Raw genomic sequence first — 54405 nt, 5'->3', positions numbered from 1 at the left:
CCCAGAACGGCCGGACGGCGGTCCAGTCCTCCGGGACGAAGCCGCGTCCCGCGTACCGGTTCCCCTTGTTCGGGACGACCGGCGCGCAGTGCAGGCGCAACCGCTGCGCACCCTCGGTCATGACGGGCGTGGTGACCGACAGGGTCGGGCCGTCGGCGCCGCCGTACGAGGCCAGCAGGATCCGCAGGTCGATGTCGATGGTGGTGCGGCCGCCCAGGACGCGGGGCAGGTGCCAGCGCAGCAGGTCCGGGGCGAGGTGGCGGAGGTCCTCCTCCACGGCCTCGGCGACGGAGGCGCCGTAGCGGTCCGCGAGCTCGGGCAGGTCGAAGCCGACGTCCACGGCGGCGGCGGCGCAGGCCGCCCGCCAGTCACCGGCCAGGCGGTGCGCGGTCGCCTGTTCGATCATCCAGCCGGGTACGGCGTACCGGCGGATCCGCTGCCAGGCCGGGCCGTCCTCGGGCAGGAAGCCGCCGGGCAGTTCGGCGTACGGGCTCACCGGTACACGCTGCCGATGGCGCGCAGGTCCGGATGGGCGGCCCGGGCCGGGCGGAGCCGTTCGGCGAAGGAGCGCTTGACCCGGCGGGGCAGGCCGGGGCCCAGGCCGACGTATTCCAGGGGGCTGTCGGCGGGCACCGCGGCGAGCAGGCCCTTCGCGCCGCGCCCGGTGAGGCCGGTGTGGCGCAGCTCCAAGCGGCGCAGGGGGCTGCCGGGGAGTACGGCGGCCAGGGCGTACGCCCCTTCGTCGCCGGGGTCGTTGCCGGCGGCTCCGAGGCTCCGCTCGGACATCGTCCGGCCCAGGTCCAGGGCCTCGATGGAGCCGAGGGCGCCGGCCAGGGAGCGCGCTCCGGCGGCGCCGATGCCGTTGCCGCCGAGGCCGAGGCGGACCGGGCCGGCGGCGGACGCGGCCGCGTCGGCAAGCACGGCTGCGCCGTCGTCACCGAGGTGGTTGGCCGGTACGTACAGCTCGCGCACCCCTGCCTCCCGGATCAGGGCGGCGAGCAGCGGGGCGGCGTCGTGGCCGAGGCCGTTGCCGCCGAGGAAGAGCCGTTCCAGGGGCTGCCCGCGCTCCAGCAGGGCGTCGAGGAGGAGGCGTACGCCGTCCGCGCCGATCCCGGTGTTGACCAGGTCGAGGGTGCGCAGGGCGGTGTTGCGGCGCAGCAGCGCCGCGAGGGTGCGGGCGCCGTCCTCGAAGAGCGGGTTCCGCTTGAGCCAGAGGGCTCGGACGGTGGTGTCGTCGGCGAGGGCTCCGGCCAGGGCGGCCACCCCGTCGGGGCCGATCCGGTTGCAGCCGAGGTAGAGGGTGCGCAGCCCGTGCCCGTCGGCTCCGGCCGCCAGGCTCTCCGCCAGGGTGCGGGCGCCGTCGTCGCCGATGGCGTTGGTGCCGAGGAGCAGGTGGGTGGCGTGCGCGGAGGCGGCCGCCGCGGGCAGCAGCCGGGCCGCGCCGCCCGGGCCGAGTCCCTGCTTGCAGAGGTCGACGCGGCCGTCGGTGCGCAGGGTGCCGAGCGGGAAGGCCTCGTCGGTCTCGACCGGGCGGTCCGCCGCGAGCCGGGCGAGCAGCGGGTCGAGTCCCGCGGGGTCGGCCGGCGGCATGTCCGGGTGCTCGATCGCGGGGCACCGTACGGGTGTCGGCTGTGTCATCACCACTCCACCGGTTCCTTCGCCGGTGCCCGGCGTCCATCACGACTTGAAGACGTGAACATCTGAAGACAGCAAGTAGACGCAAGACCGGTCGGATTCGAACCGACGTCCTCCAGCTCGATGCGTGGGCGCGACGACCTCTGCGCTACGGCCTTGCTGCGGACGATCATACCGGCCCGGTGGCCGAAAATCGATCACCAGTTTGGGCGATCGATCCCCGACTGCTGCGATTTGCCTGGCTTGTCTACCAGTTGCCGTCCTGTACGGGTTTGCCCGGCCTCGGGGTATTGCCGAGCGGCTTGACCTGGGCGGGGCCCGGCTCCGCCCAGGGCGCGTGGTCGTCGCCGATCCACTCCCCGACCGGCTTGACCCCGGCCAGCGTCGCGGAGGGCGCGAGGTCGGCGGCCGACTCGTCGTAGTAGTCGAACCAGGGCAGCCCGGCTTGGGTGTAGGCGGCCCGGTCCACCGGCGAGGGCGGCGCGTCCTCCCCGGTGATGCGCCGCCACTCGGGCGGAGTCACCAGGTGTACGAAGACCCGCGCGGCCGGCTCGCCCGCCCAGGCGGAGAGCGGCCGGTCGTCCTGGTAGACCTCCTGGCGCATGGAACCGCCGACGCCGAGCCCCATCGCCGGAGCCGCGGGCGGCGCGCTGCGGGTGGGCGGGCACCCCGGAGCCGCCGGGGCCACCGGGGCCGCCCCCGGAGCCGGGATCCCGCCCGGAGCCGCCGCCATCGGCATGGGCACCGGGCCGCCGTAGCCCGCGAAACCGCCGACCGGTCCGGGCGGCGGGGTCGGGGGCAGCGGGGCCCCGTACGGCGAGCCGGGAGCCTGCGCACGCGCCCGCTCCGCCCGCCGCCACTCCTCCAGCACCGCCGGAGCCAGCGGGAACGCCTGGAGCTGCACTCCGCCGGTGGTCTCCTCACCGGTGACCTGTCCCTCGACGGTGGCGCCGAGCCCCAGCGGTACGGCGACGAACTGGCGCACCGTCCCGTCGCCCGAGTTGATCCCGTCCAGCCACGGCTGCCGGGGCAGCACCACGTAGTTCTGCGGACCTCGGGCGAGCCGGCCCGTCCAGCGCTCGCCCGACACCGCGCACACCTTGCCGACCCCGACCTGGAGCGCGGCGGGCTCGCGGGTCCCGGCGAAGCTCAGCCACATCGCCTCGCGCAGGTACACGGGCAGCATCACGCCGCCCTTCGCCAGCCACTCCGGCGGCACCGTGTCCGGATAGTCCTCCACCCGGCGGAGCGGGAACTCCCCCAGCCCCGGCGGCAGCGCGTGCGTGCCCGATTCGGGCAGCCGCAGGGTCCGGATGAAGCGGATCTGCACCCCTTCCCCCAGTAGCAGCGCGTTCCCGTCGACCCGTACCGAACCTGTTCCCATGCCCGCCCCTTCTCCCGCCTTCTCCCGCTCCGGCCCGGATCCGCCGCAGGATCTGCGGTCGGACCGGATCGTTATCCTCAAGTTTTGCTCAGATGTAGTGACGCTGCGGCCGCCACCTTCCTAGCTTCCTCGTACACGTGTCGTGACGTCCCCCACGCATTCGCGGTTCCACGCGCTCCGGCGATCCCGGTGCGCGTCCCGCGTTACCGAGGAAAGAGTGCAGCAGATGAAGGTTCCCCAGGCCGGTGCGGTCGCCGCAGTGATCGCCCTCGCCCTGACCACCTCCGGGTGCGGCGGTGACGACGAGGCCACGGGGACCCTCTCCATCGGCATCAAGTTCGACCAGCCGGGCATCGGGCTGCGCGAGACCGGCGGCGTCTTCTCCGGTTTCGACGTGGACGTCGCCACCTACGTGGCCAAGGAGCTCGGCTACAAGCCGGACCAGATCGAGTTCAAGCAGGTCTACAGCAACGACCGTGAGCTGCTGCTCCAGTACAACGAGGTGCAGTTCGTCGCCGCGAGCTACTCGATCAACGAGAAGCGCAAGGAGAAGGTCGACTTCGCCGGCCCGTATTTCGTGGCCCACCAGGACCTGCTGGTCCGCGCCAGCGACACCACCATCACCAAGGCGGAGGACCTCAACAGCAAGAGGCTCTGCTCCGTCACCGGCTCCACCTCGGCGGAGAACATCCGCAAGAGCGTCGCCCCCAAGGCGAGCGTGCTGGAGCTCCCCGGCTACTCGGAGTGCGTCGTCGCCCTCGCGGACAACCTGGTCGACGCCATGACCACGGACAACTCCATCCTGGCCGGGTACGCGGCCCACAAGGGCAACGAGGGCAAGTTCAAGCTGACGGGCCAGAGCCTGAGCAACGAGAACTACGGCATCGGGGTCAAGAAGGGCAACAAGGAACTCCAGACCAAGATCAACGCCGCGCTGAAGAAGATGGTCGCGGACGGGTCCTGGGAAGCGGCCGTGAAGAAGAACTTCGGCGCCGACTACAAGTACGAGCCGGCGCCGGCGATCACAACGGGCAGCTGACGATCGTCGAGGCGGTGGCCGGGTCCGACCAGTCGGCGTCGAAGCGGGCGTTGACGACGTAGAGCCGGTCACCGTAGACCGCCGCCGTCGTCGGCTCGTCGAAGCGCGGGTCGGTGATCTGCCGGACGAAGCGGGCGCGGCGGCCGTCGCCGCTCAGGGTGAACACGTCCACGGCGTAGCTCCAGTTGCGTACGACGTACAGGGTGCGGCCGTGGACCACGAGCCCGTCGCCGTTGCCCACCGACCCGCCGTCGAGCACGGTCCGGGTGGCGACGCCGCTGCCGGGGTCGATGCGGAAGAGGGCCTGGGCGGTGTCGTGCACCACCAGCAGGGCCCGGCCGTCGGGGGTCCGTTCGATGCCGTTGGCGCCCCAGTACTCGCCGCCGGGCGGGACCGGCACCCATTCGCCGCCGATCCGCAGCGCGCGCGGGGCGGCGCCGGGGCCGGTGAGCTCGCGCCCGGCGGGCAGGAAGTACAGGACGTCGCCGAAGGAGTCGGTGAACCAGGCCCCGCCGCATCCGACGACGACGTCGTTGACGAACCCGGTGCCGGTCACGGCCTGGTGCGTGGCGAGGACCCGGCCGTCGCCGGAGTGGACGACCCGGATCTGCCCGCTGGCGCCGCCCGCGACGAGCAGCCTGCCGTACGCGTCGAGCTTGAGCCCGACCGACTGCGGCCCCTGACCCCGGGTGAGGATCCGGCCGGTCCCGGTGGCGAGGTCGGCCCGGTAGATCGAGCCGTCGATCAGCGAACCGGTGTAGGCCACGCCGCGGGCGGAGACGGCTATGCCCTCGGGCTGGAAGCCGGGCGGGGTCGCGAGGCTGTCGGGCCACCGGGCGGCGGACGACGGGGCCCCGGACGCCGGAGTCCCGGCCGAGGGGGCCCCGGGCGAAGGGGCCCCGGCCGGCCGGGCCTGGGCGAGCGGGGCGAGCGGACCCGCGAGCGCGGCGCCGCCGAGGGCCGCGGCCGCGCCGATGAACCTGCGCCGACCCAAGGGTCCAGTCACGGTGGTTCCTTTCAACTGCCTTGACATGAGCGTTGGTTGACACTCACACCTCAGCACACCGCCCGCGCCCCGTCAGTCCCGCATCCGGACACTTCACAAGGGAATGGGGAGCCTCCCCTTCACGGATGGAGCGGGAGCCGTCCGGTCAGACCACCGGGGCCTTGCTCCGCAGCACCGTCAGGAACTCCCGCATCCAGCGCGAGTGGTCGGGCCAGGCCCTGGCCGACACCAGCGTGCCGTCGACCACGGTCTCGGAGTCCTCGAACTCGGCCCCGGCCGCCTTCATGTCCAGCTCCAGCGCCGGATACGCGGTCACCCGGCGGCCGGTCAGGCCCCCGGCCGCCGCGGTGATCAGGGGGCCGTGGCAGATCTGGGCGATCGGCTTGTCCGCGTCGGCGAAGGCGGCCAGGATCCGCCGCACCTCGGGATCGTTGCGCAGGTACTCCGGGGCCCGGCCGCCCGGGACGACCAGGGCCGCGTAGTCCTCGGTGGCCACGTCGGTGAAGGCCAGATCGGCCGGCCAGGTGTAGCCGGGCTTCTCGGTGTAGGTGTCGAAGCCGTCCTCGAAGTCGTGGACCACGAACCGCAGCTTCTTCACCGACGGAGCGGCGATGTGGACCTCGTACCCCTCCTCGCGCAGGCGCTGGTACGGATACAGGACCTCCAGCGACTCGGCCGCGTCACCGGTCACGATGAGGATCTTCACTGCCATGGGCTGCTCCAGGAAGGCTGTTCACGGTCGGCTCGGCCCCGCGGGGCCACCGCTACCCTGCCCGCGCCACGCGCCCGGCACACACCAAGATCCGCATGCCGGACACATGGTTTTAACCTGTAGGGCACATGACAATGTGAGCCTCGCTCTGCCACCTGACACCCCGCCAATTCCCCGGGCGGGGGCGGTGCGTGTGGAGAGGTACCCCCACGTGATGAGAATCTCGCGCCTGACTCCCTGGGCGGCCGGCCTCGCGGCTGCCGCCCTGTTCGCCGTACCGGCCGCCGCCTCGGCCGGCCAGCAGCGGACGGCGGACGCCCAGTCCGGCACGGCCACGGCCACGGCCACGGTGGACGATTACTACGCACCCGCCGCGGGCAAGACCGGAGCCGCGCTGAAGACCGCCCTGCACGACATCATCAAGACCCAGTCCAAGGTGTCCTACGACGGCGTGTGGAACGCGCTCAAGGTGACCGACCAGGACCCGGCGAACCCGAACAACGTCATCCTGGTCTACTCCGGCCGTTCCCAGTCCAAGTCCACCAACGGCGGCGACCCCAACGACTGGAACCGTGAGCACGTCTGGGCCAAGAGCCACGGCGACTTCGGCACCGCGACCGGCCCGGGCACCGACCTGCACCACCTGCGCCCCGAGGACGTCACGGTCAACAGCACCCGCGGCAACAAGGACTTCGACATGGGCGGCGGCCCGGTCTCCGAGGCCCCGGGCAGCTACACCGACGCCGACTCCTTCGAGCCGCGGGACGCGGTCAAGGGCGATGTGGCGCGGATGCTGCTCTACATGGCCGTGCGCTACGACGGCGGCGACGGCTTCGCGGACCTGGAGATGAACGACAAGGTCAACAACGGCAGTGCCCCCCTCTTCGGCCGGATCAGCCTGCTGAAGCAGTGGAACCAGATGGACCCGCCGGACGCCTTCGAGCAGCGCCGCAACCAGGTCATATTCGACACCTACCAGCACAACCGGAACCCGTTCATCGACCACCCGGAGTGGGTCAACTCCATCTGGTGACCGGACGGGCAGCCATGACGTCCTCCGGGGGTTGGGCCGCGCCTGGGCCGGGTATTCGCAGGTCAGAGGCTGCGGTCCGCGCCCGACGGGGCAGCCCCACGGAGGTACGTCGTCATGGACGGAGCCGGACTGTCCGATCGCGAGCAGCGCGCCCTCTCGGCGATCGAAGCCCATCTGAAAGGCGACCGGTCGCTCGACCGGATCCTGCGGTCCGCTCACCGGCGTCACCGCACCTTCGCGGCCTGTCTGCTCGGCGCGGTGACGGTGGCCCTGCTCGTCGCGGCCTCGGTCACCGTGTCCCAGCCGCTGATCTGGGGCTTCGCCGCCGCGTGGATCCTGACGGTGGTCACGGCCCTGCCGCTGATCGCCCAGTGGGCCCGCCGCCGCTGGCAACGCCGGGAGCGGCTGGGCTGACCGGAGCCGGCGACCCGGGCAGGACACCCGCCCCGGTGAACCTTTCCGGCCACAGCACTAGCGGGCCGGATAGTCCGTGTAGCCGCGGGCGTCGCCTCCGAAGAAGGTGGAGGGGTCCGGGGTGTTGTACGGGCCCTCCGTGCGCAGCCGCTCCGGGAGGTCGGGGTTGGCCAGGAAGAGGGCCCCGAAGGCGAGCAGGTCGGCGGTGCCGTCCTCGATCAGCGTCAGCGCCCGGTGGTCGGTGGGGCCCTCGGTCGCCGGGTTCAGCACGAGCGGGCCGGTGAACTGCTTGCGCAGCGCCAGGGTGGCCTCCCGGGCCTCGGGCCCGTGCTCCAAGATGTGCAGGTAGGCCAGTCCGAGCCCGTCGATCTCCTTGACCAGGGCCTCGTAGGCGGGCTGCGGGTCGGGCTCGGAGATGTCGTTGTACGCGTTCCCGGGCGAGATGCGCAGGGCGGTGCGCTCGGCGCCGATCGCCGCGGCGACCGCCTTGACCACCTCCACGGCGAAGCGGATCCGGTTCTCGGTGGTGCCGCCCCACTCGTCGCCGCGCCGGTTCGTACCCGGAGCGAGGAACTGGTGGATCAGGTAGCCGTTGGCCCCGTGCAGCTCCACGCCGTCGAAGCCGGCCTCCACCGCGTTGCGGGCGGCCTGGGCGTAGTCGGCGATGGTCGCCCGCACCTCGGGGCCGGTCAGTTCTCGGGGGGTGACGAACTCCTTCATGCCGTCCCCGGTGAACAGCTGCCCCTGGGCGGCGACCGCCGAGGGCGCGACGGGCACGAGGCCGTCCGGCAGCAGCGTCGGGTGGCCGATCCGGCCGGAGTGCATGAGCTGGGCGAAGATCCTGCCGCCCGCCGCGTGCACCGCGTCGGTGACCTCGCGCCAGGCCGCGACCTGCTCGGCGCTGTGCAGGCCGGGGGTGAAGGGGTAGCCCTGGCCGACGACGGAGGGCTGGATCCCCTCGCTGATGATCAGCCCGGCGGAGGCGCGCTGGGTGTAGTACTCGGCGACGAGGCCGGTGGCGATCCCGCCTTCCGCGGCACGGCTGCGGGTCATGGGAGCCAGGGCGATCCGGTTGGGGAGCGTGCTGCCGGCGATGCGAACGGGTTCGAATGCGGTGGTCATATCCGCCTCACAGAGTTAGTTGGTCGGCCAATAAAAGCGCGTGGAATGCACAGTACCTCATTAGTTGGCCGACCAAGGTAAAATCGGGAGGGCGGATAGGATCCACCTACGAGGACCGGGCCCGGACGCCGCGCCGGCCGCAACGAAAGAGGAGCGCCGCCATGACCGCGCAAGCCGCCCGGGAACCGCGCACCGCCCCGGAATGCGCGGCGGCCCCCGGCGCCGTGCTGGACGGGCCCGTCAGCCACGCGATCAGCCGGGTCGCCCGGCTGCACCGGATCGCCGCGGGCCGGGTCCTGCGGGACCTGGGGCTGCATCCGGGGCAGGAGTTCCTGATGATGCACCTGTGGGACAGCGGGGCCGTGCGCCAGTCCGAGCTGATCAAGTCCGTTGGACTGGATCCCTCCACGGTGACCAAGATGCTCCAGCGCCTCGAACAGGCCGGACACGTACGACGCCGCCCCGACCCGACCGACCGGCGCGCCTCCCTCGTCGAGGCCACGGACGCCAGCTGCGGCCTCCTCGTCGACGTCCGCAGGGCCTGGGGCGAGCTGGAACGTCAGACCCTGGACGGCCTGGACGAGTCCGAACGCGCCGAACTGACCCGTCTGCTGGGCAAGGTGGAGGCGACCCTGTGCACCGAGGTCACCCGGGGCGGCGGGGAGTGCGACGCCGCGTACCCGGGGCCCGGGGGCTGCTAGTGGAGCGCGACGTCGACTGGTTCCTGCAGACGGGCAGTGGCGCGCGGTTCGACTGGGGGCCCGTCGGAGCGCAACGGCTCGCGGCGGATGTCGCGTGCCTGGTCGTCGTCGACGTGCTGTCGTTCACGACCTCGGTGACGGTGGCGGTGGAGTCCGGGACGCGGGTCTTCCCCTATCCCTGGCGCGACGATTCCGCGGCGGAGTTCGCCAGCCGGAGGGGCGCGCGTCTGGCCGTCGGGCGACGCATGGCCACACCGGCTTCGCCGTGGTCGCTGTCCCCTGCGGCGCTGCGACGTGCTCCGTCCACCCCGAGACTGGTCCTGCCCTCTCCCAACGGTTCCTCGATCGCCGCCGCGGCGGGCGAGTCACCGGTGGCCGCGGGGTGTCTGCGCAATGCGACGGCGGTGGGCCGTTGGCTCGCCCGGCACGGTTACGGGACCCCGGACCGGCCGGTCGCCGTGATCGCCTCCGGTGAGCGATGGCCCGACGGCAGCCTGCGCCCCGCGCTGGAGGACCTGCTCGGTGCCGGAGCGGTCCTCGCGGCCCTGAGGAAGCACTTCGATGCCACCCTGTCGCCCGAGGCGGCGGCCGCGGCCGCCTGCTTCGAGGCGACGCCGGATGTCGTCACCGCGGTCGCCGCCAGCGCGTCCGGCCGGGAGCTCGACGGCGGCGGATTCGCCGACGACGTGGCCGTCGCGACCGAACTGGACGTCAGCACCACCGTTCCGGTCCTCACCGACGGGGCCTTCACGGCGGCGGCCTGACCCCGCGGCATCAACGCGGCGGGGTCAGGCGGTCGGCGAGCGCGGTGAAGCCGGTCCACGGCAGGGCCGGGGTGCGGGCGTCCCAGACCTTCTGGGAGAGCGCGGCGAGCGGCATCCGGATGCCCGCCGCCACCTGGGCTTGGGTCTGCGCGCCGGACAGGTCGGACCAGACGGCGAGGCGCCCGCCCAGGATCTGGTCCGCGTACTGCGCCGGGACGGCGGTGGTGCCGCGCAGGACCAGCGGGGTCCACTGCTCGTAGATCCGCCGGCCTGTGGGGTACGTGAACTGGTTCGGCTCGCCCAGCACGTAGTACAGGTACTCGTCGTTGAGGTTCACGACCTTGCGGCCCTCGCGCAGGTACTCCAGCGGCGGGCGGGCGCCGATCTCCTTGCCGGTCCAGTATTCGACCTGGATGTCCTTGGCCGCGTTCGCGACCCCGCCGCGGAAGAAGCCGTCGTTCCAGGCCTTCAGCGCCTTGCCCGAGGGCCGCACCGTGTCCGCGCGGTCGTTGAGCCAGCCCGTGGCCAGGTCCTGCACGCGGGCCGTGGCCCCGTACCGCTGCCGCGCCGCGCTCGCGAGCTGCGGGAAGGAGGCTTCGGGGTCGCGGACCACCAGCGCCTGGTACTCGTCGGCGCCCAGGTGCCAGGCCCCGCCGGGGAACAGCGGCCGGTACTCGCGGAGCAGTTCGTCGACGAGCTTCGCGGACGCGGGGTTGGCTATGTCCACCGCTCCCTTCACCGCCCTGCCCTGTACGTCGCGCAGCTGGAGGTCGGGGTGGACGCGCAGCACCGCGCCGAGGTGTCCGGGCGAGTCGATCTCGGGGACGACGGTGATGTGCAGGCGGGCGGCGAGTGCGGTGATGGAGCGCACCTGGGCCTTGGTGAGGTGCGGGGTGGAGACGATCTCGGGGTGGCTGTCGGACTGGATCCGGAAGGCCTGGTCGTCGGAGAAGTGCAGGCCGAGCTGGTTGAGCTTGAGGTCGGCCATCTCGCGCAGCCGGTCCTCGATCCAGTCGGGGGTGAAGTGCTTGCGCGCTATGTCGAGGTTGAGCCCGCGCTGGGGCTTGGCCGGGCCGTCGCGGACGGTGCCCTCGGGGGCCGAACCGGCGCTCCGCACGGCCTGTTTGAGGGTGCGGGTGCCGTAGAAGACCCCGGCCTCGTCGGGGCCGGTGATCCGGACCCGGCCGTCCTTGACGTCGAGGGTGTACGACTCGGCGGGGCCGGATCCCTTGGCTCCCAGGGCGAGTTCCACGTCTCCGGTCCGCGGCTCCCCGGACTCGGCGTATCCCATGCGCAGTTCACCGGCGAGCAGCCTGCCCTCGTCGGACAGGGCCGCCTTGTCGCCCTGTGCGACGACCACGCGGGCCGCGGGGGCGGGCTTCCAGCCGGGGCCCCGGGCGGGTATGTGTTCCCGTACGGCCGGGATGGTGCGAGGGGCGGCGGACAGGGCGTAGGAGCGCGTCGGGGACGGTGCGGCTCCGGTGGGCTCCGGGGAGGGGGCCGCCGAGCCGGCCGGGGTACTGGGGACGGGCGTCGGGGCGGCGGGGGCGCGGGCCTCGTCGGAGGCGGCCGTGCAACCCGGGACGGCAAGGGTGACCAGTGCGGCGACCGTGGCCGTCGCTATGACGTGGCCTCTCACGTGAAACCTCGGATTTCGCATCATGCGCCCGTCTCCCCCGTACCAACCTGGCACGGGGGACACGGGCGCGCGACCCGGCGGCCTCAGACCAGGGCGTCGAGCGCGGCGGCGGCGAAACCGTGGTCCTGGTCGGGGGCCGCGCCGCCGACACCGATCGCGCCGATGAGGCGGCCGTCGCGGTGGACGGGCAGCCCGCCGGCGATGAACAGCAGCGGCCGGTCGAGCGCGGTGGGCAGGGTGTGGAACGGGCCGCCGGGCCGCACGGCGTCGACGAGGTCGGCGGTGGGGGCGTTCAGCTGGAGGGCCGTGTAGGCCTTGCGGGTGCTGGTCTCGCCGGAGATCAGCACGGCGCGGTCGTCGCGGCGGAAGGCGAGCAGGTGGCCGCCGGCGTCGAGGACGGTGACGCTGACCGTGACCCCGGCCGCTTCGGCGGCGGTCCGGGCGGCGGCGACGAGCAGGTCGGCGTCCTCGGTGGTCAGGGGGGCGACGGCGGTGCGGGTGGCGCTGGACATGCGGGCTTCTCCTTGCGGGGGCGTGTACGCGGGGGCGTGGTTGATCAGTGGTGGGCGGGGACGGCGGCGGGCGCGACGGCAGGCGTCCCCGGGGTCGCGGGGGTCCCGGGGGTCCCGGCCGCGGCCACCCGGCCGGTGCGGTCCGCGGAGTCGGCCGTACGGCGCTCCAGCGCGCCGGAGACCAGGGCCAGGACCAGGGCGGAGGCGGCCAGCGCCGCGCCGACCCAGTTCGGGGCGGTCCAGCCCAGGCCGGCGGCGATCACCAGGCCGCCGAGCCAGGCCGCGAGGGCGTTGCCCAGGTTGAAGGCGCCGATGTTGACGGCGGAGGCCAGGGTCGGCGCGCCCGCCGCCTGGTCGAGGACCCGCTTCTGGAGCGGCGGCACGGTCGCGAAGCCGAGGGCGCCGATGAGCACGATGGTGACGGCGGCGCCGGCCTTGGTGTGGGCGGTGAGCGTGAAGACGGCCAGCGTGACGGCGAGCGCGCCCAGGGACACGTACAGCATCGGCATCAGCGCGCGGTCGGCGTACCGGCCGCCGATGAGGTTGCCGGCGACCATGCCGAGGCCGAAGAGGACGAGGAGCCAGGTGACGGAGGAGTCGGCGAAGCCGGCGACGTTCGTCATCATCGGCGTGATGTAGGTGATCGCGGCGAAGACGCCGCCGAAGCCGAGGACGGTCATCGCCATCGCGAGCAGCACCTGGACGTTGCGGAAGGCGGCCAGTTCGCGACGGATCCGTACGCCGCCTTCGGGCCGGGGCAGGTCGGGTACCAGCCGGGCGATGCCGAGCAGGCCGAGGACGCCGAGCCCGGCGACGATCAGGAAGGTGACGCGCCAGCCGAGGGTCTGCCCGACGAGGGTGCCGAGCGGCACGCCGACCACGTTGGCCACGGTCAGGCCGGTGAACATCATGGCGATGGCTCCGGCCTTCTTCTCTGGGGCGACCAGTTCGGCGGCGACGACGGCGCCGATGCCGAAGAAGGCGCCGTGGGCGAGGGAGGCGACGACGCGGCCGGTCAGCATGACCCCGAAGGCGGGGGCGAGCGCGGAGAGCACGTTGCCCGCGATGAACAGGCCCATGAGCAGCATCAGCATCCGCTTGCGGGGGATGCGGGTGCCGAGGACGGTCATCAGCGGCGCGCCGAGGACCACGCCGAGAGCGTAACCGGTGACCAGGAAGCCCGCGGTGGGGATGGAGACGCCGTAGTCGACGGCGACCTCGGGGAGCAGGCCCATGATCACGAACTCGGTGGTGCCGATCCCGAAGGCCCCGATGGCGAGGGCGAGGAGTGCGAGAGGCATGAGGGGAGGTGCCCTTCAGGGGAGGGGGTGGAGCGGTTCGCGGCCCGCGGCCGCCGGTGTGGCGAGGCGTACGTTGCCGTCGCTGCTTACGTGCGTCCACATTAATTGCACACGCGGGATATGTGCAAGCGCGGGCTATTGCAGAGGTGTCCTATCCTGGTGGACACACGCAGTACACGCTTCGAAGGAGGAGCCCATGACGGCCACGGACAGCGCGCTCACCGCCCTCTCCCAGGGCTGGTGCGCCCTCTCCCTCCTGCACGGGCGGATCGAGGCGCACATCGAGCGGGCGCTCCAGGCGGGGCACGGCCTCAGCGTGCGCGAGTACTCACTGCTCGACGTCCTGAGCCGCCAGCACAACGGGCCGGGCGGGCACCTGCGGATGCACCAGGTCGCCGACTCGGTGGTGCTCAGCCAGAGCGCGACGACCCGCCTGGTCAGCCGGCTGGAGGACCGCGGCCTGCTGAACCGCTACATCTGCGACACCGACCGGCGGGGCATCTACACGGACGTGAGCGAGGCGGGCCTGGCCCTGCTGGCCGCGGCCCGGCCGACGAACGACACCGCCCTGCGCGAGGCGCTGGACGAGGCCGCGCGCAACCCCGAACTGGCCCCGCTCGTCGCCGTGGTGGAGAACACGCCCTCCGCCTAAGGCTTGGAGGGGCTCGGGGACGCCGAGAGGGACGCCGAGGGGGGTACCGAGCGGGAGCTCGTGGGCGGCGGGGTCTGCGACGAGGGCGCGGACTTCGACGGTGGGACCGGGACCCCCGTGCGGGTCGGCATCGACAAGGGCGTGGCGCTCGGGGCCGGGCTCGGCGCCGAGCTCGGCCCCGGCATGACGGACGGCGACAGCGTCGGCCACGGAGTCGGCGTCGGAGACCCGATCTCGGGCGGCGCGGCCGGCGGCGCCGGGCGCACCGCCGACGGCTCCGGAGCGAGCACGAGGTAGCCCACCACGGCGGCCGCCGCCGCGGCCAGCCCGGCCAGGGGCAGCCCGAGGCTCCGCAGCCGCCCCACGGGGAGTACGGGGAACCGCCGTACGTGCGGCCCCGGCGGATCGGCGGGGCGCAGCTCCCGGACCGTGACACCGGCCGCGCGCGCGTCCAGGGCCTCCCGCAGCCTGCGCTCGACGGGGCGTTCGCCGTAGGTCATACCCGTCCCTCCAGAATCCGTTCCAGCGCGTCCAGGGCCCGGCTCGCGTTCGACTTCACCGCTCCCCGGCTGATCCCGAGCGTGGCCGCGATCTCCGCCTCGCTGAGCTCGGCCCAGTACCGCAGCACCAGGACCTGGCGTCGGCGCGGGCTCAACCGGCCGAGCGCGGCGAGCACTTCGCGGTGCGCCTCGTCGAGGACCACGTACGCCTCCGCCGACGGCACGTCGGCCTCCGTGGGCGGGGTCCAGGCCCGGGCGGTCCGCCTGCGGCGCAGGACCGAGCGCGAGGTGTTGACGACGGCGGTGCGCAGGTAGCCGAGGGCGTTGTCCACCTCGGTGATGTGCTCCCCGTGGCGGCGGTACAGGGCGGTGAAGGCGTCCTGGACCACGTCCTCGGCGGTGGCCAGGTCGTCGACGAGGAGCACCGCGAGGCGGACCATGCGCAGCCGGTGCGCGTGGTAGAGCGCGGTGACGGTGGGCGGCGGGTCACCCGGGCCGCCGGCGGCGGCGAGGTCGAACGGGTCCCCGTACGGCCTCGGTTCGGCCGCCGGGGCGGAACGGTCGCGGCGCAGCAACGACCACAGGCCCCGCCACCCCCGGCCGAAGCCGGGCGTGAGGGGGCCGACGGGTGGTGCGAGGTGGAGCACAGGATTCCTCAGCCGTTGGCGCGGCGCCGCACGGCGTACAGGGTCCCGGCGCCGGCGACGACGAGGACGGCGGCCCCGGCCCCCAGCGCGGTGGTGGTCGCGGAGGAGCCAGTATGCGCGAGCTCGGACCCGGCGGGCGAAGCCGAGGGCTGCGGGGCACCGCCGGGAACCGCGCTCGGGGCCGCGCTCGGGGCCGCGCTCGGGGCCGCGCTGGGGGTGACGCTGGGGGCGGCGCTCGGTGCCGCGCTGCCGGGCAGGCTGACGGACGGGCTCGGCGGCACACTGGTGACGGCCGCCTTCGGCGCGGCGCTCGGCGACGTGCTGGACGCCGGCGCCGGCGTCGGCGAGGCGGAACCCCCCGCGGCGAAGGCCGGTCCGGCGAGAGCGACGACCGCCCCGGCGGCGGCAGCGGTGACGGCAGCCCGGCGGACGGTGCGGGGGACGCGCTTCAGGTTCATCACGGTGGTTCTCCACGGTCGGGTCGAGGGCGCGGGATCGCACCCTTCACCCCCGCACGACGCGCGAAGCCCGCCGAGGTTGCCGCTCTTGCGAAGAAACTTTTCACCGTCTCCACGGCAGGCGGTCACGGCAGGCGGTTACGGCAGACCGTTCAGGGCCGTGCCCAGCGTGGCGATGCCCTCCTCGATCTCGCCCGTCGAGCCCGCCGCGTAGCCGAGGATCAGGCCGGGCGGGCCCGGCGTGAGGCGGTGCCAGGACAAGGGGTGGGTCTTGACTCCGAGGGCCAGGGCGGCCGAGGCCAGGGCCGTGTCCTGGAAGCGGGCCCCGTCGAAGGTGACCATCAGGTGCAGGCCGGCGGCCGCGCCGTGCACCCGGGCCCCCGGCAACCGGTCCGCGACGGCCCGGAGCATGGCGTCCCGGCGGCGGCGGTGGCGGCGCCGGACGAAGCGCAGGTGGCGCTCCAGTTCGCCGGAGTCCATCAGCCGGGCGAGGACCAGCTGGGCGAGGACCGGGTTGCCGAGGTCGGCGTAGCGCTTGGCCTCGGTGACGGCCTCGCGCAGCCGCGGCGGGACCAGCAGCCAGCCGAGGCGCAGGGCGGGGGCGAGGAGTTTGGACACGCTCCCGGCGTAGCAGACGCCCTCGGGCAGCAGGGCGCGCAGCGCGGGGACGGGGGCACGGTCGTAGCGGTGCTCGGCGTCGTAGTCGTCCTCGATGACCACTCCGCCGGCGGCCGCCCAGCCGAGCAGGTCCCGGCGGCGCTCGCCGTCGAGTACGACCCCGGTCGGGAACTGGTGCGCCGGGGTGAGCAGGACGGCGCCGGCCCCGCTCGCCCGCAGCGCGGCCACGTCCAGTCCGGCCTCGTCCACCCGTACGGGCACCGTCTCCAGCCGCCCGTACTCCAGCTGCTGGCGGGCCCCGAGCGAGCCGGGGTCCTCGACCGCGATCCGGCGTACCCCGTCCTCCCGCAGGACCTGCGCCAGCAGCCCCAGGGCCTGGGCGACGCCCGCGACGATCACCACCTCGTCGGGGTCGGCGCGGATCCCCCGGTTGCGGGCCAGCCAGCCCACGACGGCCTCGCGCAACGCGGGCGCGCCCTGCGGGTTGCCGTAGCCGAAGTCGGCGGGGGTGAGCCCGGCGAGCACCCGGCGCTCGGCCTGGAGCCAGGCGGTACGGGGGAAGGCGGTCAGATCGGGCACCCCGGGCGAGAGGTCGATCCGGCAGGGTACGGCGCGCAAGGCGTCGACGAGCCCCCCTCGCGTGGGGGCCGTGGTGGGCCCGGCCGCCGGGGGCGGGGCAGCGACGACGACGGTGCCGCCCCGGCCCCGGCCGGACACCTGGCCGGTCTCCGCGAGCCGCTGGTAGGCCTCGGTGACCAGCCCCCGGGAGACGCGGAGTTCGGCGGCGAGCACGCGGCTGGCCGGGAGCCGGCTGCCGACCGGCAGGGTGCCGTCGGCGATGGCGGCGCGCAGCCGGCCCGCCAGCCATTCGGTGCGGCCGCCCGGCGGGGCATGGCCGATGTCGAGCTGGAGGAAGTCCGATCCGCTTTTGGACCCCTCGACCCGGCTTTCATTGGACCTGCTCACCGGACCATTGTGCCGCGAGGCTGGACGGCATGAAGACGAACACACCGTCCACCGCCTTCCGGGACCTGGCGCCCGGCATCGCCGGGATGGCGCTGGTCGGCAGCAGCGTCACCGTCTCCCGCTCCCTCGTCGACTCCCCGCTGTTCGCCGTCCAGGCCGTCCGGTACGCGGCCGCCGCTCTGCTCCTGCTGGCCCTGGCCCGGGCGGCGAAGGTGCCGATCCTGCGGCCGCGCGGCCGGGAGTGGCTGTGGCTGGCCGGGATCGCGGCGACCGGGCTGGTGCTGTTCAACGTGGCCGTCGTGCGCGGGGTCGCGCATGCCGAACCGGCCGTCATCGCCGTCGCGGTGGCCTCCGTACCGATCCTGCTGGGTCTGATCGGCCCGTTCCTGGAGGGGAGGCGGCCCAGCCGCCAGGTGCTGCTGGCGGCTCCCGTCGTCGTGGCCGGGGCCGTACTGGTCGAGGGGACGGGCCGGACCGACGCCGCCGGAGTGGCCTGGGCCGCGCTCGCGCTGGGCTGCGAGGCCGGGTTCACCCTGCTCGCCGTCCCGGTGCTGCGCCGGCACGGCGCGTGGGGCGTGTCCGTGCACGCGGTGTGGATGGGGGCGGTGATGCTGGCGGGGCTCACGGTGTGTACGGAGCGGCCTGCGGACCTGCTGGAACTCGGCCCGGCCCAGTGGGCGGCCGCCGGGTACCTCGCCGTCATGGTGACGGCCGTGGCGTTCCTGCTCTGGTACCGCACGGTGGCCGCCGTGGGCTCCGGCCGGGCCGGGCTGCTGACCGGGGTCGCCCCGCTCGCCGCGGCGGCCACCGGGGCCCTCACGGGCGGCGGCGTCCCGGGCCCGGCGGTGTGGCTGGGCCTGGCCGTCGTCGTCGCAGGCCTCGCGGCGGGGCTAGGGAGTGTCGTCAAAGTGTCGTCGGCCGCCCGAAGGGCGGGGCTGGTGGGGCCTGGTGCGTGCGATCGCAAGGCGGAGGAGGGAATCGACGCGGAACGTCGGTGACCGACGACAACGCGGCTGGGGGTCCCCCCGGACGGAGTCTGGGGGAGTGCGTTCCAGGCCCCACCAGCCAGACGGGACTTTGACGACACGACCTAGGGGGGTGGCTTGCCGGTCAGGCCGGGCTCGCGCCGCCTGGCACCGCGCCCTGATCCGGCCCGACCGGCAAGACACCCCCGGCCGCGCCCCGCGCCCGGGCCGCCCGGGCCGCTTCCGCTCCCGGAGTCCGCGTCCCCTTGAGGGCGCCGGGCCTTGTGGATCACAATCCGCAGATGGCGACGCCCCCGTACAGCAGCTGGATGCGGTACTTCTCCCCCACCGCCAACCACCGCAGGCTCGGCCTGGTCTGCCTCGGGGTGGGGGTGCAGCAGGGCGAGCTGCCGGTCGTGGGGCCGCGCGCGCTCGACCACCACGTCGCCGTGGTCGTCACCCGCGGCCGGGGCTGGTTCAGCCACGGTGGCCGGCCGCCCCAGCCGGTGACCGCGCCCGCGCTGCTGTGGCTGGTGCCGGGGGTGGAGCACCACTACGGGCCCGATCCGCGCACCGGCTGGGACGAGTGCTTCGTCGACTTCACGGGCTTCAGCGTGGAGGCGTACACCGACCTCGGCTACGTCACCCCGGACCGGCCGCTGGTGCCGCTGAGCGGGACGGCCGGGGTGCAGCACGTGATCGACGGGATCGTACGGGCCGCCCGGCGCGGCGGCCCGCTGCTGGAGGTCGAGGCCGCGGCCGCCGTGCACGCCCTGCTGGTGGCCCTGCGCTACGCCCGCGCCGAGGTGTCCCGGCACGGGGACACCGTGATGGACACCCTGGCGCGGGACGCCCTGCTGCCGATATCGGTGGCCGAGCACGCGGCCCGGCTCGGGATGCCGCTGCCCCAGCTGCGCTGGGCGGTGCGGCGCAGTACCGGAGAGGGGGTCAAGGAGTACCTCCTCGGCATCAGGCTGAGCCGGGCGAAGGAGCTGCTGGCCCGCACCGACCTGCCGGTCGCCGGGGTCGCCCGGCGGGTCGGTTACGAGGATCCGGCCTACTTCAGCCGGCTGTTCAGCCGCCGGGTGGGCATGGCGCCCGTACGGTTCCGGGCCCAGCAGTCGGTGCGTGGCCCGGGCCGGTGAGTCGGTCCCGTATCAGGGCCGCCGGGCGTAGCAGAACAGGTGTTCCTCGGGACCGGCGAGGGCGTCGGCGGGACGGAAGGGGGCGGTGTGGTGGTGCAACACCTCCAGGCCGCGGTCCGTCAGCCGGGCCAGATGGTCCTCGGTGGAGAGGCTGCTGACGGTGACCTCGTGGCCCATCCACTCGATGTCGAGGCCCCGGATGTCGCCCGGGACCGTCGCCATCACGAAGTACCCGCCCGGCGCGACCCAGGACGCCATCCGGTCCAGCGCCGCCGCGACCTCCGGCTGGTCCATCACGAGCAGCGGGAAGAAGGCGCACACCGCGTCGAAGCCGGCCGGCTCCGGCGTGTAGGTGCGCACGTCGGCCTGTTCGAAGCGTGCCCGCGGGACCCTGGCGCGGGCCAGTTCGACCATGGCCGCCGAGACGTCGATGCCGGTCACGGCGCAGCCGGCCCGGACCAGTGCCTCGGCGGTGGGCCGTCCGGTGCCACTGCCCACGTCCAGCACACGGGCTCCAGAGGCCAGCCTGGCGGTGAGCCAGTCGAGGGCTTCGAGCTGACCGGGCACCCGCCCGAACACCTCCTCGTAGCGCTCCCCCAGCTCGTCGAACACCTCTGCCGCCGACTTGCGTTGGCTCATGGGACCCCCGTCTCTCGTAGCGGCCACCGTACTGCCGGGTGCCCGCGAAGTAACGCCGTTCGGGCCCGCGGGTCGGGCGGGACTCGGCGTCCTCGTGTGAGAGGGGGTACCGGTTGCGTCAGGGCCCGTACCGGCACACCACGACCCAGCCGCCGCCGGGGATGGGAACGCCGCTCGTCGCACCGCAGCCCATCTTGTGCCACCTGCTGTCGATCATGTTGTAGTAGTGACCCCACGTCTGGTACCCGGGGCTGTCGGTGTCATGGTTGGGATCGGCGTCATAGGCGCTCTTCTCACTGGCCCATTCCCCCACGGCCTGGTTCGGCGGATAGCCGGACATGTTCTCGGCCGCGTTGTCGATCGTAGCGTGGTGCAGCGAACCGCCCTCGGTGGACGCCGGATCGTCGGCCCAGGCCTGGGCCTCGGTGGCGAGCGCGGCGTCCCAGGTCAGGGGCGGCTGGCTGGCCTGCTGGCGCACATCGTTGGTCTCGGAGAGCATGGCTTGCTGCTCGGCGGGGGTGAGTTCGGCCGGGAGTACCGCCGAGTTGGAGGCGGAACCAGTCGCCAGCACCATGCCTCCGGTCATCAGCGTCGCCGCGAGGACGGTCACGGCGCGATGGTGTACCCGAGTGGGATTCTTCATTTGCGACTCCCCGGTCGCACGGAAAACGGCAGCAGGGAGACCCTACTGGGAGGTGCCGGCGTGGCTCACGGCCGTCGCTGAAGCGGGCCGCATGGCCGGCTCGTGCGATGGCCGGGAAGGCCATCGGCGACAAAGTGCGCTGGTCGGGGGACCGATGGGCGCCCTCGGCAGGACCAGCCTATGCCGAGGGCATCCGTGGGGCGACCCGGAGACGACCGGGGACGGCCTAAGGCCTATGGCCGATGTTGAGCTCCGCGATCGCGGTCCACGAATTGCCGTCCACCTCCCTCGTGGCCTTGAGCCTGACGTAGCGCGCGGTGCGGGCGGGGAAGGTGACGTCCTGCTGGGCGGCGGTGTTCGGGAAGGTCCCGGAGGCCGCGGCCGTCCCCCAGTTCACCCCGTCCGTGGAGGTGAACACCTGGTAGTCGGCGATGCGTCCGTTGGGCTGCGTCTGCCGGGGCAGGTAGTGCAGGGCGGTGACGTCGTACGAGGCGCCGAGGTCGAGGGTGATCTCGTGGGGCATGGGGGCGGTGGCGGCGTACCACTGGGTGTGCCAGATGGTGGAACCGTCGCCGTCCAGGACGTTGGCGGCGCTGCCGTTCTCGCCGGCGGTCTCCTGGCTGTCGACCGACTTCACGCTCATCTGGCCCTGGGGTACGAGGAGTTCACCGCCGCCGCCGGGACCGAGGTCGTCCACGGTCAGGTCGTCGAGGATCAGGTCGGCCTCGTTGTGGGAGCCCTCGGGGGTGACCTTCCGTACGCCGATCCAGGCGTCGGCCCCGGCGGTGAAGGTCTTGGTGAAGGTGGTGGGCGTACGGGCCTGGTTCAGTGCGGTGGCGGTCTCGGTGGAGCCGGATCCGGTGACGAACTGGTAGTCGCCGCTGAAGCCGGTCTCGTAGGTGAAGGCCGCCTTGTGCGAGCGCCCCGGGGTCAGCCGCAGGGTCTGCGGGAGGGTGCGGTAGACCAGGCCGGTCCGCTCCTCGTGCGACTTGAGGGAGTTCTGGCCGCCGATCACGTCGTCGACCAGCTTCCCGCTCCACCCGGCCTGCGTGTACGGGGCGTTGCGCTGGGCGATGTGGGTGCGGGGGTCGGTGGCCGAGCCGCCCGCGCCGCCGAAGGCGAAGGGCCCCCAGCCGGCGTCGACGTTCTCGAAGTCCTCGGCGAACCAGTGCCCGCCGAGCGGGGTGCGGGCGGAGCGGACCACGCGTACATCGTCCAGGTAGACCGTGCCCGATCCGGCGGCGGCGGACAGCTTGAGGGTGGCGGTGGACCGGCCGGACGGCACGTCGAAGAGCACCTTCATGCGCTGCATCCTGGTGCCGTTCTTCTCGCTGCCGCCGAGGTTGTTCGTCAGTGGTGACGAGTCGGCGTACACGGAGGCGGCGGTGCCGCCCGCCGGGGTGACGGTGAGGGTGGCGGCCCGGCCGGCCGGGGTGGAGACCCAGACGGAGGCGGCGTAGGTGCCGGGGGCGAGGCCGGTGAGCTGCTGGGAGACGGCCGGGGCGGTGCCGGGGGCGAAGGTGAGTTCGCTCTGGCCCTGGGCGTTGCGGGTGACGGCGGCGCCGGTCCCGGTGACCGTCCAGGCGTTCAGGTTCCCGGCGTAGAAGGAGGGGTCCTTGACCGGGGTGCCCTCGCCCCACCTGGGGTCGGCCTGGGCGGGCGCCGCGCCGTTCGTGACCACGTACGCCGTGCGGGCGGCGGCGTTGATGGTGACCTGGCTACCCGCGCCGACGGCGAGGTCGCCGACCAACTGGCGGCCGGTGTGGTCGAGTTTGTACAGCTTGGGAGCGGACCAGCCGGCGGGGAGGGTCCAGGTGGTGGAGCCCGCCTTGTCGTTCCAGTGGTAGAGCTTGCCGTCGCGGGGCAGCAGGTAGGCGTCCCCGGACAGGACGGTGCGGCCGCCCGTGGTGATCCGGCGCTTGTTGCCGGCGGTGGTGACGGTGGTCCCGTCGGCGAGGGTGACCGTGTCGGCGGTCCACTTCACGATCGGGGATTCCTGGAGGTACTTGGTCGGCAGATTGACGCCGAAGGTGGTGTTCAGGAAGGCGGTGAAGTCCTTCTTGCCCTGCCAGCCCTCGTAGGCGGTGACCTCGGCGCCGCCGAGCAGCGGGCTGCGGGCGATCCAGTCGTCCTTGGCGTGGTTGGCGATGAACCGGGCGATGGTGGAGTTGATGCCCTTCAGGTCGCTGCCGCCGTAGTCGACGTCGGTGGCCCAGTGGTGCCAGAGGGACTGCTCGGTGAGGGTGTTGGGGAACTCGGTGGCCAGCTGGAGGCCGAGGCCGCCGATCTCGCGCTGGAGCTTGCGCGAGACGTAGCCGTCGCCGTACCAGACGTCCACGTAGAGGAAGTCGAGGCCGGGTGCCGCCGCCTTGAGGTCCTGGAGGCGCCGCAGGCGCTCGCCCGACTGGCCGTCCTTGCGCGTGTCGACGTAGTACGACTGGTCGAGCCAGTCCCAGCCGAGTCCGCCGCTCTGGTGGGCCGGGTCGAAGGTGGCCGAGACCGGGTACTCCTCGGTGGCGTTGATGTGCACGCCGAAGTCCGCGTTGTAGGCGTGGCCCGCGGTGGTGAGGGCGTTCAGGTCGACGGCGCCGCCGAGCTTGGAGCCGACGTTCTTGTAGTCCATGTGCGCGGAGTCGTGCCCCTCGGATGCGTAGCCCTTGAGCAGCACGAACTGTCCCAGGCCGTCGGTGGCGAGGTTGACCCGCTTGGTCTCGTCGAGGATCTGCGCGAAGGGGTGGGTGGCCTGGGAGGCGAAGTTGAAGGGGATCCGCTGCACGACCCGGTCGGCGGTGTCCTGCCAGCCGGTGGGCGGTGTCCAGATGTCCCGGTAGGCGACGGCGGCGTCCTGCCAGTCGACGACGGAGTCCGCGTTGCGGTCCGCGGTGATCGTGACGCGGGCGTACGGCAGCGGCTCGGTGTCGGTGTCGGCCGCGCCCGCGGCCCGGTGGAGCCAGGCGCCGCTCCACAGTCCGGCGCGGCGGTAGGAGCCCTTGTCCGTGACCCGTTTGCTGATCCGGCCGTTCTCCCGGGCGGTGCCGCCCGAGGGCGTGTCGTAGAGGGAGTTGGAGTCGATGGCGGCGGCCAGCTTGCCGGTGTTGGCCAGGCCGTACATCACGGTGGTCGCGGCCGGGTCGACGGGGGTGTTCGCGGTGACGGGGGTGAAGGTGTCCCCGGTGCCGGTGGTGGCGGTGTGCATGGTCGCCGTGGCGAGCGCGGCACCCGGCTGGTCGCTGCGGACGCTGACGAGGTTGTGGTCGGGGATCGCGAGGCTGCGTACGCGCAGGGCAGGGGTGTCCTCGATGGCGGTGACCTTGAACTCCACGACCGAACCGGTCACGGAGAGCCGGGATCTGATGGTCACTCCGGAGAAGGCGAGCGCGTAGTCCACGGCCGAGGCGGAGGGCGTCGAGGTCACGGTGGGGCTGTAGCCGGTCCCGTTGACGAGGATGGTGCTCAGCGGGTCCTCGTTGCCGTGCAGGACGTCGCCGGTGGCCCGGCGGGTGTAGCCGATGACGCGGGGGAAGCCGCTGTCCACGCTGACGGACAGCTCGGGCGAGGCGATCGTGACGGGTGCGGCCGCCGCGGCGGGGGCGGCGGGCGCGGCCACGACCAGGGTGGCGACCAGGCCGGCCACCGCGGCTGCGGCCGGCCAGAGGGGGGTACGCATCGGACCTCCGGGAGTCGGCTCTTCCTTGGCGGAAGACCGCTCGGCACGCAGGCCCGAGCGGTCCGCTCACTGACCTGACAGCTTGCGGACCGGGGCCGGGCACGCCCATGGACAAAGCGGAGCGCCGTCCTGGACTTACGTGGGGAGGCTGGGGACCAAGCGGACGAAGGGGATCAGGCGGAGGCGGGCACGAGGACGACCGCCGTCCCGTACGCGCACACCTCGGTCCCGACGTCGGCGGCGTCGGTCACGTCGAAGCGCATCATCAGGACGGCGTTCGCGCCCCGCGCCTTCGCCTGTTCGATGAGGCGGTCCATGGCCTGGTTGCGGGTCTGCACCAGGGTCTTGGTGAGGCCCTTCAGCTCTCCGCCGATCATCGACTTCAGGCCCGCGCCGATCTGGCTGCCCAGGTGGCGGGAGCGCACGGTGAGGCCGAAGACCTCGCCGATGACCTGCTCCACCCGGTAGCCGGGGACGTCGTTGGTCGTCACGACGAGGACGCCGGTCTGCTGGGCGCCGGATCCGCCGCCGTAGTCTTCGATACCCATGGCACCCACTCTCGCCCGGGCCGCCGCCGCCCGCATCCGGAGGCGGGCGGCGTCAGGGCATTCGGGCGGCGAGGCCGAACTCGTGGGCCACGACCACGGCCTGGGCGCGGCTGGACAGCCCCAGCTTGCTCATGCAGCGGTGCACATGGGTCTTGACGGTGGCGGCGCTGAGGACGAGGCGCTCGGCGATGTCGGCGTTGGGCAGCCCGGCGCCGACGAGGCCGAGCACCTCGCGCTCACGCGGGGTCAGCGCTTCCAGGCCCGGGTGGGGGGCGCGGACCACGGGGGCGGCGTACGTGTCGATCAGTCCGCGCAGGGCCCCCGGGCTGAACAGCATCTCGCCGGCGTGCACGGTGGCGATGGCGGCGAGCAGCCGGTCGGGCGGGGTGTCCTTGACGAGGAACCCGCTCGCGCCGACCCGCAGGGCCCGGAAGACGTACTCGTCGGAGTCGAAGGTGGTGAGCACGAGCACCTTCGACCCACCGTGCGGGCCGTCCGCGCCGTCCCCTCGTGTGGCCAGGATCCGCTCGGTGGCCTCGATCCCGTCCGTGCCGGGCATCCGGATGTCCATGAGGACGACGTCGGGCCGGGTCTCGGCGGCGAGCCGGACCGCCTCCTCGCCGTCCGCCGCCTCGCCCGCGACCTCGTAGCCGGGCGCGGCGGTGAGCAGCGCGGTCAGCCCGGACCGGATCAGGAACTGGTCATCGACGACGAGTACGGACGGCATCCGCGTCCTCCTCTCCCGGTCGGGGCACGGGAATCCGCAGGCTGACCTCGAAGCCGCCCTCGGGGGCGAGCCCCGCGGTCACCGTGCCGTGGTAGATCGTCGCCCGCTCGCGCATGCCGATCAACCCCTGACCGGCCGTTCTTCCCGGGCCGGCCGGCACCTGGGCCGGTGTGCGACCCCTGCCGTCGTCGTCGACGCGTACGCGGACCTCGTCCGCACCGTAGTCGACCCGGACGGTGGTGTGTGCCCCGGGGGCGTGCTTGATCACGTTCGTCAGGGCCTCCTGGACCACGCGGTAGGCGCACAGGTCGATCCCGGGCGGCAGGTCGTACGGCGTCCCCGTGACCCGTACGCGCACGGGCACCCCGGCCTCGCCGACCCGTTTGACCAGCTCGTCGAGCCGCCCGAGCCCCGCCACCGGGCCGTGGTGCTCCTCCGGGGCGGGCTGCGGTCCTTCCTCGCGGAGCACCAGCAGCATCCGGCGCATCTCGGCCAGGGCCTCGCGGGCGCTGTCCCCCACGGTGTCCAGGGCCTTGCGGGCGGTCGGGAGGTCGGAGGCGAGCACGTAGGAGGCGAGCCCGTTCTGTACGGAGATCACCGAGACGTGGTGCGCGATCACGTCGTGGAGTTCGCGGGCGATCCTGATCCGCTCCTCCACGACGGCCCGGCGGGCCTTCTCCTCCTGCTCCAGCCGGAGTTGGCGGGTGAGCTCGCGCAGCCGGCGGGAGCCGTCCCCGGCGACCCAGCAGACGACGGTGGCGACGGTGACGAAGGCCATGCTCATCGGCACGACGCCCGGCTCGGCGAGCCGGGTACCCCACAGGAGCACGGCGAGCGCCCCGGCCGCGGACTTGGCCGAGACCCTGCGGGGGCACCAGGAGGCCACGGTGTACAGGGCGGTGAGCACCCCGCACGCGGCGACCACGTGGTAGTAGCCGAGGGTGAAGTAGACGCCGGCCCAGAGCCCGGTGTTCACCAGAAGCGCCACCGGGTAGCGGCGGCGCAGCACGAGCGGCAGGTAGATCGCGGCGAGCAGGGCGTAGGCGAGGGCGTCGGTGTCGCGCCAGTAGCCGTGGGGGTCGGGCCAGTTGTGGAGCAGCGTGGACGACATCCACATCGAACCGCCGGCCCATACGGTCTCACCGACGGCCGGAAGCACGGCTCGGATCCGGGCCACCGCCGGATGTGCGGAGAACTGCACGTCACCCCCCTTGTGTACACCCCTGGTTGTACAGGGTCACCACCCAAGGGGGTAGGCCGGTTTCAATCCGTGGATGGGCGCGGCCGGTGGGCGTCCGCCCGTAGATTCACCTTCGCCGGTTCACCGGCCGGCACCGGCCCTGTCCCCCCGGGGTCCCGCCGCGCGGCCGTGCCCGTTCGGGGGCGGGCACGGCCTCGCTTCGCCGTCGGCGAAAGCCGACGGCGACGGCGGCGACGGCGACGGCGACGGCGACGGCGACGGCGGGAGTCAGACCGGCCACGCGGTGGAGCGGTTGCCGAGGAAGCGGAAGCGGCCCGAGGCGACCTCGTAGAAGAAGAGGCCGTCGCCTGTGTAGGTCCCGTTGGCCTGCTCGAAGGCGTACGTCTTCGACACGCCCTCGTACGTGGTCCCGCGCAGGGTGGGCACGAGGTCGCCGCGGCCGACCTGGGCGCGGCCCAGGCCCTGCGCGCACCGGGCCAGGAGGTGGACGGCGTCGTATGCCTCGGCCGCGTACGGCGGCGCGGGCGTCCGGTGGCGGGCGCGGAACGCCGTGTCGAAGGCGCGGGCCGCGGGGGCCGCGGCGGGGTCGACCGCGGTGGAGACCAGCAGCCAGCCCTCGGCGCTCGCGCCCGCCTCCTGGAGGAAGCGGGGGTCGTGGACGGCCTGGGTGGCGAGGGTCCGGCCCCGGTAGCCGGCCGCGGCCAGGGCCACGGCGAGGCGGGCCGCGCCGGAGGGGCCGCCTCCGTAGAGCACGGCGCCCGCGGCGGCCCGTACGGCTTCGCGCGCGAGCTCCGTGTGGTCGGCGTCCGCGGCCACCGTGGCCGGGGTCATCGGGCTCTTGCCCGCGCGCAGTGCCTCGCTGAGGAAGCGGGTGGTCTGCCAGCCGTACGGGGTGCCGTCGTCCACGACCAGGGTGGTGCCGCGCTCGCGCCCGGTCAGGTAGGCCACGACGGGCCGCATCTGGTAGGCGTCGTTGGGGCGCAGGCAGGTGTAGACGCGGTTCAGATGGGTGGTGTCGCCGTCGCTGACGGTCAGGACGGGCAGGCCGGCCTGGTCGTATCGGGCCAGGACCGCCGAGACGGCCGCCGCGCCGGTGGCGGCGAGTACGGCGACGACGGAGGTGTCGGCGGCGAACCCGGCGGCCGCGGTGGCCGCCGGGCCGGCCGCTCCCCGGTCGTCGGCCTCGGCGAGCCGGAAGGCGAACGGCAGGTCCTCGCGGGACGTGAGCTCCTCCACGGCCAGCAGGGCGCCGTCGCGCTGGGCCCTGCCCACGGCATGGCCGGGGCCGCTCAGGTCGGCCTGGAGGCCGATGGCCAGCGTGGGGCGGACGGGACCCGGGGAGGAGCCCCTGTCGTCCGGTCCGGACTCCTTCTCCCGCAGCAGCCAGGCGGCGGTGCCTCCGCCGCCCGCGACGAGGGCGAGGGCGCCGCCCGCGGCGAGCAGGGTCCGGCGGCGCGGCCCCGGGAGCGTGGGGGCGGGTACGGGTGCCGGGGCGGGAGGGGCGTCCGCGGGGGTGTCCGGCACGTACGGCGCCGTCGGCGATGTCGGCGCCGTCGGCCGGGTCGGCTCGATGTCGGGCAACTGGAGCATCTGCGCGGAGCGTTCGGCGATCAGCTGGAGCAGTCCGCCGGGCAGCCAGGGACCGGTGGTGTCCTGGGCGAGGGCGTCGCGCAGCTGCGCGGCCGTCGGGCGGTCCCCCGGCGCCTTGGCCAGGCAGGCCGTGATGGAGGGCAGCAGCCCGTCCGGTATTCCGGCCGTGTCGGCCGTGTCGTGCACGGTGCGGAACAGCATGGCCTCGGCCGGGCCCGAGCCGAACGGCCGCCGCCCGGTGGCCGCGTACGCGAGCACGCACCCCAGCGAGAAGACGTCGCTCGGCGGTCCGACGTGGCCGCCCTGTGCCTGCTCCGGCGAGAGGAAGCCCGGCGAGCCGATCACCACGTCGGTGGCGGTGAGCACGGTGTCGTCCAGGGCCCGCGCGATCCCGAAGTCGATCAGCCGGGGCCCGTCGGTGGCGAGCAGGACGTTCGCGGGCTTCACGTCGCGGTGGACCAGCCCGGCCTCGTGCACGGCGTCCAATGCCTCGGCCAGCCGCGACCCGAGGAAGCGGACGCTGTCCGGCGGGAGGCCGCCGGCCCGCGCCACGGCGTCGCTCAGCGGCGGCCCCGGCACGAACTCGGTCGCCAGCCACGGCGCGGGGGCCTCCGTATCGGCGTCCACGACCGGAACGGCCCAGCGGCTGCGGACCCGGCGGGCCACCGCCACCTCCCGCCGGAAGCGCACGCGGAAGTCGGGGTCGTCGGCGTACTCGGCCCGGACGAGTTTCACGGCGGCCAGCGCCCCGCCGGCGGACCGGCCGAGCAGGACGACACCCATGCCGCCCGCGCCGAGTCGGCCGAGAACGCGGTAGCCGCCGATCCGCGCGGGATCGGTGGCGTGCAGCGGCTGCATCAGCCCTTCAGCTCCAGTTCGACGCGGTACAGCGCCTTGGCCGCGCCCTCGGCGGCCACCATCAGCAGGTCCCTGGTCTCGTACCCCTGGGCGCCCTTGACGGAGAGGGCCATCACCACGGGGCCGATCCGCGACTTGGTCCACACGTAGCCCTGCGGGCCCCCCGATTCGGGCGAGGTGAACTTTCCCGCCTCGAACATCGAGGCGTCGGCGTTGAGGACCGACTCCTTCGGCTGGTTCATCGACAGCAGGCCCTGGAGGGACTGGCCGCCGCCCAGGTCCTGGTCGGGGCAGCGGAAGCTCTGCTGCACCGTCTCCTGCATGTCGCGGTCCGCGGCCGCCGCGTCCCGGTGCACGGTGAGGGTGACCGAGCCGAGGACCCGGCCCTTGCCGTCCTTGGCCGGGACGTCGATCCTCCGGGTGTAGCTGTCCAGTACGCCGTCGGGCAGCCCGGCGCGCGACCAGGAGCAGTCCGCCGCGAGCACCGGCCAGTCGCCGGCGCTCTCGTACGGATCGTGCGCCACCATGCCCGCCGTCCAGGAATCCGGGTCCAGGGCGGCGGCCCGGGTAAGGCGCTGCGCCTGTTCGGGGGTGTGCGGGACGCGGGCCGGGTCGGGGGTGAAGGTGTACGCCGTCGGCAGGGTGCCGGGGGCGGTGGAGGCGGAGGGCGAGGGGACCGGGGCCGTGACCGCGGCCGACGCCGGCCCTGATGCCGCTGCCGATGCCGTCGGGCCGGGCTTCGGCTTCGCCCCGGTGTCCCCGCCCGATCCGCAGCCGGCCAGGGCCAGCATCGCGGCCAGTGTCCCGCTCAACGCCCCCGCCATCGCCCGCCCACGCCGCATTCCCGCCCCCTGAGACTTCGTCCAACCCCCCACGTGCCCCTTACCGTAGCCGCCGCGGGCCCGGAGGTCATGAGAACAACGGCGGTACGGATTGGGCAGATCGGGCTATACGGCGGTGCGCCGACGGCCCGGTCCGGCCCGCCCTCGCCATAGTCGTCGGTGGCGACCCCCCGGTTGCCGTCCCGGGCCGCGCGCCGCGGCCGGGCGGATGCCTTCGTAGAGGAGCCGGCTCATGCTGAAGCCCACCAGGACCATCCTCGCTCTCGCCGCCGGAAGCCTGGTGCTCGGCCTGGTCGGGGCCGGGGCCGCGGTCGCCGACGGGGCTCCGGCGACCGACACCGCGTCGCGGCAGACCGCGGCGGCCGCCGACGGCCGGCACGCGATCGGCAAGGTCGTCTCGAAGGGCCCGCTGAAGGTTCGCAGCAAGCCGACCACGCGCTCGCAGAGCGTCGGGCAGCTGAAGCCGAGCCGCAAGGTCGAGATCGAGTGCAAGAAGTACGGCGAGTCGGTCGACGGCAACCGCGTCTGGTACCGCCTGTACGACGAGAACGGCACCGACGAGAACGGCACCGGCGAGAACGGTGACTGGCAGAACGGTGACCAGAACGCCGGCAACCAGAACGGCGGCACGGGCGGACGCGGCGATAGCGACAAGGCCTACGGCAAGGAGCGCTGGGTCTCGGCCCGTTACGTCAAGAACCTCAGCACGGTGCACTACTGCCGCTGACCCGCGCCCCGGGCCGGAGCCGGGTCAGCGGTCCGGGCGTACGGCACGCGGACCCACGCACCGCACGCCGTACGCCCGGACCCGTTCGCGCAGTTCGCGGTCGGCCGTGACCACGACGCAGTCGCGACCGGCGTGGGCCGCCGCCAGCTCCACGATCCGGTCGTCGCCGCTCCCGGGCGCCGGGTCCACCCGTACACCGGGCACGGACTCGACTCCCCGGGCGGCGCCTTCGACGACGAGGATGATCTCCTCGTCCCCGCCCCGCGCCGCCAGCCGGTCGCGCAGCCGCTCGGCCGCGCCCCGCCGGTCCCGCCACCAGCCGTCCGGAACCGAGCCGACGACGTTCGCGGCATCGACGATCAGCACGCCCGCCACGACGGCCACGCCCTAGAAGTCGCCGTAGTTGACCTGCCAGGTGGGCAGGCCCATCCGGCGCCAGACCGCGACCACCCGGTCCCGGTCGTCGAGCGACACCCGTACCGCGTACCGGTGGCGCACGTGCGCGTCGAAGAGCTCCGCCTTCACCACGTCGTCGCGGCGCGTGTCGCCCGCCGCGCGCATCCACAGCTCGTCGTACGGGACGTGATGCCGGCGCAGCCAGGACTCCGTCTGCGTACGGTGCTCCTCGCTCCGCCCCGACAGCAGCACGATCACGTCTCCGTCGGCCCGCCGGAAGGCGTCCAGCGCGTGCCGCACCGGCTCGTTGAGCAGGTCGAGCTCGCAGCGCGAGAAGTCGTAGGGCCCGCGGTCGCCGGTCAGGGCGAGCGTGCCGTCGATGTCGCACATGACCGCGGCGGGCAGCGCGGGGTCGGCGACGTACTCCCGCACCGGCGGCACGGCCATCCCGCCGGACGTGCCGTTCAGCCACTCCGCCGTCAGCCGCCAGCCGCCCTTGCGGGCCTTCTGGTGCTTGTCGGCCAGGACCCGGATGATCTCCTCGCCGACCTGGTTCTCCCGGGCGGCGTCCCGGCGCAGGCACTCCTCCAGCGGGACGTCGGTGAAGTCGTGCACGACGAACGTGGCGAGTCCGCCGACCGCCGCCTTGAGCCGCTTCGGGATGTGCTTGGTCAGGTGGGTGTTGTCGACGACCACGTCGAAACCGCCGTCGACGGCCGCGCGGACCGCCGCGTCCTGGACGGCCAGTACGGTCTGCTCGTGCGCCCAGGAGCGGCCCCGCTCCGGGTCCGGCAGGTCGAGCATGCTCCGCAGGTCGTCCAGGTTGACGCGGCGCATCCGGCCGCCGGACCGCGCCTGGAGGGCGCGCGCCGCGGTCGTCTTGCCGGAAGCCGGCAGACCCGTCATGACGTGCACGACCGGCAGTGGCGCGGGCTCCGCAGGGCCGCCGTCCGCGGGCCGGTCCGCGGCCGGCGCGGGCACGCGCGGGGCGGCCTCGCGCGCGGGTGCGCGCACCTCGGCGGGCGTGCTGTCGGGCACTGCTTCGGACACGGCCGTGGACTCCTCGTCGGTGATGTACGGGTCGGCCGTCTCCGGCCGCACGTGCCGCCAGGTGGTGAGCTCGGTCGGCCGGCCGTCGAGCCGCATGAACATCGCGGCGCGGACGCTCCGGTCGCCCAGTTCCTTGACGGCGCGGGCGAAGGCGCCCCGGTCGGCGGCCAGGTGCGCGAGGCCCGCGTAGGCCTCGTCGACGGCACGCTCGTGGCGGGCCGCCGCGTCCTCCAGGCGGGCGATCACCTCGCGCACCCAGGTGTCGAACTCGTCGGGCACCTGCTCCAGCAGCGCGTCGAGCGGCTTGCCGCCCGACGCCTCGATGTCGGCGACCGTGCAGTTCAGGCCCTGGGCGAGCAGCTTGGCGGGCACCGCGGCGAACCGCTGGATGCCGTGGCTGCGCCAGATGTCCCGTTCGGTGACGCCGGTGAGCACCTTGTGGAGGCGCACGTACTCGGACAGCTTCGCCTTGGCGCGCACGCCCGAGGCGAAGCGCAGTACGAAGCCCTCCGCGTCCATGCCGTTGGTCGTGGCGCCGTCGGGCAGGGTGTTGGACTCGGTGAGCGCGATCAGCTCGTCGAGGGGCATGGCGGGCCAGACGGTGACGACGGAGCCGATGCCCTCCCAGTGGGGCGCGGCCTCGGCGAGCGGGACCTCGGTGCCGTCCGCCCCGAACGCGGCGAGCAGGACGAGGTCCCGGCGGTCGCCGTAGTCGACGACGATGCGGTTCTGCGGGTACAGGATCTCGGCGAGGTACGTCGTGCCCGGGCGCAGGGCCGCGGTGTCCTTGGTGTCGAGGAGGCGCTGGGCCCAGGTGGCCTGGGCGCTGACGAAGGAGCCCTTGGAGGCGACCCGCCAGCGGTCCGCGTAGTGGAAGACGACGGCGAGGCTGCCGTCGACCTTGTCGTACACCTCGAACGGCTCGTCCGGGAGGGCGGGGGCGTAGGGCTGACCCGCCTCGTGCTCGCCGACGTTGAAGAACTTCGGCAGCGGCAGCGCGACGATCGCGCCCGTGGTGTCGTCGGCGACGAGTCCACGGCAGCGCGTGGTGACCTGGTTCCAGACGCGCTCGTACTGGGCCGTCCGCGTGTACGTGTAGATGGACAGCGGCAGGTCGGGGTGCGACTTGCGCGTCACGTACCCGGCGTCGATCGAGTCCGCCAGCGCCTGAGCGGGCAGCAGGTCATGCAGAGTCAGGTGGTCCTGGCTCATGGGTTCCTCCCAGTTCGAGATGCTGCATTCTCGCCTGCGGAAGGGGCTGCCCGGTACTCGATTACGCCTGGTCGCGCACCGCGCCCAGGCGGTTGATGTCCTTCGGGCGCAGGACGCGGCCGGGGACCTCGGTGCCGGGTGTGGCGACGGCGATCATGGCGCGGCCGAGCGTCTCGGAGGTGATGACGAGGTCCGGCGCGATCCGGCGCAGCAGCGGGATCAGCGCCGCGGTGACCGCGTAGAGGGTCCGGTAGAGCCGGGTCTTGGAGGGAACCCCGCGCACCGGCTGGATGATCCCGGGGCGGAACATGTAGGCCTGGAAGGGCAGTTCGAGCAGGGCGTTCTCGGTCATGCCCTTCACCCGGGCCCACATGGAACGGCCCCGCTCGGTGCTGTCCGTGCCCGCGCCGGACACGTAGACGAAGGTCAGGCGGGGGTTGGCGGCGGCGAGGGGGCGGGCCACCGCGAGCGTCATGTCGTAGGTGACGCGCCGGTACGCCTCCTCCTTCATGCCGACGGAGGAGACGCCGAGGCAGAAGAAGCAGGCGTCGTACGCGGCCAGGTCGAGGTCCGGGTCGGAGAGGTCGGACGGGTCGTCCTGGACGCGCTCGCGCAGTTTGGGGTGGGTGGCGCCGAGCGGGGTGCGGCCGACGGCGAGGACGCCGGTGACGGAGTCGTCGCGCAGGCACTCGCGGAGCACGCCCCGGCCGATCATTCCGGTGGCGCCGAAGAGGATGACGTTCACGCGAAGTCCGCTTCGTGGGTGATGCAGAGCTCGTTGCCCTGCGGGTCGGCGAGGGTGGTCCATGCCGAGGGGCCCACCCGGCCGTCGTGGAGGAAGGTCGCGCCCTTGGCGAGCAGCCGGTCGACGACGCTCTTGGGGTCGTCTGAGCCGATGCGGACGTCCAGGTGGACGCGGTTCTTGACCGTCTTGGGCTCGGGGACGAGCTGGAACAGGATCCGGGGGGCGCGTTCCAGGCCTTCCGGGTGGCGGATGGCGGCGCCGATCTTCCACACGAGGGTGCCGTTGTGGGTGGTGGTGTCGTCCTCGCTCGCGTGTCCCGCGGCGATCAGGCCGCGGATGAAGTCCTCGTCGCTCGGCTCCACGTCCCAGCCGAGGGCGTCGGCCCACCAGTCGGCGAGGGGGTGCGGGTCGGCGCAGTCGATGGTCACCTGGAACGTGTATGCCATGCCGGGACCCTACTGAGCGGGCCCGGCCGCCGCCACAGGAGCGGGCACGTAGTGGGAGCCGACCGCGGGCTGCCCCGTGTAGTTGGGGCCCGCCGTCGGGTCGGCGCCGAGGTAGCGGAAGGGGAGCCGGACGGTGCGCGGGCCGTGCAGGGAGAGCCGGTGGTTGCGTGCGCTGTAACGGAACCCGGCCGCGCGCAGCGCCGCCACTGCAGCCCGGCCGGCCGGGGCGCCGTCGGGCAGGCGCAGCGAGCCGGGGTCCAGGTGGGCGATGAGCAGTCCCTCGGGGGCGAGCCAGGAGGCGGCCCGGGCGAGGAGACCGAGCTGGTCGCCGATGTAGTGCAGGCCGTGCACGCAGGTGATCAGGTCGTACGTCCGGGACGGGGACCAGTGGGCGACGGAGGCCGTGAGCAGCTGCAGTCCGGGCGGGGTGGGGGCGGGGGCGAGCGGGCCGACGAGGTCGACGCCGGTCAGCACGGCCCCGGCGGGCAGTCGGGGGACCGCTTCGCGCAGGGCGCGGCCCTCGCCGCTGCACAGGTCGAGCCAGGAGGGCGGGGCCGGGCGGGCCGCGAGGTGGGTGACGGGGTCGACGCCGAGCTCGCGGGCGTAACTGTTGACGCCGGTGAGACCGCGTTCGCGGTTCATCGTGTTGTTCGCGACCACCGAGGAGCGTTCCAGCTCGGGGGCGGGGAGCAGGTGAGGTGCCGTCATCCGGTCATTGTCCCCGGTGGGCCGCGCCGTCGTGCCGGAGCGCGGCCCGGTGGGCGGCGAGGAACGTGACGAAGGTCAGCAGCCAGGCGGCGACGGCGATCCAGAGCAGGACCTCGCCGAGCGGGCGCAGCCAGGGCACGCCGGCCGGGTCGGCCGCGGAGAGGCAGGCGGTGGCTGTCATGCCGAGCGGGAAGACGGTGGCCCAGCGCCGGATGTCGTACTGCGGCCGGGGGTGGCGCAGTTCGGCGCCGAGGAGGACGGCGTACCAGACGAGGGAGAGGGCCAGCGTCACCAGCGTGACGATCCGCAGGGCCGTGTGCGCCCCGCCGGTCCATACGGGTGACGCCGTGAGCTTGGAGCCGGCCAGGGCGGAGATGGAGAGCGCACCGCCCGCCACCCAGTGGTCGCCCGCTCCGCCCACGATCTCGCGGAGGTCGAAGCGGACCAGGGCCGCCGCATAGAGCAGCAGCCCGAGGCAGAAGGCCGCCAGCGCCGCCCGGGCCAGCCAGTCGTGGTGGCCGACGGCGGCGAGCACGGCGGCGAGTACGGCGAGCCCCTGGGTGGCGACGCAGACGAGGAACGCCGCGCCCGGCATGCGGCTCCGCCAGTGCCGTACGACGTGCACCAGGAACCCCGGCCAGATCACCGCGGCCAGCGCCAGCAGCGCGGCGGCCGCGCTCTGCCAGCCGAGCAGCGAGAGCCGGGTGCCGAGCACGGTGGTGGCGGCGACGGCGGTCAGCGCGGCGGGGGTGTCGGCCTCGTCCCGGAACCGCCCGCGGTCCCGCAGCAGCCGGGACGCGAAGTCGACGGCGAGTACCAGCCACAGCGCCGTGGCGAGGACCAGCGCCACCAGCGAGACCACCTCGCGTCCGGTCAGGTGCAGGCCGACGGAGAGGATGCCGGTGGCCATGACGGCGGCTCCCGCCGCCGGCGGGAGTCCGGCCCACCAGCCGCGACCAGGAAGAGCGCTCACCTCTCCAGCGGACCCCACCGGCCCGCGCCCCGCCAGCCGACCGGGGCGCGCGAGGCACGGGCGCCGGTGGGTTCCGCGTGCCGTCGGCGTCGCGTTCCGGCGCCGGGGTAGCGTCGCCACCGCTCGGCGGTGGCCGGAACTCGATCTTGTCAGGGCGGTTAGGCCTACCTAACCTTTGGCTCGCCCGTGTGGGCACTCCCCATCCCGCACTTCACACCCGCACTTCACACCCGTACTTCACACCCGTACCTCACGCCTCGCGTCTCACCCATCGGCACGACTTCGGGACCCGTCCCCAACCGAAGGAGTCTCCCCCCATGACCACGCATCTCGACAGAAACCAGCCGTACGCCGTCGCCCTGTTCCGTATCGTCACGGGACTGCTGTTCGCCTCGCACGGCGCCGCCTCCCTCTTCGGCGTCCTCGGCGGCGCGCACGGCGGCGGCACGGTCGCCGTCGGCACCTGGCCCGGCTGGTACGCCGCCGCGATCCAGCTGGTGGCCGGCGTCCTGATCCTGCTGGGCCTCGGCACCAGGGCCGCCGCCTTCGTCGCCTCCGGTTCGATGGCGTACGCGTACTTCACCGTCCACCAGCCGGGCGCCCTCTGGCCGTTGCAGAACGGCGGCGAGGCCTCGGCGATGTTCTGCTGGGCCTTCCTCCTGCTGGTGTTCACCGGCCCGGGCGCGTTCGCGGTGGACGGCCTGTTCGCCTCCCGCGCCTCCGGCCGCCGGTCCGGTGAAGACCGCAGCCCGGAGGCCGTGGCCGCCTGAGGGCCCTGCCGTGGCGGCGTGACCAGGCCCATCTCGTAGGCGGTGATGACGAGATGGACCCGGTCGCGCGCGCCGAGCTCGCTGAACAGGCGCGCCACATGCGACTTGGCCGTGGCCGCCGAGATGGATGTCCTCCGAGGCCGTGAAGCTACGCGGCCTGAATGGCGTCTGCGGGGACCTCGAAGACGATCGCGAGCCCGTCGCGCTCGTCCCCCTTCTCGCCGACGTGCGTGAAACCGAAGCCCGCGATGACGGCCAGGGAGGCGGTGTTGTCGGACCTGATGGTGGCCCGCACGGTCCTGACAGCTGGTTCGGCGGCGGCCCTGACGAGCAGCGCCCTCAGCATGGCGCGGGCATAGCCCTGGCGGCGGTACCCGGGCACGACGGTGTAGCCGACCTCGACCACGCCGGCCTCGTCCGGCGGTCCGTGGAACCCGGCGTCGCCGACGACGGCCCCGTCCGGCTCGGACACCGCGGCCCGCGTGATCCAGGGCGCGGCAGACGGGTCCTCGGCGAGTTGGTCGGCGCGATATCGGAAGATCCAGCGGGCCCGGTCGCTGACGAAGTGTTCGTCAAGGGCGACCCCGGCCTCGGCGCTGCCGCCGGCGAGGTCGCCGTCGGCGAGCGCCCGCAGCGCCTTTTCGCTGAGCTCGACGAAGCGGACGCGCTGGGGGACGGAGAGAGGTTCGTTGTTCATCGCGAAGATGCTCGCCCAGCGCCCGGGGGCTGTCCACAGGTTTACGGCCCCGGCGGACATGGCGACCGTCCCGGTCGGGCCGTGACATGAGAAGGGCCGTACGGACGCTGCGGTACACCTGGACGCCGCCGCGCGAACTCGCCGTGTCCTGCGCCGACTTCGGCGTGTACGAACGGCAGCGGATAGCCTGAGCCGCATGGATGAACTCGACGGAGTGGAGATCGTCGCCTTCACGGACGCCGCGGCGTTCGAGAGCTGGCTGGCCGAGCACCACACGCGCCACGAGGGCGTGTGGATCAAGATGGCCAAGAAGAAGTCCGGCATCCCGTCCGTCAGCGACGACGAGGTCGTCGACATCGGGCTCTGCTACGGCTGGATCTCCGGGCAGCGGCGCTCCCTCGACGGGACCCACTACCTGCAGAAGTACGTACCGCGCCGGCCCCGGAGCCTGTGGTCGCAGGTCAACGTGGAGAAGGTCGCGATGCTCACGGCCGCGGGGCGGATGCGCGAACCGGGACTGGCCGAGGTGCGCAAGGCACAGGAGGACGGCCGGTGGGCGCGGGCCTACGAGTCGCAGAAGACGGCGACGGTCCCGCCCGACCCGGCGGCGGCGCTCGACGCGAGCCCCGAAGCCGGGAAGGCGTTCGAGGCCCTCGACAGGACCGGGCGCTACCTGGTGGTCCTGCCGCTGCTCCAGGCGCTGACCCCGGAGTCCCGGCAGGCCCGGCTGGAGAAGGCCGTGCACCTGCTCGCGACCGGCGGACGACCGGGCTGAGACGATCAGGCCCGGCTCCCCGCGGGGGAGCCGGGCCTGATCACCGGAAACGGGCGGACGTCAGGAACGCGTACCGCGGTCCTGCTCGGCACGCTCCGCGTCCTTCGCGGCCTTCTCCGCGTTCTTCTCCTTGATCCGCACCGCTTCCTTGCGGACGTCGGCCTGGGTGGCGCGCTCCCGCTGCAGCCACTCGGGCGATTCCTGCTTCAGTGCTTCGATCTGCTCGGTGGTGAGCGGCTCCGTGACTCCGCCGCGTGCGAGGCCGGCGATGGACACGCCCAGCTTCGCCGCGACCACGGGGCGGGGGTGCGGGCCGTTGCGCCGCAGTTCCTGCAGCCACTCGGGCGGGTCGGCCTGCAGCGCACTCAATTCACTGCGCGAGACGACACCCTCCTGGAACTCGGCGGGGGTGGCCTCGAGGTACACGCCCAGCTTCTTCGCCGCGGTTGCGGGCTTCATAGTCTGGGTGCTCTGGTGCGACGTCATGGTGTCAAGAGTATCGATCGTGTGCGCTACCTCCGACCACGGCCGGTAACCTGGCGGGGTGACAGGCTCGGAAGTACCCCATTCGTTCCGGCTCGCTTATGTCCCCGGCGTGACACCCACCAAGTGGATCCGGATCTGGAATGAGCGACTGCCCGACGTCCCGCTGACCCTCGTCGCGGTGTCGCCCACCGAGGCCTTCGGCGTGCTGCGCGACGGCGGCGCCGACGCCGGTTTCGTACGCCTGCCGGTGGACCGTACGGATCTCAGCGCGATCCCCCTCTACACCGAGACCACGGTGGTCGTGATCCCCAAGGACCACCTCGTGGCATCGGCCGAAGAGGTGTCCACGGCGGATCTGGCCGATGAGATCGTGCTGCACCCCCTCGACGACACCCTCGACTGGGAGCGTCTGCCGGGACAGCCCGCGATCGAGCGCCCCGCGACGACGGCGGACGCCATCGAGCTGGTGGCCGCGGGGGTGGGCGTGCTCGTCGTCCCGCAGTCCCTCGCGCGCCTGCACCACCGCAAGGACCTCACCTACCGGCCTGTCTCGGACGCCCCCGAGTCGCGCGTCGCGCTGTCGTGGCCGCAGGACGAGACCACCGATCTGGTGGAGCAGTTCATCGGGATCGTCCGCGGGCGGACCGTCAACAGCACCCGGGGCCGCCCGGCGGCCGCGGAGCAGCCCAAGGCGACGGCCAGGGCGAAGGCCAAGGCGAAGGCGAAGCGTCCGGATGCGGGCGGCGGCGCGCAGCGCAAGCCCGCACCCGGAAAGTCGGCCGGCAAGAGCGCCCGCGGCGGTTCGGGCGGTCCCAAGGGCGGCAAGGGCGGCAAGCCCCGCCGCCGCTCATAGCGAGGGCGCGCGGGCCACGGGGGCCCAAGGGGGCCGCTGCGGGCGCGAGAAGGGAAGCCCGCGACGGCCGGGGCTGGAGGACACCGATCCCCCGGCGGTGTATGCAGGAGAGATGGATCTCCGGCCGCCGTACGCGTCCCACCCAGGATCCCGGCCAGTGCGCCACGCACAGCTGGCGGTTCCGTTCGCGTTGATCGCCCTGGTCACGGTGGTCGACGTCCTCGCTCCGCCCGATGTCCACCTCGGTCCGTTCCTGGTCGCCGCGCCGGCCGTGACCGCTTCGTTCGCCGGGCCGTGGATGACGGGGTTCGTCGGCCTGGTCGCCGTACTGGCGCAAGCGGTGGTGGCGGCGGCGCGCACGACCCTGACCGATCTCAACCACACCTTCCAGATCGGCGCGCTGATCATGATCTCGGTGTTCGTGACCGTCTTCGCCCACCTGCGCGAGGTGCACGAGAAGGAACTGGTCCAGTTGCGGTCGGTGGCCGAGACCGCGCAGGAGGTGGTCCTGCGTCCCCTGCGCGAACGGATCGGTCCGCTGCGCGTCGCCTCCGTGTACCTGGCCGCGGCGGCCGAGGCACAGATCGGCGGAGACCTGTACGCAGCCGCCCGTACGGCCACGGCGACGCGGCTGATCATCGGCGATGTCCGCGGCAAGGGGCTGGAGGCGGTCGGGGACGCCGCGCTCGTCCTCGGCGCCTTCCGGGCGGCCGCCCACCAGGAGGACGGCCTCCCCGGGCTGGTGGCCTACCTGGAAGCGGCGGTCTCCCCGGACCTGGACGACTCCGAGGACCAGGGCGAAATCTTCATCACGGCGGCGGTCCTGGACATCCCCGACGCGGAGCCCGTGCTGCACCTCGTCAGCTGCGGGCACCCGCCGCCGCTGGTGCTGCGCGGCGGCCGGGTCGTCCCGCTGGACGTGGACCAGCCCGCTCCGCCGCTGGGCCTGGCCGGGCTGGTGGAGTCGGCCGTCACCGCCCAGAGCTTCGCCTTCGCGGCGGGAGACGTCCTGCTCCTGTACACGGACGGGGTCCTGGAGGCGCGCGACCGGGCGGGGACGTTCTACCCGCTCGCGGAACGCGCGGCCGCCTGGTCGGGCCTGCACCCCCGCGCACTCCTGGACCGGCTGTGCGAGGACCTGCTCGCCCACGCGGCCGGCAGCACCCTCGGCGACGACGCCGCGATGGTGGCGATCGAGCGACTCGCGTAGCCCGCGTACCCCAGAATCGGATCATGCTGAGCATCGGAACGATTGTCATGGGCGCCGAGGATGTCCGGCGGGCGGCGGAATTCTGGACGCGGGCGCTCGGGTACGTCCCCCGGGACGGCGAGGTGGACGCCGGCTGGACCGTCCTGGTCCCCGCCGACGGCCGGGGCCCCGGCCTGGCCCTGGGCCGCAGCACCTCGCCCGTACAGGAACACCCGCGCGTCCACCTCGACCTGTACGCGGCGGACGCGGCGGAGCAGAAGGCGGAGGTCGCGCGCCTGGTCTCCCTGGGCGCCCGGCACGTCGACTGGGACTCCTACCCCGAGGACCCGGACTTCGTGGTCCTCGCCGACCCCGAGGGCAACCGCTTCTGCGTCATCGACACCACCCACGGCTGACCCCCGCCGGACGGTGGTTCATTCGCCCTCGTCGTAGACCCCTGCCTCCACTTCGAGGGCGAGCTGCTGGAGGACGTCGAGCGCGGTGAGGTCCGTCCGGCCGCCGTCGTGCGCCATGGCGAGGCTGGTGAAGGCCAGGCTGAACCCGGCGACCATGGTCTGCAGGGCGGGACCGAGCGCCTCCGCGACCAGACGGGCCACCTGCTGGGGGGAGGACTCGGCCGGCACGCTGATGGAAGGCAGCATCTCGTTCAGCAACTTGGTGACGACCCCTGCGTCGCGTTCAGGGATGTCGCCGTCCTCGCCTGCCTCCGCCGCCCGACGGATCTCCTGGGCTTCCGTGAGAATGCCGATGACTCGCTTGAGAACCTCTGCGCGCTCCATCTCCGGAGCCTAGCTCCGCAGCCCGCTTTCTGATCCAGTCCTTACCGCTTCCTTAGTGGAACGTAGGGATCAACAGGCCGGGTTGTCGGCGTCCGTGCAGTTCAAGGCAGGTCATGGCTGCTCGGTTCGGCTCGCGGGAGCAAAACCGAGAGTCACGCCGACTTACTCGGGCTCGTCGGCCGCGTCTCCGTCGCTGAAGATCTCGTCCGTGGCTTCAGCGCCCGCCTCGATGACCGGCCGCAATTGCTTCCGCGCTCGGTGGTGTTGCTTCCGCTGTGTCCGACCAATCGCGCGATGTCTTCAATGCGCGGGCCGTGGTCAGACAGCAGCGATACGAAGCTGGGCCACTCCGTACGTCTCCGCCATCCCTCCGCCGGGGGCGCTCCGACTCCGGGATGGCGGGGGCGCCGTGCGCGGGTGCCGGTGCGTTGTGGGGAGCGTTGGGGGCAATGGCCCGACCGCCCCATGGCCACGAAGTGCCCCGGTAGCGGCGGCCTGGGATAATCGAGGAAGAGACTCAGATCCGAACGGGAGCCTTCCGCTCCCGGCCCAGCACCGATGCGGTGCTGTAGGACATCGCGCGGCTGATCACGGCCACAGAAAGTTGCCCCCTCCCCTGGCACGGCTGCGGGGCCGGGGCCCGGCTCTGCGAAGCCACCGGTGGTGCGTCGATCCTGCTGCTCCACAGCAGGATCGATGCGGCCGATTACCAGCGGCGCATGAGCCGCCTCGCCCACGGCAGGCGGACGTGAAGCGGCCTGGCGAGGTCACGCAGGAGAGACCGTCAGGGCCGGTCAAGACCATCACAGATACGTGAGAGGGGTGGCCATGTCGCTCACCCGTTCCCGCCGCATTCGTAACCGTACTCGGGGAGCAGCGGTCGGCGCCGCCTGCGCCTTGCTCGCCATCGTCGGCGTCACAAGTACCAGCGCCGCGCCCCTGTCCTCACCCGCCAGCACGTCGACCGTCACCATCGAGGGTACAGAGGTTCGCATCCAAGGCTTCAAGTTCATCCCTGCGGACCTCAAGGTACGCGCCGGCGCAACAGTCACCGTGATGAACGAGGACTCGGCTCCGCACACCTTGACCGCCACCGAGGGCGATGCCTTCGACACCGGCACGATCGAAGGCGGCGCGTCCGCCACCTTCACTGCACCGTCCAAGCCCGGCAGCTACCCCTTCTTCTGTTCCATCCACCCGCAGATGAAGGGGACACTCATCGTCAGCTGACGCCGCACGTCGTCACACGTGTTCCGCGTGCCCCTTGCGTGCCCGATCGAGCGGGGAGCAACGGGGAGCACCGGGCGGCCAGCGTGACCGGACAGGCCAACGGCCCCTGACCATCGATCCTGGTCAGGGGCCGTTCCACTGCGATGGATGCGGGATTTGAACCCACGGTGACTCGCGCCACGACGGTTTTCAAGATTGTTGGCCGGCTGCATCGGCGCCCAGATCCGCAGGCAGGTGAGCCACCACCAGGCTGATGGCATCCTCAGCCGTCGCTACCTCTCCGAGGCGGGTCGCGTGACCGGCTGACCGATCCGGCTAGAGCTACGGATCAGAAGGTCACGCCAGGTGGAGACGGTTCGGCCTTGCGCCGGACCGTCACAGCCTCAGTAGCGCGCCCGATTCCCTGCACTACCAAGTGGGCGCTGTTGTCTCGACTGCTAGGACCGCGTGCCACTCGCGTGCCAGACGACAAAGCCGGCGGCCCACCAGCTGTCGCCGCTGGCCGCTGACCAGCACGCTCCAAACCGCGAGGGCGGGGGCAGGGAGCCGCCCAAGGCGGCACAGCACGGCTCCGCATGGACTGTCACGGACTGTCGGGAGCCAGGACCCCTGGGGTGGAAGGGCTCGACAGGCCCGCTTCCTGAGGTCCCGCTTACCCCTGCCTTAAGTGGAACCTAAGGCTCGCGGGTGGTGCCCCGAAACGAACGGATGTCCGTTTCGGGGCGACTAGCGTGCTGCCTCATCCTCCCAACTCCCCAGTAACACAGAGGCAGGCACGCGATGAGCAGGACAGGTGGGCACCGGCGCACGACGAGCCGGGCGGCGAAGGTCACGGGCGCGATCGTGGCGGCGGCGGTGATCGGTGGCGCGGCCTTCGCGCTGACCGGAACCGCACAGGCGAGTTCCGTCGGAGCCGTGTACACGAAGTCCAGCTCCTGGAGCGGCGGTTACACCGGCCAGTACGTCATCACCAACAGCACGGGGCAGGTCCAGTCGGACTGGACGCTCCAGTTCGACCTGCCGGCCGGCGTGAAGGTCGACTCCCTGTGGAACGGCGTCCACTCGGTCGACGGGCAGCACGTCACCGTGAAGCCCGCCGACTGGAACCGGCAGTTGGCGGCGGGAGCCTCCGTCACCGTCGGCTTCGTGACGAGCGGATCCGGCACCCCGGGCGACCCGACCGGCTGCCGCATCAACGGGCTGAAGTGCTCGGTGGACCAGGGCGCGACGGCCGGTCCGAGCGGGCGGCCCACCGTCCGTCCCACGTCCGCGCCCACCCCCGCGCCCACGGCCACCGCCACCGCCACGCCCACGGCGACCGCGGCCCCGACCCGGACCACGTCGCCCGCCCCCACCGCGACCGCCCCCGCCACCCCCGGCGCGCGCTTCGCCCCGTACGTGGACACCTCGCTGTACCCCGCGTACGACCTGGTCGACACGGCGACGAGGACCGGCGTGAAGGAGTTCCACCTGGCCTTCATCACCTCCGGCGGCGGCTGCGCGCCGCTGTGGGGCGGTGTCACGGACCTCGCGAGCGACAAGGTCGCCGCCCAGATCGGCGCACTGCGGGCCAAGGGCGGCGACGTCCGCGTGTCGTTCGGCGGGGCCGCCGGGCACGAACTGGCGCTGAACTGCGCCACCGTCGACGAACTGGCCGCCGCCTACGGGAAGGTCGTCGACCAGTACCGACTCACCAAGGTCGACTTCGACATCGAGGGCGCGGCCCTGCCGGACACCGCGGCCAACGCGCGCCGCGCCCAGGCCATCGCCCGGCTCCAGAAGTCCCACCCGGGCCTGGACGTGGCGTTCACCCTGCCCGTGATGCCCGAGGGGCTGACCCAGCCGGGGGTGGCGCTGCTGGCCGACGCCCGGAAGAACGGCGTGCGGGTCGACGCCGTCAACATCATGGCGATGGACTACGGGCCCGCGTACAGCGGGGACATGGGGCAGTACGCGATCCAGGCCGCGACGGCCACCCAGGCTCAGCTCAAGGGTGTGCTCGGGCTCTCCGACGCGGCGGCCTGGAAGGCGGTGGCCGTCACGCCGATGATCGGCGTCAACGATGTCGCGAGTGAGATCTTCACCGTCTCGGACGCCTCGCAGCTCGTGGAGTTCGCGGCGGCGAAGGGCATCGGCCGCCTGGCCATGTGGTCCTCGGCCCGTGACCGGCAGTGCGCGGCCGGGGCCGTCAACCACGCCGACGCCACGTGCAGTTCCATCCTCCAGGAGCCGCTGGCCTTCACCAAGGCGTTCGCGGCGTACAAGTAGCCGCCCGGGCGCGGGAGTCCGAAGGCGCCGCTACGCGAGGACGCCCGCGCGCGCGGCGAGAGCGAGTGCCACGTCGAGCCGCGGCGCGGGCCCGTCCTCGGTGAGCGCCGGCGCCAGCAGCGCCGCCACGGCGGCCTCGTCGGCCTTGCGCTCCCGCGCCCGCTCCACGAACCGCTCGACGGCCCCGGTCAGGAGCCGCTGCCGCTCGTACGGGACGTCGTACGAGGTCACGGCGAGTTCGAGGAACTCCTCGTGCGAGCCGGCCCAGGGCGCGGCGCCGTCCAGCCCGTCCTCCCGCACCTCGTCCGGGTACGGGATGCGGTGCCACGCGCCGTCCTGCCACCAGTAGACGAAGCCGAAGAGGTTGCCGGCCGCGTCGTCGCGCAGGAGGTCCCACGGCAGCCAGCCGGGGCCGCCCGCCAGGAAGTCGATCTGCTCGCCGCCGACGTGGGTGTGGCTGCCGTCCGGGTCCTGGCCGCACAGGACGGCGCGTCCGCCCCCGTCGAGCACGGTCAGGCGCCACCAGCCGCCCGCGCCGGTGGAGTGGCACCACACGCCGTCGTCGTCGACGGCGTACTCGGTCCGGACGGAGCACGCGGCGTCGATCACGGCCAGGGTCACGGCCCTGGCCCAGAGCAGCTCGGGAGGTTCGAGGTCGTCCGGCCTGCTCGGCGTGTGCATGGTGTGGGTCCCCTCCGGTGTGCCAGGCTGTGTGCCGGTCCTGTGCTCGGGCCAAGCCTCGCACGGCTCACGACCCACGGCCCACGACGGCCTCACCCACCTGGCGGCCGCCCGGGCGCGCGGCTGACCTGGGCCAGGACCAGGACCGTGTCGTCGGCCGGGTTGGTGGGGAGCAGGTTCGCGAGGATGCGGTCGGCCGCCTCCTCCATCGTGCCCTCGGCCCGCCGCAGTTGGTCGCGCAGGGCGTCCATGCCCGCTTCGATGTCGCGGCCCCTGGCTTCGATGAGGCCGTCGGTGTACAGGGCGAGGGTGGACCCCTCCGGAAGGTCCACCTCGGTCGTCGGGAACGGGAACCCTCCCACTCCCAGCGGCACGGCCGTGACGGCGGACACCGTGTCGACGGTGCCGTCGGGGCGGCGGACCAGGAGCGGCGGATGGCCCGCGTTGGCCATGCGGGCGCGCCCCGTCGCCGGGTCGTAGAGGAGGTAGAGACAGGTGGCCAGTTCGATCCCGGCCTCATGGGCGCAGCTGTCGAGTTCGGCGAGCAGCGCGCCGGGATCCGTGTGGTGCCGGGCCAGCGCCTTGGCGGTGATGCGCAGCCGGCCCATCGCCGCGGCCGCCGACACTCCGTGGCCCATCACGTCGCCGACGACGAGGGCCACCCGGTCTCCGGGCAGGCTGATCACGTCGTACCAGTCGCCGCCCACTTCCGTGACATGGCCGGCCGGCAGGTACCGGTGGGCCACCCGCACGTACGGTCCGGCCCCGGTGGCGCTGGGGAGCAGGGCCCGCTGGAGGGTGAGCGCGATGTTCCGGACCCTGCCGTAGAGGCGTGCGTTGTCCAGGCACAGCGCGGCGCGGGAGGCCAGTTCCGAGGCCAGGGCGAGGTCTTCCTCGGTGAAGGCGGGGCGGGCGGCGGACCTGCCGAACATGGTGATCCCCTGGACAGTTCCCCTGGCGATGAGCGGGGCGATCAGGATGCACGCGAGCCCGCTGCCCCGCAGCAGTTCGGCGCGCTCCTGGTGGACGACGGTCCGGGTCACGAAGTCCTCGTTGACGGGGACCGAGAGCGGGCGTCCGGTGCTCAGCACGGTGTGGATGCTGGAACCCGGCGGGTAGGTGACGCGTTCCAGCCCGCCGACGAGTTCGTCGGCGGGCGGGGGCAGGCTGGTCCCGGAGGCGATGCGGCGGGTGATCAGCGGCCGCTCGGGGTCAAAGGCCTCTGCCTCCTCCATCCACTCCACGAGTTCCACGACGGAGCCGTCGCAGAATTCCGGGACCACGGTCTCGACCAGTTCCCGCGCGGTGACGTTCAGGTCCAGGGTGGTGCCGATCCGGGCTCCGGCGCGGTCCAGCAGGGCGAGCCGCCGGCGGGCCGCCGTCGCCTCCAGGATGGCGTGCTCCCGGTCGGTGACGTCCACCAGCAGCCCGCCCACGCCGGGACGCGTGTCGCCGGCCTGGCTGAGCGCGAAGAGGCTCACGGACCGGACCTGGTCACGGTCGGGGCGGCCCGGTGTGCGCAGGCCCACCAGGGCCCCGACCACGGGGCGGCCCTGCTCGGCGACGGCCCGTAGCGTGCGCTCGTACTCACCCTCGTCGGAGGTGAGCATGACCTCGGTCATCGGCCGGCCGAGGTGTTCCGCGATGGGCATGCCGTCCATGTCGGCCAGCGCCTGGTTGAGGTGGACGTACCGCAGCTGTTCGTCGAGCATGACCAGGCCGATGGGGCAGGTCTCGAACAGTGCGTCGAGGAAGGCCAGGTTCGTCTTCACCCGGTCGAGTTCCTCGCCCTTGCTGGCCAGGCCCATGACCACGGAACTGCCGCCGGGGCCCGTGACGGGGAAGACCCGGAAGCCGCAGTCGAAGACCGTCCCGTCGCGGTGCGCGGCGGGCATGCGGACCCGCCAGTAACCCAGGGTGCGGGCGCGCTCCGCCAGCTGCGCGGCCGCGCCGGGGCGGCCCCGGGGCGGGGCGGGGAACAGGACGTCGGCCGATCCGTCCAGCACGGCTTCCGGCGGGTGTCCGAAGAGGCTTTCGGCTCCGGGGCCCCAGTACCGGACGCGGCCCTGGTCGTCGAGGCCGAACACCGCGACGGTGACGTGTTCCAGCAGCGTGCCCGGCTCCGACCTCAGGAGGCCGGGAGACCGCTCGCCCCCCGGCGGATCCGTCGGCACCAGACGCCCCCTTTCGGGCTTCCCGGCTTCCCGTCAATTCTGCCCCTTCCTCGTCCGGCGGACCTCTCCGCCGGGGACGGGGCCGCAACGGGCCTTGGTGGGACTCGCGCCGACGGCCCGTGCCGTCCCGCGCCGGCGCCGTCGGTCGCGGATACCGCTGTCGATCTTCCGTAGGGTCGGACCGCCTCCGGCCCCCGGCCGTGTGCGCCCCTCCCCCATCCGGTACCGACCGAGTCGAGGAACGACGTGCTCCTGCCTTTGAACCGACGTCTGGCCCTCGGAGCCGCCCTGCTGGCCGTGGTGGCCGCCGCGGCCCCGGTGAGCGCCGCCCACGCCGCCGAGGCGGCGACCCTGGTCACGCGGTCCGAGAAGGCCGCCCCGCCCGCCCCGCCCGCCGCCGACCTGCAGGCTCTGGTCCAGGCCCTGCGGAACACGACCGCCGCCGGGGCGCCGGGCGCCATGGCCCGGATCAGCGGCCCCGGCGGCGTCCGGAGCAGGGCGGTGGGCGTACGCGACAGGGCCACGGGCGCGGCCATGGACGCCGGGTCCCGCTTCCGGATCGGCAGCGTCACGAAGACGTTCTCCGCCGTGGTGCTGCTGCAACTCGTGTCCGAGAACAAGATCCGGCTGGACGCCCCGGTCAACCACTACCTGCCCGGTCTGCTGCCCGACGGCCGGATCACCGTGCGCCACCTGCTGAGCCACCGCAGCGGGCTGGCCGACTACACGGACGCCATGTTCGCCCGCACCGTTCCCGGATTCGAGGCCGTACGCACCAGGGTGTTCGGCTACCGCGAGCTCGTGGGCCTCTCGCTGAAGGAGCCGAGGACGACCGCGCCGGGGGCCGCGTACGCGTATTCGAACACCAATTTCGTCGTCGTCGGCATGCTCATCGAGAAGGCCACCGGGCATCCGGTGGCCACGGAGTACGAGCGCCGCATCATCAAGCCGCTGGGCCTGCGCAACACCTCGTACGTCCACCCCGGCACGCGGATCGACGGACCGCACGCGCGCGGCTACCTCCACCCCGACGAGGCGGGCGCGCCGCTGGTCGACTCCACCGAGCAGACCGTTTCCTGGGCGCAGTCGGCCGGGGCGATGATCTCCGACCCGGCCGATCTGAACACCTTCACCTCCGCGCTGCTGGGCGGCAGGCTGCTTCCCGCCCGGATTCTGGACGCCATGCTCACCATGACCCCGACCGACACCACCCGAACCCGCTTCTACGGGCTGGGGCTGCGCCGCTACGACCTCTCGTGCGGCACGTCGGTGTACGGCCACACGGGCACCGTGCAGGGCTTCTACACCTACGCGTTCGCCACCCGCGACGGCCGCCGCAGCCTCGCCGCCATGGCGAACACCTCGAACAAGGGTGCGGCGAACACGGCCCTGGGCGGCACCCTCGAAGCCGCCTTCTGCGGCAAGCGGCCGGCTGGGGCCGGCGCGCGCGGCTTCGCCGTCGCCCCGGCCGACGCGGACCTGCCCGAGCACAACGCGCGCTGAGCGTGCCCGCGTACCGCCGCCGGTCCGGGGGGTAGCCCGCGGACCGGGCGGCGGGGATCATGAGGGGACGCCGGCCCGCCGGGTCCCGCGCCCCGCCACCGAGTCCAGGAGTTGTGTGTGTCCTCCGCGTCGAGTTATGCGTCCGGTGTCTGCGACGTGCCGCTGCTGGGCGACACGATCGGCGAGAACCTGGACCGCACCGTCCGCCGGTTCCCCGGGCGCGACGCCCTGATCGACATGGCCGCCGGGCGCCGGTGGACGTACGCGGAGCTGGCGGCCGACGTCGACGCCCTCGCGCTCGGGCTGCTGGACCTCGGTATCAGCAAGGGGGACCGGGTCGGGATCTGGGCACCGAACCGTGCCGAGTGGACGCTGGTGCAGTACGCCACCGCCAGGATCGGGGCCGTCCTCGTCACCGTGAACCCCGCCTACCGCTCCCATGAGCTGGAGTACGTCCTGCGGCAGTCCGGGATCCGGCTGCTGGTCGCGGCGGAGCGCTTCAAGACCTCCGACTACGCGGCCATGATCGAGGAGGTACGGCCGCACTGCCCGGAGCTGGAGTTCACGGTCCTGCTGGAGGGCCCCCGCTGGACCTCCCTGCTGGAGCGCGGCCGCCGGGGCGACCCCGCCGACCTCGCCCGGGCGCAGGCCTCGCTCAGCCCGGACGACCCGATCAACATCCAGTACACCTCGGGGACCACGGGCTTCCCCAAGGGCGCGACCCTCTCGCACCACAACATCCTCAACAACGGTTTCTTCGTGGGCGAGTTGTGCCACTACACCGAGCAGGACCGGGTCTGCATCCCGGTGCCCTTCTACCACTGCTTCGGCATGGTGATGGGCAACCTCGCGTGTACGAGCCACGGCGCGGCCATGGTGATCCCGGCGCCGTCGTTCGATCCGGCGGCCACCCTGGCCGCGGTCGAGGCGGAGTCGTGCACCTCGCTGTACGGGGTCCCCACCATGTTCATCGCCGAGCTCGCCGACCCCGGCTTCGCTTCGTACGACCTGTCCAGCCTGCGGACGGGGATCATGGCGGGCTCGCCCTGCCCGGTCGAGGTGATGAAGGAGGTCATCGACCGGATGGGCATGTCCGAGGTGTCCATCTGCTACGGGATGACGGAGACCTCTCCGGTGTCGACGCAGACCCGCGCGGACGACTCCGTCGAGCGCCGGGTGTCGACCGTGGGCCGGGTCGGGCCGTACCTGGAGGTGAAGGTCGTCGATCCGCAGTCCGGGCGTACGGTGCCGCGCGGGGAGCCGGGCGAGCTGTGCACCCGCGGCTACTCGGTGATGCTCGGCTACTGGGGCGAGCCGGAGCGCACCGCCGAGGCCGTCGACGCGGCCCGCTGGATGCACACGGGCGACCTGGCGGTCATGGACGGGGACGGCTACCTGAGCATCACCGGCCGCATCAAGGACATGGTCATCCGCGGCGGCGAAAACCTCTACCCGCGGGAGATCGAGGAGTTCCTCCACACCCACCCGGACATCCTGGACGTCCAGGTCATCGGCGTACCCGACCCGAAGTACGGGGAGGAGCTGATGGCATGGGTGCGGATGCGCGAGGGCGCCGAGCCGCTGACGGCCGACGGTGTACGGGCGTACTGCGAGGGCCGGCTCGCCCACTTCAAGATCCCGCGCTACGTCCACGTCGTGGAGGAGTTCCCGATGACGGTCACCGGGAAGATCCGCAAGATCGAGATGCGCGAGGCGGCGGCCCGCCTGCTGGGCCTTCCGTCGGAGGAGGCCTAGACGGACCGCCGCCCGCTGCCGCGGGTCAGTGCTTGCCGAGGAGACCGTTCATCGTGGCGATCTCGGCGGTCTGCGAGGTGATGATGGCCTCGGCCATCGTCTTGGCCTCGGGGAAGGCGCCTCGGCCCTGCTCCGTCTTCGCCATCGCGACCGCGCCCTCGTGGTGCTTGATCATGAGCTCCATGAAGGCGGTGTCGAACGCCTTGCCGGAGGACTTCTCCAGCCCGGCCAGCTGCTCGGCGGTCATCATCCCGCCGCCCGCGCCGCCCGCGCCGTGCCCGGAGTGGTCCATGGCGCCCTCGGCGGGCGCCTGCTCGCCCCACGAGGCCAGCCACCCGGAGAGGGTCTTGATCTCCGGGTCCTGAGCCTTCTTGATCTCCGCGGCGAGCTGCTTCACCTCGGCCGACTCGGCCCGGGAGGCGGCGAGGTCCGCCATCTCCACGGCCTGGCGGTGGTGGGGGATCATCCCCTTGGCGAAGGCGACGTCGGCGGCGTTGTGCTGCCCCTGCCCGGCGGACGACGAGGCGGACGGCGACTTCGTCGCGGCGGGGGCCGCGTCGTCGCCCGAGCCGCAGGCGGCGAGGACGAACGAGGCGGCACCGGCGGCCACGACCGCGGTGGCCCGGCGGATCGCGGTACGGCGGGACAGGGAACGGTTCTTGTTCATGGTGATGCGACTCCTGGGTGCGTGAGGACATGGCGGAGCGCGGCAGCCCGTGCGGGTGCCGTGCGGGCCGCTCTAGATCCGCAGGAGTTGCAGTTCCGCCAGGTCGGGCGGCGCGCGCCCGCTCCCGGCCAATGCCGGCGCGCGGGTGGCGGGTGCCGCGGCCGGGGACGCGCCCTGGAGGGCGGCCGCGAGCGCGGGCGGCGCGTACGCCGTGACGATCCCGGCGGCGGCGCAGGTGGCGTCGGCGTGACGCGCGTGCCCCTGTCCGCCGGCGGTGTGCGAGCAGTCCGCGCCCGCCTGGTGCCCGGACCCTTCCTGGGTCAGCACCATGCCGTGCGCACCGGTGGCAGCCGTGTGCGTCCGCGCGGTCGTCCCGCCGGTCCCCAGACCGTGCATGGCCAGCACACCGGCCAGTACCGCGAGCACCAGCAGCAGACGGCCGGGCCCGGCAGGGCGGCGACGCGTCGGCTGCGGTGCGGGGATCACGCGCTCATCCTACGACCAGGCTCCGGGCCTGCCCGGCCGGGCCCGCCGAACCGCGCCGCGGGCCGCCGTGCCCGCATGATGAGATCATCCCGATCCCATCCGGCCTGCTGCCGAGTGGATCGCGCCATTGCGTCCGTCACGTCAACTTCCTTCCGCATAGGGCGGGTTACGGTCCGGCCATGGATTCGAACACGCGGAGACCCGCAGCCTTCCCACACAGCCGCCGCGCCCTGCTGCGCACCGCCGTGGCCGGTACGGCGGCCGCCGGAGCGGGCCTGGCCCTCGGTCCGGCCTTCCCCGCCTCGGCCGCCCCGCGGGAGTCGGAGACCGCGGACCGCCCGGTCACTCCCGCGCAGGCACTGCGCCGGCTGGCGGCCGGGAACGAGCGCTGGCGGACCGGGGACCAGGAGCACCCGCACGAGTCCGCGGCCCTGCGCCGCCGGCTCGTCCAGGGACAGCATCCCTTCGCGGTCGTGCTCGGCTGCATCGATTCGCGGGTGCCCCCGGAGCTGGTCTTCGACCAGGGCCTGGGCGATCTGATGACCGTACGGTCCGCAGGTGAGGTGCTCGACGAGGCGGTGCTGGGGAGCATCGCGTACGGGGTCCTCGAACTGCGCATACCGCTGGTCCTCGTCCTGGCCCACCAGTCGTGCGGAGCCGTGGCGGCGGCGGTCCACGCCGACGAGACCGGTGAGCCGCTCCCCGCCCACATCCAGTACCTGGCCGACCAGATACGGCCGTCCATCGACCACGGCCAGCACGGCGAGGCCCGCGTGGACGCCACGGTGAACGCGCACGTACGGCGCGTCAGCCGCCGGCTGGCGGCCGAGCCGGACCTCGCCGGGAAGGTGGCCGCCGGCGAACTGGCCGTGGTGGCCGCCCGCTACGAGCTGCGCGACCAGCGCGTCCGTACGCTGTCCTGACGGCCGAACGTCCGAAAGTCGAACGGCCCGTCGGGCAACGGATCGCATCGTGGGGCGCTCTATCCGGATGCGCACCCAAGGGCGGTGCCGCCCCGGTGCACCGTCCGGGCCGAGACGTGACAGAGAGTCCTCCTGATCCATGAGTCTGACCAGTGCCACGCTCCTTGTCTCCGCCGTGCTCTGCACGGCACTGGTGTTCGCCGCCACGGTGTGGCTGTGGCCCCGGCTGGCGCGGCGGAGCGGGCGCGCGGTCCTGGGCCGGATCGGACTGATCCTCACCGTGCAGGTCCTGCTGTTCGCCTCGGTCGGCCTGACCGCGAACCGGAGCTTCCTGCTCTACGGGTCGTGGTCCGAGCTGTTGGGCCGGAAGAGCGCGCCGGCGCTCCTCTCCCAGGACTCGGGCGATTCGGTCGTGAAGGTGCTCGGCAGGCAGCGGCCGAAGGTCCCCGGCAACGGGGCACCCCGGTTGAGCGGTGAGATCGAGAAGGTGATGGTGCAGGGCCGGCTGTCCAAGGTCGCCACCCCCGCCTACGTGTACCTGCCGCCGGAGTACTTCCAGAAGGGGAACGAGAAGCGGACGTTCCCCGCCACCGTCGTGCTGACGGGATTCCCCGGGATGGCGGAGAACCTGCTGGAGAAGCTCCCGTACCCGAAGACCGCGTGGACGCAGGCCAAGCAGAAGAAGATGCAGCCGATGATCCTGGTCATGATGCGGCCCACGGTCGAGCCGACGCGCAACACCCAGTGCGTGGACGTCCCGGGCGGACCCGCCAGTGAGACCTTCTTCGCCACCGACCTGCCGCAGGCGCTGTCCGGCACCTACCGGATCGCCGCCTCGCCCCGCGGCTGGGGCATCATGGGCGATTCCACCGGCGGCTACTGCGCGCTGAAGGTCGCGCTGGAGCATCCGGAGAGCTACGCGGCCGGTGTGGGCCTGTCGGCGGACTACAAGCCGGAGCTGGA

Annotated in this window: 54 protein-coding genes and 2 pseudogenes (2 of these 56 running past the window's edge); 21 read left to right on the top strand and 35 right to left on the bottom strand. The window is 73.1% G+C overall.

Annotated features, from left to right (window positions below):
- From ACGFYQ_RS11675 to ACGFYQ_RS11660, 4 genes and pseudogenes are all read right to left on the bottom strand, one after another.
- On the bottom strand, positions 1–496 hold the beginning of the coding sequence (locus ACGFYQ_RS11675; protein ID WP_393742533.1) for an ankyrin repeat domain-containing protein. 1166 nt of this gene lie to the left of the window's left edge; the window shows 496 of its 1662 coding nt (coding positions 1–496); its start codon is at positions 494–496; its stop codon lies beyond the left edge, outside the window.
- Complete coding sequence (locus ACGFYQ_RS11670) at positions 493–1638, bottom strand: gala protein (RefSeq protein ID WP_393742531.1); 1146 nt, start codon at positions 1636–1638, stop codon at positions 493–495. The genes ACGFYQ_RS11675 and ACGFYQ_RS11670 overlap by 4 nt, the downstream gene beginning before the upstream one ends.
- Before the next feature lie 82 nt (positions 1639–1720).
- Positions 1721–1793, bottom strand: a pseudogene (locus tag ACGFYQ_RS11665).
- An 89-nt stretch (positions 1794–1882) separates the two neighbouring features.
- Complete coding sequence (locus ACGFYQ_RS11660) at positions 1883–3019, bottom strand: hypothetical protein (protein WP_393742529.1); 1137 nt, start codon at positions 3017–3019, stop codon at positions 1883–1885.
- Between the two features lie 226 nt (positions 3020–3245).
- On the opposite strand from ACGFYQ_RS11660, the gene ACGFYQ_RS11655 reads away from it, so the two are divergent.
- A complete protein-coding gene (locus tag ACGFYQ_RS11655) occupies positions 3246–4058 on the top strand; it encodes a glutamate ABC transporter substrate-binding protein (RefSeq protein WP_393742527.1) in 813 nt (270 codons plus the stop codon).
- Here the strand turns inward: ACGFYQ_RS11655 and ACGFYQ_RS11650 are convergent.
- Both ACGFYQ_RS11650 and ACGFYQ_RS11645 read right to left on the bottom strand, forming a co-directional pair.
- The gene (locus tag ACGFYQ_RS11650; protein ID WP_393742525.1) at positions 4042–5064 is read right to left on the bottom strand and encodes an SMP-30/gluconolactonase/LRE family protein; all 1023 of its coding nucleotides are present in this window, start codon (positions 5062–5064) and stop codon (positions 4042–4044) included. The two genes, ACGFYQ_RS11655 and ACGFYQ_RS11650, sit on opposite strands and share 17 nt — an antisense overlap.
- A gap of 145 nt (positions 5065–5209) precedes the next feature.
- On the bottom strand, positions 5210–5776 hold the full coding sequence (locus tag ACGFYQ_RS11645) for a DJ-1/PfpI family protein (protein WP_393742523.1): 567 nt from the start codon (positions 5774–5776) through the stop codon (positions 5210–5212).
- 214 nt (positions 5777–5990) lie between these two features.
- Here ACGFYQ_RS11645 and ACGFYQ_RS11640 point away from each other — a divergent pair, with 214 nt between their 5' ends.
- A complete protein-coding gene (locus tag ACGFYQ_RS11640; protein ID WP_393742521.1) occupies positions 5991–6809 on the top strand; it encodes an endonuclease I family protein in 819 nt (272 codons plus the stop codon).
- Between the two features lie 114 nt (positions 6810–6923).
- Positions 6924–7223: a DUF3040 domain-containing protein gene (locus tag ACGFYQ_RS11635; protein WP_393742519.1), complete on the top strand. Its 300-nt coding sequence runs from the start codon at positions 6924–6926 to the stop codon at positions 7221–7223.
- A 57-nt stretch (positions 7224–7280) separates the two neighbouring features.
- Here ACGFYQ_RS11635 and ACGFYQ_RS11630 read toward each other — a convergent pair whose 3' ends face one another.
- Positions 7281–8285 (bottom strand): alkene reductase, encoded by a 1005-nt coding sequence (locus ACGFYQ_RS11630; protein WP_393743263.1) that lies wholly within the window; start codon positions 8283–8285, stop codon positions 7281–7283.
- Positions 8286–8506: 221 nt separating this feature from the next.
- Here ACGFYQ_RS11630 and ACGFYQ_RS11625 point away from each other — a divergent pair, with 221 nt between their 5' ends.
- Both ACGFYQ_RS11625 and ACGFYQ_RS11620 read left to right on the top strand, forming a co-directional pair.
- Positions 8507–9046, top strand: coding sequence for a MarR family winged helix-turn-helix transcriptional regulator (locus ACGFYQ_RS11625; RefSeq protein ID WP_393742517.1), 540 nt, complete (start codon positions 8507–8509; stop codon positions 9044–9046).
- Positions 9046–9810, top strand: coding sequence for a 2-phosphosulfolactate phosphatase (locus tag ACGFYQ_RS11620; protein WP_393742515.1), 765 nt, complete (start codon positions 9046–9048; stop codon positions 9808–9810). The genes ACGFYQ_RS11625 and ACGFYQ_RS11620 overlap by 1 nt, the downstream gene beginning before the upstream one ends.
- 10 nt (positions 9811–9820) lie before the next feature.
- On the opposite strand, the gene ACGFYQ_RS11615 is transcribed toward ACGFYQ_RS11620, so the two are convergent.
- The 3 genes from ACGFYQ_RS11615 to ACGFYQ_RS11605 form a co-directional block, all read right to left on the bottom strand.
- Positions 9821–11470 carry a family 20 glycosylhydrolase gene (locus ACGFYQ_RS11615; protein ID WP_393743261.1) on the bottom strand — a complete coding sequence of 550 codons (1650 nt, stop codon included), beginning with the start codon at positions 11468–11470 and terminating at the stop codon, positions 9821–9823.
- A gap of 62 nt (positions 11471–11532) precedes the next feature.
- Positions 11533–11961 (bottom strand): heme-binding protein, encoded by a 429-nt coding sequence (locus ACGFYQ_RS11610; protein WP_393742513.1) that lies wholly within the window; start codon positions 11959–11961, stop codon positions 11533–11535.
- Positions 11962–12005: 44 nt separating this feature from the next.
- Positions 12006–13262 (bottom strand): MFS transporter, encoded by a 1257-nt coding sequence (locus ACGFYQ_RS11605; protein WP_393742511.1) that lies wholly within the window; start codon positions 13260–13262, stop codon positions 12006–12008.
- 196 nt (positions 13263–13458) lie between these two features.
- Here ACGFYQ_RS11605 and ACGFYQ_RS11600 point away from each other — a divergent pair, with 196 nt between their 5' ends.
- Both ACGFYQ_RS11600 and ACGFYQ_RS11595 read left to right on the top strand, forming a co-directional pair.
- The gene (locus ACGFYQ_RS11600) at positions 13459–13914 is read left to right on the top strand and encodes a MarR family winged helix-turn-helix transcriptional regulator (protein WP_393742509.1); all 456 of its coding nucleotides are present in this window, start codon (positions 13459–13461) and stop codon (positions 13912–13914) included.
- Positions 13915–13917: 3 nt separating this feature from the next.
- Positions 13918–14211 carry a hypothetical protein gene (locus tag ACGFYQ_RS11595; protein ID WP_393742507.1) on the top strand — a complete coding sequence of 98 codons (294 nt, stop codon included), beginning with the start codon at positions 13918–13920 and terminating at the stop codon, positions 14209–14211.
- 199 nt (positions 14212–14410) lie between these two features.
- Here the strand turns inward: ACGFYQ_RS11595 and ACGFYQ_RS11590 are convergent, their stop codons facing one another.
- The 3 genes from ACGFYQ_RS11590 to ACGFYQ_RS11580 form a co-directional block, all read right to left on the bottom strand.
- Positions 14411–15061, bottom strand: coding sequence for an RNA polymerase sigma factor (locus ACGFYQ_RS11590; protein WP_393742505.1), 651 nt, complete (start codon positions 15059–15061; stop codon positions 14411–14413).
- A gap of 8 nt (positions 15062–15069) precedes the next feature.
- Entirely contained in the window at positions 15070–15519 is a 450-nt protein-coding gene (locus ACGFYQ_RS11585) for an LAETG motif-containing sortase-dependent surface protein (protein ID WP_393742503.1), read from the bottom strand.
- A 138-nt stretch (positions 15520–15657) separates the two neighbouring features.
- Positions 15658–17103, bottom strand: a complete 1446-nt coding sequence (locus ACGFYQ_RS11580) for a PLP-dependent aminotransferase family protein (protein WP_393742501.1) — start codon at positions 17101–17103, stop codon at positions 15658–15660.
- Positions 17104–17132: 29 nt separating this feature from the next.
- On the opposite strand from ACGFYQ_RS11580, the gene ACGFYQ_RS11575 reads away from it, so the two are divergent.
- Positions 17133–18101, top strand: coding sequence for a DMT family transporter (locus tag ACGFYQ_RS11575; protein ID WP_393742499.1), 969 nt, complete (start codon positions 17133–17135; stop codon positions 18099–18101).
- 269 nt (positions 18102–18370) lie between these two features.
- Positions 18371–19213: a helix-turn-helix domain-containing protein gene (locus ACGFYQ_RS11570; protein WP_393742497.1), complete on the top strand. Its 843-nt coding sequence runs from the start codon at positions 18371–18373 to the stop codon at positions 19211–19213.
- A 12-nt stretch (positions 19214–19225) separates the two neighbouring features.
- Here ACGFYQ_RS11570 and ACGFYQ_RS11565 read toward each other — a convergent pair whose 3' ends face one another.
- The 8 genes from ACGFYQ_RS11565 to ACGFYQ_RS11530 form a co-directional block, all read right to left on the bottom strand.
- Complete coding sequence (locus ACGFYQ_RS11565) at positions 19226–19852, bottom strand: class I SAM-dependent methyltransferase (protein ID WP_393742495.1); 627 nt, start codon at positions 19850–19852, stop codon at positions 19226–19228.
- 118 nt (positions 19853–19970) lie between these two features.
- A complete protein-coding gene (locus ACGFYQ_RS11560; protein ID WP_393742493.1) occupies positions 19971–20462 on the bottom strand; it encodes a CAP domain-containing protein in 492 nt (163 codons plus the stop codon).
- A gap of 259 nt (positions 20463–20721) precedes the next feature.
- Positions 20722–24162 carry an endo-alpha-N-acetylgalactosaminidase family protein gene (locus ACGFYQ_RS11555; protein WP_393742491.1) on the bottom strand — a complete coding sequence of 1147 codons (3441 nt, stop codon included), beginning with the start codon at positions 24160–24162 and terminating at the stop codon, positions 20722–20724.
- Positions 24163–24335: 173 nt separating this feature from the next.
- Positions 24336–24710 carry a YbjQ family protein gene (locus tag ACGFYQ_RS11550; RefSeq protein ID WP_393742489.1) on the bottom strand — a complete coding sequence of 125 codons (375 nt, stop codon included), beginning with the start codon at positions 24708–24710 and terminating at the stop codon, positions 24336–24338.
- A gap of 52 nt (positions 24711–24762) precedes the next feature.
- Entirely contained in the window at positions 24763–25437 is a 675-nt protein-coding gene (locus tag ACGFYQ_RS11545) for a response regulator (protein WP_393742487.1), read from the bottom strand.
- Positions 25412–26638, bottom strand: a complete 1227-nt coding sequence (locus ACGFYQ_RS11540) for a sensor histidine kinase (RefSeq protein ID WP_393742485.1) — start codon at positions 26636–26638, stop codon at positions 25412–25414. The genes ACGFYQ_RS11545 and ACGFYQ_RS11540 overlap by 26 nt, the downstream gene beginning before the upstream one ends.
- 267 nt (positions 26639–26905) lie before the next feature.
- Positions 26906–29086 (bottom strand): bifunctional serine/threonine-protein kinase/ABC transporter substrate-binding protein, encoded by a 2181-nt coding sequence (locus tag ACGFYQ_RS11535; protein ID WP_393742483.1) that lies wholly within the window; start codon positions 29084–29086, stop codon positions 26906–26908.
- A complete protein-coding gene (locus tag ACGFYQ_RS11530) occupies positions 29086–29910 on the bottom strand; it encodes a hypothetical protein (RefSeq protein WP_393743259.1) in 825 nt (274 codons plus the stop codon). The genes ACGFYQ_RS11535 and ACGFYQ_RS11530 overlap by 1 nt, the downstream gene beginning before the upstream one ends.
- A 250-nt stretch (positions 29911–30160) precedes the next feature.
- Here ACGFYQ_RS11530 and ACGFYQ_RS11525 point away from each other — a divergent pair, with 250 nt between their 5' ends.
- Complete coding sequence (locus ACGFYQ_RS11525) at positions 30161–30655, top strand: SH3 domain-containing protein (RefSeq protein ID WP_393742481.1); 495 nt, start codon at positions 30161–30163, stop codon at positions 30653–30655.
- 24 nt (positions 30656–30679) lie between these two features.
- Here the strand turns inward: ACGFYQ_RS11525 and ACGFYQ_RS11520 are convergent, their stop codons facing one another.
- The 6 genes from ACGFYQ_RS11520 to ACGFYQ_RS11495 form a co-directional block, all read right to left on the bottom strand.
- A complete protein-coding gene (locus tag ACGFYQ_RS11520) occupies positions 30680–31039 on the bottom strand; it encodes an NTP pyrophosphohydrolase (RefSeq protein ID WP_393742479.1) in 360 nt (119 codons plus the stop codon).
- 3 nt (positions 31040–31042) lie between these two features.
- A complete protein-coding gene (locus tag ACGFYQ_RS11515; RefSeq protein ID WP_393742477.1) occupies positions 31043–33313 on the bottom strand; it encodes an RNA ligase in 2271 nt (756 codons plus the stop codon).
- 61 nt (positions 33314–33374) lie between these two features.
- Complete coding sequence (locus ACGFYQ_RS11510; RefSeq protein ID WP_393742475.1) at positions 33375–34058, bottom strand: epimerase; 684 nt, start codon at positions 34056–34058, stop codon at positions 33375–33377.
- Complete coding sequence (locus ACGFYQ_RS11505) at positions 34055–34504, bottom strand: VOC family protein (protein WP_393742473.1); 450 nt, start codon at positions 34502–34504, stop codon at positions 34055–34057. Before ACGFYQ_RS11505 ends, ACGFYQ_RS11510 begins: the two co-directional genes overlap by 4 nt.
- A gap of 9 nt (positions 34505–34513) precedes the next feature.
- On the bottom strand, positions 34514–35212 hold the full coding sequence (locus ACGFYQ_RS11500; RefSeq protein WP_393742471.1) for a class I SAM-dependent methyltransferase: 699 nt from the start codon (positions 35210–35212) through the stop codon (positions 34514–34516).
- A 4-nt stretch (positions 35213–35216) separates the two neighbouring features.
- Positions 35217–36185 carry a tellurite resistance/C4-dicarboxylate transporter family protein gene (locus ACGFYQ_RS11495; protein WP_393742469.1) on the bottom strand — a complete coding sequence of 323 codons (969 nt, stop codon included), beginning with the start codon at positions 36183–36185 and terminating at the stop codon, positions 35217–35219.
- A gap of 317 nt (positions 36186–36502) precedes the next feature.
- On the opposite strand from ACGFYQ_RS11495, the gene ACGFYQ_RS11490 reads away from it, so the two are divergent.
- Positions 36503–36955 carry a DoxX family protein gene (locus ACGFYQ_RS11490; protein WP_393742467.1) on the top strand — a complete coding sequence of 151 codons (453 nt, stop codon included), beginning with the start codon at positions 36503–36505 and terminating at the stop codon, positions 36953–36955.
- Positions 36956–37103: 148 nt separating this feature from the next.
- Here the strand turns inward: ACGFYQ_RS11490 and ACGFYQ_RS11485 are convergent, their stop codons facing one another.
- Complete coding sequence (locus tag ACGFYQ_RS11485) at positions 37104–37652, bottom strand: GNAT family N-acetyltransferase (RefSeq protein WP_393742465.1); 549 nt, start codon at positions 37650–37652, stop codon at positions 37104–37106.
- 196 nt (positions 37653–37848) lie between these two features.
- Here ACGFYQ_RS11485 and ACGFYQ_RS11480 point away from each other — a divergent pair, with 196 nt between their 5' ends.
- On the top strand, positions 37849–38427 hold the full coding sequence (locus ACGFYQ_RS11480) for a YdeI family protein (protein ID WP_393742463.1): 579 nt from the start codon (positions 37849–37851) through the stop codon (positions 38425–38427).
- 60 nt (positions 38428–38487) lie between these two features.
- Here ACGFYQ_RS11480 and ACGFYQ_RS11475 read toward each other — a convergent pair whose 3' ends face one another.
- On the bottom strand, positions 38488–38913 hold the full coding sequence (locus tag ACGFYQ_RS11475) for a DUF5997 family protein (protein WP_393742461.1): 426 nt from the start codon (positions 38911–38913) through the stop codon (positions 38488–38490).
- A gap of 58 nt (positions 38914–38971) precedes the next feature.
- On the opposite strand from ACGFYQ_RS11475, the gene ACGFYQ_RS11470 reads away from it, so the two are divergent.
- The 3 genes from ACGFYQ_RS11470 (at position 38972) to ACGFYQ_RS11460 (ending at position 41371) form a co-directional block, all read left to right on the top strand.
- Positions 38972–39766: a LysR substrate-binding domain-containing protein gene (locus ACGFYQ_RS11470; RefSeq protein ID WP_393742459.1), complete on the top strand. Its 795-nt coding sequence runs from the start codon at positions 38972–38974 to the stop codon at positions 39764–39766.
- Between the two features lie 112 nt (positions 39767–39878).
- Complete coding sequence (locus ACGFYQ_RS11465) at positions 39879–40976, top strand: PP2C family protein-serine/threonine phosphatase (protein ID WP_393742457.1); 1098 nt, start codon at positions 39879–39881, stop codon at positions 40974–40976.
- 23 nt (positions 40977–40999) lie between these two features.
- Positions 41000–41371 (top strand): VOC family protein, encoded by a 372-nt coding sequence (locus ACGFYQ_RS11460; protein WP_393742455.1) that lies wholly within the window; start codon positions 41000–41002, stop codon positions 41369–41371.
- 18 nt (positions 41372–41389) lie between these two features.
- On the opposite strand, the gene ACGFYQ_RS11455 is transcribed toward ACGFYQ_RS11460, so the two are convergent.
- On the bottom strand, positions 41390–41755 hold the full coding sequence (locus tag ACGFYQ_RS11455) for a hypothetical protein (protein ID WP_393742453.1): 366 nt from the start codon (positions 41753–41755) through the stop codon (positions 41390–41392).
- Between the two features lie 828 nt (positions 41756–42583).
- On the opposite strand from ACGFYQ_RS11455, the gene ACGFYQ_RS11450 reads away from it, so the two are divergent.
- On the top strand, positions 42584–42985 hold the full coding sequence (locus ACGFYQ_RS11450; protein ID WP_393742451.1) for a cupredoxin domain-containing protein: 402 nt from the start codon (positions 42584–42586) through the stop codon (positions 42983–42985).
- Positions 42986–43174: 189 nt separating this feature from the next.
- Here the strand turns inward: ACGFYQ_RS11450 and ACGFYQ_RS11445 are convergent.
- Positions 43175–43273: pseudogene (locus ACGFYQ_RS11445) on the bottom strand (DUF6193 family natural product biosynthesis protein); the annotation flags it as partial.
- A gap of 492 nt (positions 43274–43765) precedes the next feature.
- On the opposite strand from ACGFYQ_RS11445, the gene ACGFYQ_RS11440 reads away from it, so the two are divergent.
- Entirely contained in the window at positions 43766–45253 is a 1488-nt protein-coding gene (locus ACGFYQ_RS11440; RefSeq protein WP_393742449.1) for a cellulose binding domain-containing protein, read from the top strand.
- A 30-nt stretch (positions 45254–45283) separates the two neighbouring features.
- Here the strand turns inward: ACGFYQ_RS11440 and ACGFYQ_RS11435 are convergent, their stop codons facing one another.
- On the bottom strand, positions 45284–45934 hold the full coding sequence (locus ACGFYQ_RS11435) for a hypothetical protein (RefSeq protein WP_393742447.1): 651 nt from the start codon (positions 45932–45934) through the stop codon (positions 45284–45286).
- Positions 45935–46026: 92 nt separating this feature from the next.
- Positions 46027–48108: a SpoIIE family protein phosphatase gene (locus ACGFYQ_RS11430; protein ID WP_393742445.1), complete on the bottom strand. Its 2082-nt coding sequence runs from the start codon at positions 48106–48108 to the stop codon at positions 46027–46029.
- Positions 48109–48354: 246 nt separating this feature from the next.
- Here ACGFYQ_RS11430 and ACGFYQ_RS11425 point away from each other — a divergent pair, with 246 nt between their 5' ends.
- Together ACGFYQ_RS11425 and ACGFYQ_RS11420 are read left to right on the top strand one after the other, a co-directional pair.
- Complete coding sequence (locus ACGFYQ_RS11425; protein ID WP_393742443.1) at positions 48355–49611, top strand: serine hydrolase domain-containing protein; 1257 nt, start codon at positions 48355–48357, stop codon at positions 49609–49611.
- Positions 49612–49728: 117 nt separating this feature from the next.
- Entirely contained in the window at positions 49729–51366 is a 1638-nt protein-coding gene (locus ACGFYQ_RS11420; RefSeq protein WP_393742441.1) for an AMP-binding protein, read from the top strand.
- 25 nt (positions 51367–51391) lie between these two features.
- On the opposite strand, the gene ACGFYQ_RS11415 is transcribed toward ACGFYQ_RS11420, so the two are convergent.
- Together ACGFYQ_RS11415 and ACGFYQ_RS11410 are read right to left on the bottom strand one after the other, a co-directional pair.
- Positions 51392–52033, bottom strand: coding sequence for a DUF305 domain-containing protein (locus ACGFYQ_RS11415; RefSeq protein ID WP_393742439.1), 642 nt, complete (start codon positions 52031–52033; stop codon positions 51392–51394).
- A 72-nt stretch (positions 52034–52105) separates the two neighbouring features.
- Positions 52106–52519, bottom strand: a complete 414-nt coding sequence (locus ACGFYQ_RS11410) for a DUF6153 family protein (RefSeq protein ID WP_393742437.1) — start codon at positions 52517–52519, stop codon at positions 52106–52108.
- 179 nt (positions 52520–52698) lie between these two features.
- Between ACGFYQ_RS11410 and ACGFYQ_RS11405 the strand changes: the two genes are divergently transcribed.
- Together ACGFYQ_RS11405 and ACGFYQ_RS11400 are read left to right on the top strand one after the other, a co-directional pair.
- Entirely contained in the window at positions 52699–53442 is a 744-nt protein-coding gene (locus ACGFYQ_RS11405) for a carbonic anhydrase (RefSeq protein ID WP_393742435.1), read from the top strand.
- Positions 53443–53581: 139 nt separating this feature from the next.
- Positions 53582–54405, top strand: the 5' portion of a protein-coding gene (locus ACGFYQ_RS11400; protein ID WP_393742433.1) for an alpha/beta hydrolase. The gene runs 286 nt beyond the window's last position; 824 of the gene's 1110 nt are visible here — the first part of the coding sequence; it begins with the start codon at positions 53582–53584; its stop codon lies off the right edge, out of view.

Origin of the sequence: Streptomyces sp. NPDC048258, assembly GCF_043201995.1 — a bacterium.
GTDB lineage: Bacteria > Actinomycetota > Actinomycetes > Streptomycetales > Streptomycetaceae > Streptomyces.
This window is presented reverse-complemented; position numbering and strand designations above follow the sequence as displayed.

What these genes read in the sequence shown, in the direction of transcription:
- ACGFYQ_RS11670 (WP_393742531.1), bottom strand. Translation starts at nt 1,638, where the DNA reads ATGACACAGCCGACACCCGTACGGTGCCCCGCGATCGAGCACCCGGAC.
- ACGFYQ_RS11660 (WP_393742529.1), bottom strand. Translation starts at nt 3,019, where the DNA reads ATGGGAACAGGTTCGGTACGGGTCGACGGGAACGCGCTGCTACTGGGG.
- ACGFYQ_RS11655 (WP_393742527.1), top strand. Translation starts at nt 3,246, where the DNA reads ATGAAGGTTCCCCAGGCCGGTGCGGTCGCCGCAGTGATCGCCCTCGCC.
- ACGFYQ_RS11645 (WP_393742523.1), bottom strand. Translation starts at nt 5,776, where the DNA reads ATGGCAGTGAAGATCCTCATCGTGACCGGTGACGCGGCCGAGTCGCTG.
- ACGFYQ_RS11640 (WP_393742521.1), top strand. Translation starts at nt 5,991, where the DNA reads ATGAGAATCTCGCGCCTGACTCCCTGGGCGGCCGGCCTCGCGGCTGCC.
- ACGFYQ_RS11635 (WP_393742519.1), top strand. Translation starts at nt 6,924, where the DNA reads ATGGACGGAGCCGGACTGTCCGATCGCGAGCAGCGCGCCCTCTCGGCG.
- ACGFYQ_RS11625 (WP_393742517.1), top strand. Translation starts at nt 8,507, where the DNA reads ATGACCGCGCAAGCCGCCCGGGAACCGCGCACCGCCCCGGAATGCGCG.
- ACGFYQ_RS11615 (WP_393743261.1), bottom strand. Translation starts at nt 11,470, where the DNA reads ATGCGAAATCCGAGGTTTCACGTGAGAGGCCACGTCATAGCGACGGCC.
- ACGFYQ_RS11610 (WP_393742513.1), bottom strand. Translation starts at nt 11,961, where the DNA reads ATGTCCAGCGCCACCCGCACCGCCGTCGCCCCCCTGACCACCGAGGAC.
- ACGFYQ_RS11605 (WP_393742511.1), bottom strand. Translation starts at nt 13,262, where the DNA reads ATGCCTCTCGCACTCCTCGCCCTCGCCATCGGGGCCTTCGGGATCGGC.
- ACGFYQ_RS11600 (WP_393742509.1), top strand. Translation starts at nt 13,459, where the DNA reads ATGACGGCCACGGACAGCGCGCTCACCGCCCTCTCCCAGGGCTGGTGC.
- ACGFYQ_RS11585 (WP_393742503.1), bottom strand. Translation starts at nt 15,519, where the DNA reads ATGAACCTGAAGCGCGTCCCCCGCACCGTCCGCCGGGCTGCCGTCACC.
- ACGFYQ_RS11575 (WP_393742499.1), top strand. Translation starts at nt 17,133, where the DNA reads ATGAAGACGAACACACCGTCCACCGCCTTCCGGGACCTGGCGCCCGGC.
- ACGFYQ_RS11570 (WP_393742497.1), top strand. Translation starts at nt 18,371, where the DNA reads ATGGCGACGCCCCCGTACAGCAGCTGGATGCGGTACTTCTCCCCCACC.
- ACGFYQ_RS11565 (WP_393742495.1), bottom strand. Translation starts at nt 19,852, where the DNA reads ATGAGCCAACGCAAGTCGGCGGCAGAGGTGTTCGACGAGCTGGGGGAG.
- ACGFYQ_RS11555 (WP_393742491.1), bottom strand. Translation starts at nt 24,162, where the DNA reads ATGCGTACCCCCCTCTGGCCGGCCGCAGCCGCGGTGGCCGGCCTGGTC.
- ACGFYQ_RS11550 (WP_393742489.1), bottom strand. Translation starts at nt 24,710, where the DNA reads ATGGGTATCGAAGACTACGGCGGCGGATCCGGCGCCCAGCAGACCGGC.
- ACGFYQ_RS11545 (WP_393742487.1), bottom strand. Translation starts at nt 25,437, where the DNA reads ATGCCGTCCGTACTCGTCGTCGATGACCAGTTCCTGATCCGGTCCGGG.
- ACGFYQ_RS11535 (WP_393742483.1), bottom strand. Translation starts at nt 29,086, where the DNA reads ATGCAGCCGCTGCACGCCACCGATCCCGCGCGGATCGGCGGCTACCGC.
- ACGFYQ_RS11530 (WP_393743259.1), bottom strand. Translation starts at nt 29,910, where the DNA reads ATGGCGGGGGCGTTGAGCGGGACACTGGCCGCGATGCTGGCCCTGGCC.
- ACGFYQ_RS11525 (WP_393742481.1), top strand. Translation starts at nt 30,161, where the DNA reads ATGCTGAAGCCCACCAGGACCATCCTCGCTCTCGCCGCCGGAAGCCTG.
- ACGFYQ_RS11515 (WP_393742477.1), bottom strand. Translation starts at nt 33,313, where the DNA reads ATGAGCCAGGACCACCTGACTCTGCATGACCTGCTGCCCGCTCAGGCG.
- ACGFYQ_RS11505 (WP_393742473.1), bottom strand. Translation starts at nt 34,504, where the DNA reads ATGGCATACACGTTCCAGGTGACCATCGACTGCGCCGACCCGCACCCC.
- ACGFYQ_RS11500 (WP_393742471.1), bottom strand. Translation starts at nt 35,212, where the DNA reads ATGACGGCACCTCACCTGCTCCCCGCCCCCGAGCTGGAACGCTCCTCG.
- ACGFYQ_RS11490 (WP_393742467.1), top strand. Translation starts at nt 36,503, where the DNA reads ATGACCACGCATCTCGACAGAAACCAGCCGTACGCCGTCGCCCTGTTC.
- ACGFYQ_RS11485 (WP_393742465.1), bottom strand. Translation starts at nt 37,652, where the DNA reads ATGAACAACGAACCTCTCTCCGTCCCCCAGCGCGTCCGCTTCGTCGAG.
- ACGFYQ_RS11480 (WP_393742463.1), top strand. Translation starts at nt 37,849, where the DNA reads ATGGATGAACTCGACGGAGTGGAGATCGTCGCCTTCACGGACGCCGCG.
- ACGFYQ_RS11475 (WP_393742461.1), bottom strand. Translation starts at nt 38,913, where the DNA reads ATGACGTCGCACCAGAGCACCCAGACTATGAAGCCCGCAACCGCGGCG.
- ACGFYQ_RS11465 (WP_393742457.1), top strand. Translation starts at nt 39,879, where the DNA reads ATGGATCTCCGGCCGCCGTACGCGTCCCACCCAGGATCCCGGCCAGTG.
- ACGFYQ_RS11460 (WP_393742455.1), top strand. Translation starts at nt 41,000, where the DNA reads ATGCTGAGCATCGGAACGATTGTCATGGGCGCCGAGGATGTCCGGCGG.
- ACGFYQ_RS11455 (WP_393742453.1), bottom strand. Translation starts at nt 41,755, where the DNA reads ATGGAGCGCGCAGAGGTTCTCAAGCGAGTCATCGGCATTCTCACGGAA.
- ACGFYQ_RS11450 (WP_393742451.1), top strand. Translation starts at nt 42,584, where the DNA reads ATGTCGCTCACCCGTTCCCGCCGCATTCGTAACCGTACTCGGGGAGCA.
- ACGFYQ_RS11440 (WP_393742449.1), top strand. Translation starts at nt 43,766, where the DNA reads ATGAGCAGGACAGGTGGGCACCGGCGCACGACGAGCCGGGCGGCGAAG.
- ACGFYQ_RS11435 (WP_393742447.1), bottom strand. Translation starts at nt 45,934, where the DNA reads ATGCACACGCCGAGCAGGCCGGACGACCTCGAACCTCCCGAGCTGCTC.
- ACGFYQ_RS11415 (WP_393742439.1), bottom strand. Translation starts at nt 52,033, where the DNA reads ATGAACAAGAACCGTTCCCTGTCCCGCCGTACCGCGATCCGCCGGGCC.
- ACGFYQ_RS11405 (WP_393742435.1), top strand. Translation starts at nt 52,699, where the DNA reads ATGGATTCGAACACGCGGAGACCCGCAGCCTTCCCACACAGCCGCCGC.